This is a genomic window from Hydrogenophaga palleronii, assembly GCF_031457455.1.
GTDB lineage: Bacteria > Pseudomonadota > Gammaproteobacteria > Burkholderiales > Burkholderiaceae_C > Hydrogenophaga > Hydrogenophaga palleronii_A.
The window spans coordinates 283,724-338,651 of sequence record NZ_JAVDWU010000004.1 but is presented as its reverse complement, the minus strand read 5'-3'; the positions used below and the strand labels follow the sequence as shown (position 1 = coordinate 338,651).

Annotated in this window: 58 protein-coding genes and 1 tRNA gene (2 of these 59 cut by a window edge); 30 read left to right on the top strand and 29 right to left on the bottom strand. The window is 64.3% G+C overall.

Annotated features, from left to right (window positions below):
• From J2W49_RS11720 to J2W49_RS11690, 7 genes are all read left to right on the top strand, one after another.
• A protein-coding gene (locus J2W49_RS11720) for a bacteriohemerythrin (RefSeq protein ID WP_310315855.1) crosses the window boundary here: on the top strand, positions 1-449 show its 3' portion. 43 nt of this gene lie to the left of the window's left edge; the window shows 449 of its 492 coding nt (coding positions 44-492); its start codon lies beyond the left edge, outside the window; the stop codon is at positions 447-449.
• A gap of 62 nt (positions 450-511) precedes the next feature.
• Positions 512-721 (top strand): hypothetical protein, encoded by a 210-nt coding sequence (locus J2W49_RS11715; protein WP_310315853.1) that lies wholly within the window; start codon positions 512-514, stop codon positions 719-721.
• Between the two features lie 2 nt (positions 722-723).
• Positions 724-1,944, top strand: coding sequence for an HTH domain-containing protein (locus J2W49_RS11710; RefSeq protein ID WP_310315851.1), 1,221 nt, complete (start codon positions 724-726; stop codon positions 1,942-1,944).
• A gap of 47 nt (positions 1,945-1,991) precedes the next feature.
• Entirely contained in the window at positions 1,992-2,663 is a 672-nt protein-coding gene (locus tag J2W49_RS11705; protein WP_310315850.1) for a Vgb family protein, read from the top strand.
• Positions 2,664-2,782: 119 nt separating this feature from the next.
• Positions 2,783-3,571 (top strand): DUF899 domain-containing protein, encoded by a 789-nt coding sequence (locus tag J2W49_RS11700; RefSeq protein ID WP_310315847.1) that lies wholly within the window; start codon positions 2,783-2,785, stop codon positions 3,569-3,571.
• 33 nt (positions 3,572-3,604) lie between these two features.
• On the top strand, positions 3,605-4,318 hold the full coding sequence (locus tag J2W49_RS11695) for a hypothetical protein (RefSeq protein ID WP_310315845.1): 714 nt from the start codon (positions 3,605-3,607) through the stop codon (positions 4,316-4,318).
• Positions 4,315-4,692: a GFA family protein gene (locus J2W49_RS11690; RefSeq protein WP_310315843.1), complete on the top strand. Its 378-nt coding sequence runs from the start codon at positions 4,315-4,317 to the stop codon at positions 4,690-4,692. The genes J2W49_RS11695 and J2W49_RS11690 overlap by 4 nt, the downstream gene beginning before the upstream one ends.
• Positions 4,693-4,765: 73 nt before the next feature.
• Here the strand turns inward: J2W49_RS11690 and J2W49_RS11685 are convergent, their stop codons facing one another.
• Together J2W49_RS11685 and J2W49_RS11680 are read right to left on the bottom strand one after the other, a co-directional pair.
• Entirely contained in the window at positions 4,766-5,248 is a 483-nt protein-coding gene (locus J2W49_RS11685; protein ID WP_310316327.1) for a GNAT family N-acetyltransferase, read from the bottom strand.
• A gap of 91 nt (positions 5,249-5,339) precedes the next feature.
• Positions 5,340-5,549, bottom strand: coding sequence for a putative motility protein (locus tag J2W49_RS11680; protein WP_310315841.1), 210 nt, complete (start codon positions 5,547-5,549; stop codon positions 5,340-5,342).
• A gap of 335 nt (positions 5,550-5,884) precedes the next feature.
• Between J2W49_RS11680 and J2W49_RS11675 the strand changes: the two genes are divergently transcribed.
• Positions 5,885-6,565, top strand: coding sequence for an Abi-alpha family protein (locus tag J2W49_RS11675; RefSeq protein ID WP_310315840.1), 681 nt, complete (start codon positions 5,885-5,887; stop codon positions 6,563-6,565).
• A gap of 33 nt (positions 6,566-6,598) precedes the next feature.
• Here the strand turns inward: J2W49_RS11675 and J2W49_RS11670 are convergent, their stop codons facing one another.
• On the bottom strand, positions 6,599-7,138 hold the full coding sequence (locus J2W49_RS11670) for a pilin (protein ID WP_310315838.1): 540 nt from the start codon (positions 7,136-7,138) through the stop codon (positions 6,599-6,601).
• A gap of 119 nt (positions 7,139-7,257) precedes the next feature.
• On the opposite strand from J2W49_RS11670, the gene J2W49_RS11665 reads away from it, so the two are divergent.
• Positions 7,258-7,746 (top strand): GNAT family N-acetyltransferase, encoded by a 489-nt coding sequence (locus J2W49_RS11665; protein ID WP_310315836.1) that lies wholly within the window; start codon positions 7,258-7,260, stop codon positions 7,744-7,746.
• A gap of 81 nt (positions 7,747-7,827) precedes the next feature.
• Here J2W49_RS11665 and J2W49_RS11660 read toward each other — a convergent pair whose 3' ends face one another.
• Positions 7,828-8,406 (bottom strand): chalcone isomerase family protein, encoded by a 579-nt coding sequence (locus J2W49_RS11660; RefSeq protein ID WP_310315835.1) that lies wholly within the window; start codon positions 8,404-8,406, stop codon positions 7,828-7,830.
• Positions 8,407-8,590: 184 nt separating this feature from the next.
• On the opposite strand from J2W49_RS11660, the gene J2W49_RS11655 reads away from it, so the two are divergent.
• Complete coding sequence (locus tag J2W49_RS11655; protein WP_310315834.1) at positions 8,591-10,150, top strand: bifunctional aminoglycoside phosphotransferase/ATP-binding protein; 1,560 nt, start codon at positions 8,591-8,593, stop codon at positions 10,148-10,150.
• Here J2W49_RS11655 and J2W49_RS11650 read toward each other — a convergent pair whose 3' ends face one another.
• The 5 genes from J2W49_RS11650 to J2W49_RS11630 form a co-directional block, all read right to left on the bottom strand.
• Positions 10,151-11,407, bottom strand: a complete 1,257-nt coding sequence (locus J2W49_RS11650; RefSeq protein WP_310315832.1) for a Zn-dependent hydrolase — start codon at positions 11,405-11,407, stop codon at positions 10,151-10,153.
• A 28-nt stretch (positions 11,408-11,435) separates the two neighbouring features.
• Positions 11,436-12,887 carry a dihydropyrimidinase gene (hydA, locus tag J2W49_RS11645; protein WP_310315830.1) on the bottom strand — a complete coding sequence of 484 codons (1,452 nt, stop codon included), beginning with the start codon at positions 12,885-12,887 and terminating at the stop codon, positions 11,436-11,438.
• A gap of 78 nt (positions 12,888-12,965) precedes the next feature.
• Positions 12,966-14,423 (bottom strand): NCS1 family nucleobase:cation symporter-1, encoded by a 1,458-nt coding sequence (locus tag J2W49_RS11640; protein ID WP_310315829.1) that lies wholly within the window; start codon positions 14,421-14,423, stop codon positions 12,966-12,968.
• 144 nt (positions 14,424-14,567) lie between these two features.
• Entirely contained in the window at positions 14,568-15,881 is a 1,314-nt protein-coding gene (gene preA, locus J2W49_RS11635) for an NAD-dependent dihydropyrimidine dehydrogenase subunit PreA (protein ID WP_310315826.1), read from the bottom strand.
• Positions 15,882-15,948: 67 nt separating this feature from the next.
• Positions 15,949-17,316: an NAD(P)-dependent oxidoreductase gene (locus tag J2W49_RS11630; RefSeq protein WP_310315824.1), complete on the bottom strand. Its 1,368-nt coding sequence runs from the start codon at positions 17,314-17,316 to the stop codon at positions 15,949-15,951.
• Positions 17,317-17,511: 195 nt separating this feature from the next.
• On the opposite strand from J2W49_RS11630, the gene J2W49_RS11625 reads away from it, so the two are divergent.
• Positions 17,512-18,180, top strand: coding sequence for a TetR/AcrR family transcriptional regulator (locus tag J2W49_RS11625; protein WP_310315823.1), 669 nt, complete (start codon positions 17,512-17,514; stop codon positions 18,178-18,180).
• A gap of 363 nt (positions 18,181-18,543) precedes the next feature.
• On the opposite strand, the gene aptA is transcribed toward J2W49_RS11625, so the two are convergent.
• Positions 18,544-19,908, bottom strand: a complete 1,365-nt coding sequence (gene aptA / locus J2W49_RS11620; protein ID WP_310315820.1) for an omega-aminotransferase AptA — start codon at positions 19,906-19,908, stop codon at positions 18,544-18,546.
• 90 nt (positions 19,909-19,998) lie between these two features.
• Here aptA and J2W49_RS11615 point away from each other — a divergent pair, with 90 nt between their 5' ends.
• The 3 genes from J2W49_RS11615 (at position 19,999) to J2W49_RS11605 (ending at position 22,909) form a co-directional block, all read left to right on the top strand.
• Complete coding sequence (locus tag J2W49_RS11615; protein ID WP_310315818.1) at positions 19,999-20,931, top strand: LysR family transcriptional regulator; 933 nt, start codon at positions 19,999-20,001, stop codon at positions 20,929-20,931.
• 109 nt (positions 20,932-21,040) lie between these two features.
• Positions 21,041-22,198, top strand: a complete 1,158-nt coding sequence (locus J2W49_RS11610; protein ID WP_310315817.1) for an alpha-hydroxy acid oxidase — start codon at positions 21,041-21,043, stop codon at positions 22,196-22,198.
• A gap of 204 nt (positions 22,199-22,402) precedes the next feature.
• On the top strand, positions 22,403-22,909 hold the full coding sequence (locus J2W49_RS11605; protein WP_310315815.1) for an anti-sigma factor: 507 nt from the start codon (positions 22,403-22,405) through the stop codon (positions 22,907-22,909).
• 355 nt (positions 22,910-23,264) lie between these two features.
• On the opposite strand, the gene J2W49_RS11600 is transcribed toward J2W49_RS11605, so the two are convergent.
• Complete coding sequence (locus J2W49_RS11600; protein WP_310315813.1) at positions 23,265-23,990, bottom strand: SIMPL domain-containing protein; 726 nt, start codon at positions 23,988-23,990, stop codon at positions 23,265-23,267.
• Positions 23,991-24,060: 70 nt separating this feature from the next.
• Here J2W49_RS11600 and dinB point away from each other — a divergent pair, with 70 nt between their 5' ends.
• Both dinB and J2W49_RS11590 read left to right on the top strand, forming a co-directional pair.
• Positions 24,061-25,374: a DNA polymerase IV gene (gene dinB / locus J2W49_RS11595; protein ID WP_310315810.1), complete on the top strand. Its 1,314-nt coding sequence runs from the start codon at positions 24,061-24,063 to the stop codon at positions 25,372-25,374.
• On the top strand, positions 25,334-26,194 hold the full coding sequence (locus tag J2W49_RS11590; RefSeq protein WP_310315808.1) for an enoyl-CoA hydratase-related protein: 861 nt from the start codon (positions 25,334-25,336) through the stop codon (positions 26,192-26,194). Before dinB ends, J2W49_RS11590 begins: the two co-directional genes overlap by 41 nt.
• 63 nt (positions 26,195-26,257) lie before the next feature.
• Here J2W49_RS11590 and J2W49_RS11585 read toward each other — a convergent pair whose 3' ends face one another.
• The 3 genes from J2W49_RS11585 to J2W49_RS11575 form a co-directional block, all read right to left on the bottom strand.
• Entirely contained in the window at positions 26,258-27,277 is a 1,020-nt protein-coding gene (locus tag J2W49_RS11585) for a porin (RefSeq protein WP_310315806.1), read from the bottom strand.
• Between the two features lie 550 nt (positions 27,278-27,827).
• Entirely contained in the window at positions 27,828-28,160 is a 333-nt protein-coding gene (locus J2W49_RS11580; protein WP_310315804.1) for a DUF1161 domain-containing protein, read from the bottom strand.
• A 122-nt stretch (positions 28,161-28,282) separates the two neighbouring features.
• Entirely contained in the window at positions 28,283-29,500 is a 1,218-nt protein-coding gene (locus J2W49_RS11575; RefSeq protein ID WP_310315802.1) for a 6-phosphofructokinase, read from the bottom strand.
• Positions 29,501-29,631: 131 nt separating this feature from the next.
• Here J2W49_RS11575 and J2W49_RS11570 point away from each other — a divergent pair, with 131 nt between their 5' ends.
• The gene (locus J2W49_RS11570; protein ID WP_310315800.1) at positions 29,632-30,696 is read left to right on the top strand and encodes a histone deacetylase family protein; all 1,065 of its coding nucleotides are present in this window, start codon (positions 29,632-29,634) and stop codon (positions 30,694-30,696) included.
• A gap of 23 nt (positions 30,697-30,719) precedes the next feature.
• The gene (locus J2W49_RS11565) at positions 30,720-31,175 is read left to right on the top strand and encodes a hypothetical protein (protein WP_310315798.1); all 456 of its coding nucleotides are present in this window, start codon (positions 30,720-30,722) and stop codon (positions 31,173-31,175) included.
• 22 nt (positions 31,176-31,197) lie between these two features.
• Here the strand turns inward: J2W49_RS11565 and J2W49_RS11560 are convergent, their stop codons facing one another.
• The gene (locus tag J2W49_RS11560; protein ID WP_310315796.1) at positions 31,198-31,749 is read right to left on the bottom strand and encodes a DUF3455 domain-containing protein; all 552 of its coding nucleotides are present in this window, start codon (positions 31,747-31,749) and stop codon (positions 31,198-31,200) included.
• Between the two features lie 187 nt (positions 31,750-31,936).
• A complete protein-coding gene (locus J2W49_RS11555; protein WP_310315794.1) occupies positions 31,937-32,533 on the bottom strand; it encodes a ferritin-like domain-containing protein in 597 nt (198 codons plus the stop codon).
• 262 nt (positions 32,534-32,795) lie between these two features.
• Here J2W49_RS11555 and J2W49_RS11550 point away from each other — a divergent pair, with 262 nt between their 5' ends.
• The 5 genes from J2W49_RS11550 to J2W49_RS11530 all read left to right on the top strand — a co-directional run bounded on the left by J2W49_RS11550 (position 32,796) and on the right by J2W49_RS11530 (position 36,386).
• Entirely contained in the window at positions 32,796-33,746 is a 951-nt protein-coding gene (locus tag J2W49_RS11550) for a DUF3034 family protein (RefSeq protein WP_310315792.1), read from the top strand.
• 47 nt (positions 33,747-33,793) lie between these two features.
• Positions 33,794-34,270, top strand: coding sequence for a group I truncated hemoglobin (locus J2W49_RS11545; protein WP_405001012.1), 477 nt, complete (start codon positions 33,794-33,796; stop codon positions 34,268-34,270).
• Positions 34,271-34,283: 13 nt separating this feature from the next.
• On the top strand, positions 34,284-34,931 hold the full coding sequence (locus J2W49_RS11540; protein ID WP_310315789.1) for a cupredoxin domain-containing protein: 648 nt from the start codon (positions 34,284-34,286) through the stop codon (positions 34,929-34,931).
• Positions 34,932-35,014: 83 nt separating this feature from the next.
• Positions 35,015-35,587: a sigma-70 family RNA polymerase sigma factor gene (locus J2W49_RS11535; RefSeq protein WP_310315787.1), complete on the top strand. Its 573-nt coding sequence runs from the start codon at positions 35,015-35,017 to the stop codon at positions 35,585-35,587.
• Between the two features lie 10 nt (positions 35,588-35,597).
• Positions 35,598-36,386, top strand: coding sequence for an anti-sigma factor (locus tag J2W49_RS11530; RefSeq protein WP_310315786.1), 789 nt, complete (start codon positions 35,598-35,600; stop codon positions 36,384-36,386).
• A gap of 37 nt (positions 36,387-36,423) precedes the next feature.
• On the opposite strand, the gene J2W49_RS11525 is transcribed toward J2W49_RS11530, so the two are convergent.
• Positions 36,424-36,948 (bottom strand): Mpo1 family 2-hydroxy fatty acid dioxygenase, encoded by a 525-nt coding sequence (locus J2W49_RS11525; RefSeq protein WP_310315784.1) that lies wholly within the window; start codon positions 36,946-36,948, stop codon positions 36,424-36,426.
• A 114-nt stretch (positions 36,949-37,062) separates the two neighbouring features.
• Here J2W49_RS11525 and J2W49_RS11520 point away from each other — a divergent pair, with 114 nt between their 5' ends.
• The gene (locus tag J2W49_RS11520; RefSeq protein ID WP_310315782.1) at positions 37,063-37,770 is read left to right on the top strand and encodes a Crp/Fnr family transcriptional regulator; all 708 of its coding nucleotides are present in this window, start codon (positions 37,063-37,065) and stop codon (positions 37,768-37,770) included.
• A 56-nt stretch (positions 37,771-37,826) separates the two neighbouring features.
• Here the strand turns inward: J2W49_RS11520 and J2W49_RS11515 are convergent, their stop codons facing one another.
• From J2W49_RS11515 to J2W49_RS11485, 7 genes are all read right to left on the bottom strand, one after another.
• A complete protein-coding gene (locus J2W49_RS11515; protein ID WP_310315780.1) occupies positions 37,827-38,123 on the bottom strand; it encodes an RNA recognition motif domain-containing protein in 297 nt (98 codons plus the stop codon).
• 488 nt (positions 38,124-38,611) lie between these two features.
• Positions 38,612-39,463, bottom strand: coding sequence for an NADPH-dependent 7-cyano-7-deazaguanine reductase QueF (queF, locus tag J2W49_RS11510; protein ID WP_310315778.1), 852 nt, complete (start codon positions 39,461-39,463; stop codon positions 38,612-38,614).
• A 131-nt stretch (positions 39,464-39,594) separates the two neighbouring features.
• The gene (locus tag J2W49_RS11505) at positions 39,595-40,482 is read right to left on the bottom strand and encodes a 2OG-Fe(II) oxygenase (RefSeq protein ID WP_310315776.1); all 888 of its coding nucleotides are present in this window, start codon (positions 40,480-40,482) and stop codon (positions 39,595-39,597) included.
• A gap of 33 nt (positions 40,483-40,515) precedes the next feature.
• A complete protein-coding gene (yaaA, locus tag J2W49_RS11500) occupies positions 40,516-41,292 on the bottom strand; it encodes a peroxide stress protein YaaA (RefSeq protein WP_310315774.1) in 777 nt (258 codons plus the stop codon).
• A gap of 134 nt (positions 41,293-41,426) precedes the next feature.
• Positions 41,427-42,017 carry a DUF3501 family protein gene (locus J2W49_RS11495; protein WP_310315772.1) on the bottom strand — a complete coding sequence of 197 codons (591 nt, stop codon included), beginning with the start codon at positions 42,015-42,017 and terminating at the stop codon, positions 41,427-41,429.
• Positions 42,018-42,059: 42 nt separating this feature from the next.
• Positions 42,060-43,409 (bottom strand): (Fe-S)-binding protein, encoded by a 1,350-nt coding sequence (locus J2W49_RS11490; RefSeq protein ID WP_310315769.1) that lies wholly within the window; start codon positions 43,407-43,409, stop codon positions 42,060-42,062.
• A 213-nt stretch (positions 43,410-43,622) separates the two neighbouring features.
• The gene (locus J2W49_RS11485) at positions 43,623-44,045 is read right to left on the bottom strand and encodes a rubrerythrin family protein (protein WP_310315768.1); all 423 of its coding nucleotides are present in this window, start codon (positions 44,043-44,045) and stop codon (positions 43,623-43,625) included.
• A gap of 287 nt (positions 44,046-44,332) precedes the next feature.
• On the opposite strand from J2W49_RS11485, the gene J2W49_RS11480 reads away from it, so the two are divergent.
• From J2W49_RS11480 to J2W49_RS11470, 3 genes are read left to right on the top strand one after another with little or no spacing between them, the layout of a single operon-like run.
• Positions 44,333-44,941 carry a VOC family protein gene (locus J2W49_RS11480; RefSeq protein WP_310315766.1) on the top strand — a complete coding sequence of 203 codons (609 nt, stop codon included), beginning with the start codon at positions 44,333-44,335 and terminating at the stop codon, positions 44,939-44,941.
• A gap of 13 nt (positions 44,942-44,954) precedes the next feature.
• Positions 44,955-46,685 carry an FAD-dependent oxidoreductase gene (locus tag J2W49_RS11475; RefSeq protein ID WP_310315765.1) on the top strand — a complete coding sequence of 577 codons (1,731 nt, stop codon included), beginning with the start codon at positions 44,955-44,957 and terminating at the stop codon, positions 46,683-46,685.
• The gene (locus J2W49_RS11470; protein ID WP_310315763.1) at positions 46,682-46,888 is read left to right on the top strand and encodes a DUF2783 domain-containing protein; all 207 of its coding nucleotides are present in this window, start codon (positions 46,682-46,684) and stop codon (positions 46,886-46,888) included. The genes J2W49_RS11475 and J2W49_RS11470 overlap by 4 nt, the downstream gene beginning before the upstream one ends.
• A gap of 130 nt (positions 46,889-47,018) precedes the next feature.
• On the opposite strand, the gene J2W49_RS11465 is transcribed toward J2W49_RS11470, so the two are convergent.
• A complete protein-coding gene (locus tag J2W49_RS11465) occupies positions 47,019-48,146 on the bottom strand; it encodes an SMP-30/gluconolactonase/LRE family protein (protein ID WP_310315761.1) in 1,128 nt (375 codons plus the stop codon).
• Positions 48,147-48,356: 210 nt separating this feature from the next.
• Here J2W49_RS11465 and J2W49_RS11460 point away from each other — a divergent pair, with 210 nt between their 5' ends.
• The gene (locus tag J2W49_RS11460) at positions 48,357-51,260 is read left to right on the top strand and encodes a valine--tRNA ligase (protein ID WP_310315759.1); all 2,904 of its coding nucleotides are present in this window, start codon (positions 48,357-48,359) and stop codon (positions 51,258-51,260) included.
• A gap of 32 nt (positions 51,261-51,292) precedes the next feature.
• On the opposite strand, the gene J2W49_RS11455 is transcribed toward J2W49_RS11460, so the two are convergent.
• The 4 genes from J2W49_RS11455 to cysM form a co-directional block, all read right to left on the bottom strand.
• The gene (locus J2W49_RS11455) at positions 51,293-52,330 is read right to left on the bottom strand and encodes an NAD(P)-dependent oxidoreductase (RefSeq protein ID WP_310315757.1); all 1,038 of its coding nucleotides are present in this window, start codon (positions 52,328-52,330) and stop codon (positions 51,293-51,295) included.
• A gap of 41 nt (positions 52,331-52,371) precedes the next feature.
• Positions 52,372-52,599 (bottom strand): sulfurtransferase TusA family protein, encoded by a 228-nt coding sequence (locus tag J2W49_RS11450; RefSeq protein ID WP_310315755.1) that lies wholly within the window; start codon positions 52,597-52,599, stop codon positions 52,372-52,374.
• Positions 52,600-52,684: 85 nt separating this feature from the next.
• Complete coding sequence (locus J2W49_RS11445; protein ID WP_310315753.1) at positions 52,685-53,218, bottom strand: NUDIX hydrolase; 534 nt, start codon at positions 53,216-53,218, stop codon at positions 52,685-52,687.
• Positions 53,219-53,454: 236 nt separating this feature from the next.
• A complete protein-coding gene (cysM, locus tag J2W49_RS11440; RefSeq protein ID WP_310315752.1) occupies positions 53,455-54,357 on the bottom strand; it encodes a cysteine synthase CysM in 903 nt (300 codons plus the stop codon).
• A gap of 37 nt (positions 54,358-54,394) precedes the next feature.
• Between cysM and J2W49_RS11435 the strand changes: the two genes are divergently transcribed.
• Both J2W49_RS11435 and J2W49_RS11430 read left to right on the top strand, forming a co-directional pair.
• A tRNA-Leu gene (locus J2W49_RS11435) sits at positions 54,395-54,481 on the top strand.
• Between the two features lie 103 nt (positions 54,482-54,584).
• A protein-coding gene (locus J2W49_RS11430) for a calcium/sodium antiporter (RefSeq protein ID WP_310315750.1) crosses the window boundary here: on the top strand, positions 54,585-54,928 show its 5' end (the start). Its footprint extends 631 nt past the window's final position; 344 of the gene's 975 nt are visible here — the first part of the coding sequence; it begins with the start codon at positions 54,585-54,587; its stop codon lies off the right edge, out of view.

Here is a 54,928-nt window from a genome sequence, read left to right as displayed (position 1 = left end):
CCGCCCTCTGTGTGGGCGACCACCGCATGGACAACACCCACGCCGAGTTCGTCGACCAACTCAACCAGCTGTTGGCCACCCCCACCGACCAGCAACTGCCGCTGTATCAGGCCTTCCTGGCGCACACGGTAGAACACTTCGCACAGGAAGAACGCTGGATGCTGGCCACCGGCTTCTCGGCCGATAACTGCCACGCCGCCCACCACGCCACCATCCTGGAAACCATGCGTGCCGTGGAAACACACTTCGAACAGGGTGATACCGAAATCATCACCCGCCTGGCCGAAGCGCTGGCTGAGTGGTTCCCCCAACACGCCGCCAGCATGGATGTCGGCCTGGCGCTGCACCTGCAGTCGGTGGGCTTCAACACCCAGACCGAAACCCTGGTCGACCCCAGCGTGGTGCGCCCGGCCAGCATGAGTGGCTGCGGGAGCGTGAGCTGCAGTTGAGGCGCGAGCCGGACTGATCTGACCTGACGCCTTCCCCCAGCGGGGAAGGAGCAAGCCACGGCATGCGTCGTCTTGAATCGTGCCATGCCGATCACGGCGCAACGCTGGCGCCCTATATTCGCGGTATATCCCACCGGGAGACCGCCCTGAACACCACCACCGCCTTCACCATTCGCTTCTCGCAGGCGGTGCATCTGCCAGCCGATCAAGACCATGGACGTGTCCAGCGTCAACGCCCGGGTCAGCGCTTCGATGTGAGCATGACCAGCTGAACATGGACTCGCTGATCTCCGCCGCCGCCCGCGCCCTGGCCACCGGTGACCCGCTGGGTGCGCTCAAGCGGGTGGCCTTGCGCGATGATCCGCCGGCGCTGGCGTTGCGGGGCATTGCCATGGCACAACTGGGCGAGCACCCACGGGCGCGTGAGCTGTTGCGGCGCGCAGGCAAAGGCTTTGGTGCGCACGAGGAACTGTCGCGCGCTCGCTGTGTGGTGGCCGAGGCCGAAGTGGCGCTGGCCATGCGCGATGTCGGCGAGTCGCCGCGTGAGTTGCACGCCGCCGTGGCCACGCTGGAAGCACGGAACGACCGCGTCAATGCGATGCAGGCGCGACTGGTGGCGGCGCGCCGCAGCGTGCTGCTGGGCCGGCTGGACGAAGCGGCGGCCGCCCTGGCGCCGCTGGATGCCCAGGGCCTGCCGCCCCTGGTGGTGGCCGCCGCCGAGCTGACCCGCGCCGAGCTGGCGCTGCGCGCCCTGCACACCGGAACGGCCCATGCCGCGCTGGACCGCGCGCAGCAGGCCGCCGAACAGTCAGGGGTGCCGGCCCTGGTGGCTGAGGTGGCGCACACCCGAACGGCGCTGGAACAACCCGCCGCCCGCCTGTTGCAAAAAGAGGGCGAGCGGCTGCTGCGGCTGGACGAAGTGGAGGCGCTGCTCGCCTCCGGCACCCTGGTGATCGACGCCTGCCGGCACGGCCTGCACGCCGGTGGCCAGTGGCTGCCGCTGACGGGCCGGCCCGTGCTGTTTGCCCTGGCGCGTGCGCTGGCCGAAGCCTGGCCGGGCGATGTGGACCGCCGCGCCCTGATCGAACAGGTGTTCCGCACCCGCCGGCCCGACGAGACCCACCGCGCCCGCCTGCGGGTGGAGATGGGCCGCCTGCGCGCGCTGGTCGCCAGCATGGCCCACATTTCTGCCACGCCGCGCGGCTTTGCTTTGCAGCCGCTGGATCAGCGGCCGGTGGCGGTGCTGGCGCCACCGGTGGACGGTGAAGAAGCTTCACTGCTGGCGCTGCTGGCCGACGGCGCGGCGTGGTCCACTTCTGCCCTGGCGCAGGCCCTGGGCGTGAGCCAGCGCACCGTGCAGCGCGCGCTGGCCGATCTGGAAGCACAAGGGCGCGTGCGCAGCCTGGGTCAGGCCCGTGCGCGTCGCTGGCTGGCACCGCCGCTCACGGGTTTCACGACGATCTTGTTACTCCCCGCTTCGCTGCCGTTTGAATAGAGTCACGTCAACGCACCGACCTTTTGGTGTTCAACAGGAGATTGACGATGACCACCCTCACACCCCAGAAAGACACCATCACTCAGGCCGCCGAGGTCGTGCGCGAATACGGCCCCTTCCCCGGCGCCACCATGGTGGCCGGCGTCACACACGATGGCCAGCACGTGTGGGCCGCCGTGGGCCCGCACCTGGTGGCCTTTGACCCAGAGAGCGGTGAACCCGTGCGCACCATCGCACAGCCCGGCGACGCCGGCACCGCGTTCGACGGCACCCACCTCTACCAGATCGCCGAAGCGCGCATCGACAAGATCGACCCCGCCACCGGCAAAGTGGTGCACACCATTCCCGCGCCCGGCAAAGGCAACGATTCCGGCATGGCCTGGGCCGAAGGCAGCCTGTGGGTGGGCCAGCACCGCGACCGTAAGATCCACCAGATCGACCCCGCCACCGGCGCCATCCGGCGCACCATCGAATCCAACCGCTTCGTCACCGGCATCACCTGGGTGGACGGCGACCTGTGGCACGGCACCTGGGAAAACGACGAAAGCAGCCTGCGCCGCATCGACCCCGCCAGCGGCGCCGTGCTGGAACAACTGGACATGCCACCCGGCACCGGCGTGAGCGGCCTGGAGTCTGACGGTGCCGACCTGCTGTACTGCGGCGGCGGCATGAGCGGCAAGGTACGCGCCGTGCGCCGCCCCCGTCCCGCGCGAGCCTGATCGCTGCACCCTTTCCTTTCCCCTGAAACACCGTGGATGACCCACCTGCCTCCAAGGCGGGCAGGCCCCGGTGCGCCTTTTTTCAACCCCGAACGGCTCAACGAGCCAAGGAGCCTGCCATGACCGCCACGACTGCCACACTGACCGAAGCCACCCTCGCCCACCACCCCGTGGTGGCCCACGACCAATGGATCGCCCAGCGCAAGGCGCTGCTGGCACAAGAAAAAGCCCTGAGCCACCAGACCGACGAACTCGCCCGCCAGCGCCGCGCCCTGCCCTGGGTGCGCCTCGACAAAACCTATGTGTTCGACACGCCCCAAGGCAAGCGCACGCTGGCCAATCTGTTCGACGGCCACAGCCAGTTGATGGTGCAGCACTTCATGCTGGGCCCGGACTGGGAACAGGGTTGCCCAAGTTGTTCTTTCATGGCCGACCACCTCGACGGCATGCTGCCGCACCTGGCGCAGCGCGACCTGGCCGTGCGCGTGGTGTCGCGCGCGCCATTGGCCCAGATTGAACACTTCCAGCAGCGCATGGGCTGGCAGTTTCCCTGGGTGTCGTCACACGGCAGCGACTTCAACTTCGACTTCTGCGTGAGCTTCACCCCGCAGGACGCTGCGCGCGGTGAAGTGCACTACAACTACAGCACGCAGCCCTACACGGCGTCAGAATCGCCCGGCCTGAGCGTCTTCACCAAGGACGCCAGCGGCACCGTCTTCCACACCTACTCCACCTACGGCCGCGGGGTGGAAGCCATGATGGGCACCTACAACCTGCTCGACCTCACCCCCAAAGGCCGGGACGAAGACAGCCTGCCCTACACCATGGCCTGGGTGAAGCACCACGACCGCTACGATTCGGCGCCCAAAGCGACCACGGCCAACGGATGCTGCGCTTCGCACGCCTGATGCCCGCGAGTCAGAGAGGCAGCGAGGCTCACCGTGCAAGCCCCGACAGACACCCTGTGGCCCTGGCTGGTGGTGGCCGGCATGGGCGCCCTGCACGGTCTGAACCCCGCATCGGGCTGGGCCATCGCCGCCGCCTGGGGACTGCACGCGCGCAGCCGGGCACAGGCCTGGTGGGCGCTGCTGCCCATTGCGCTGGGCCACGCCGCTTCGGTGGCCCTGATGGCGGTGGCCGTGGTGTATGGGTGGTCGTTCGATCGCACGGTGTTGCAGCTTCTGGCCGCCACCTTGCTGGTCATCGTGGTGGCATTGCGCCTGCGGCGGCGCAAGGCTTCACCCCACCGTGGAACCAGCGACACCGCAGGCCTCGCCCTAGGTTCCTTTTTGATGGCTGGCGCACACGGTGCGGGGCTTATGCTGGTGCCCGCCCTGGTACCGCTGTGCCTGGGCACAGGCCCCCCGGTCAGCGAGGCCGCCACTGTGAGGCCACTCGCCCTGGCGCTGGCGGCAGTGAGCATTCACATGGCGGCCATGCTGCTGGTGACGGGGATCATGGCGGCCGGCGTATGCGCGGGCGCCAACCGTCTCACACGCTTGACCGGAGCCGCATGGAAGGCCCGGCGTGCGGCGGGCGCCCCACGGGGTGTACCGCTTAGTTCCAACTTGTCGAAACCCGAGACCCCTGATCGTCATGAGCATGCGGCCACGGCTTCAGAACCCGCTTCACACCCATTCCAGGCATCAACATGACCAACTCAACCACTCCCATCTCCACACCCACCCACACCGGCAGCTGCCACTGCGGCCGCATCGCCTTTGAAGTCCAGGGCGAGATCGACAGTGCCCTCGCCTGCAACTGCTCCATCTGCTCACGCAAGGGCTCACTGCTCTGGTTCGTGCCGCGAAGCAGCCTGCGGCTCAAGACGCCCGAAGACGACGCCGCCACCTACACCTTCAACAAACACCACATCCGCCACCGCTTCTGCCCGGTCTGCGGCATGCACCCCTATGGCGAAGCCACCGACCCGAAAGGCAACGCCGTGGCGGCGATCAACCTGCGCTGTGTGGACGGTATCGACCTGGCCGCCATTCCGGTACAGCAGTTCGATGGCAAGAGTGTTTGATGAGCGCTGGAGCGCACCGCCGCACCCTTACCCACGAGCGCTGCTGCAGGTGCCTGTGCAAATGAAGGGAACGTCAGCCGCGAGCCAGATCCAGCAGCCCCTGCCCTGTGAGGCGGTAGCGAATCCACTCGGACTGAGGCCGCGCACCCAGGCTGTCATAGAACTCGATGGCGGGCGTGTTCCAGTCCAGCACGCTCCATTCAAACCGCCCGCAGTCATGCTCCACTGCGATCTGCGCCAGGTGCCGAAGCAATGCCTTGCCCGCACCCAGGCCACGGTGCTTCGGGGAAACGTACAGATCTTCCAGGTAAAGGCCGTGGCGCCCCTGCCAGGTGGAATAGTTGAAGAAATACACCGCAAAGCCCACGGGCGTGTCCCCGTCCAGGCAGATCAAGCCGAACACCTTGGGGCTGGGGCAGAACAGCGTGCGCTGCACATGCTCAGGTGTGGCCAGCACCTCGCTTTCAGCTTTCTCGTAGATGGCCAGCTCGCGCACAAATTGCAGGATGAGATCGGTGTCTGCGGGCGTGGCTGGGCGGATGTGGAGTGTGGTCATCAATCGGGTTTCGCAGGTGTTCAGATCGGGGAAGTATCTGGCGAAACGCATGTCGGGTGAGCCTCCCTGGCCACCCGCTGCACCCTGGCGATCAGACCAGGGCGTTGACCTGCGTGCCCAACGACCCGTCACTCGCGAGCGGCAGATCGCCCGCCACGGCGTTCAGCAGCGCCGCAGACGCCGATGCCTGCATGTCCATGGCCTTCTTCAGCAGGCCGATTTGTGCGTCTTGCGAGGTCTGGTTGTTGCGTGTCTGAAGCACGCGGTCGACGAGCAAGGCGGGGGAGATGGTTGCGTCCATGGTGAGTCCCTGATTGGTGTTGGTTGCGTCACTATCGGCGTACAGCACGTTCTACTTTAGTTGCGGGTCCGGATCTCTTGCCAACCTGGCACCAAACCGTACAAAATGTCCGCGATGGCCTATACCAAAGTGCAGCGGCATTTGGGACTCCCTCCACAAAGGAACCCATCGCATCCCTCCATAATTCCTATTGCAACTCGTCCACCGCAAGCAAGTGAAGAATTAAGCATGCGTACTGTCAGCATGCAATTATCAAAATCCGACCCTTCTGTACACTTTCTGCAAAACCCAAACCTATCACTACCACGCAGATTTTTCATCAGCGCGAGGCACCAATGAGTATTGAAGAAAAAGCGGTTGAAGAAACAGCCAAAACATTAAGGCAGTACATTGATCCGATGTTATTGGCACCTTTATCCGAATTAGGCTTGCTTACAAAAGACAAAATAGCATTCTGGCGATTTAAGAATCAAGTCGAAATGCTCAAGAGAACCAAGGAAATTATTGACAATTCCGGATTTGACACCAAGACCATTAGCGCCTCGATTACACCTGACTTGGTGGTACCTCTTATAGAATCCAGCGGCGATTCAAGCGATCAGAATATTCGAGAAATGTTTGCAAGACTGCTCGCAAATGCAATAAAAAATCCTGACGGCGAGGTGGTACACCCAAGCTACGCAAAGGCGTTAAATCAACTTGCACCACTTGACGCATATCTGGTGAACATTCTATTTCAGCTTGTGAAGCGTTATGAAATAGCTCAAAAGGCAGGGCAAAAACTCAAAAACATAAAAGGCGAATTCCCCATATACCGCCAAATCATGCTAAATTTAGAATCAGCCCGAAAAACAACCGAGAAAACAGATGAAGTCATTACAATCTCATTTCAGAATATTAGAAGACTTGGCCTTTGCGATCAAGGCAAGGAAGTCTTAAACTTCCTAAATCGAAATGAAATCCTAGTCTTTACCGACTATGGATATTCGTTAGCCTCACAGTGCATTGACAACTAAAAGGTCGCGTCCGCTGAACGAAATTACCCCCTGCTAAAAACAGTTCACCGGCAAGTGAGCTTTGGCAATATCAGTCCTGTCGACACCCATCACCGTCATCTTCTCAGGCGCCTTCGCATGACCACAAACCCAGGCCACCGGCACGATGGGCGAGTCTTCCACCACGGCGGGGCGCAGCGTCAGCGTCTTGCCCTGCAGTGCGCCATTGGCGCGATTGCCGAAAAGAATGTGGATGGCACCCTCTTCCACCGTGATCGACTTCACCACGTTGTTGACCATCTTGTCGGCCGCCGGCAGGCCCGCGCTTTCGTTGTCTTCAGGCAGTGTCTGGGTGGTGGCCCAGGCGGCGGCCACGGGTCCTTTGGCGATGTTCGCCAGCGGCATGGCCTCGACGATGTTTTCGCGGATGTACTTGCCTGCCAGGCTGGGTGCGGCCAGTAGCGCAAGGATGGCGATGATGGCGACCACGACCATCAGTTCGATCAGTGAGAAGCCTTGGTGGTGGGGCTTGGAGGTTTTCACGTGGGTATGGGCGATCAGGTGCCGGCTGAAGATGGCTGCATTCTGCTGCATTGGAGTGAGCTGTCCGCGCGTGGCTTGAATACCATCCACTCTGCCAACAACCGCGCCGTCGTGGGCTCGCCGTCGACGACGCTCCTCATCACTGCTTTCCCTTCAAGCGATAAACACCCATGACCATCCATGTGCGTCAAGCCAGGCCTGAAGATGCGGCGGCCGCGTGTCGAGTGGTTCGCAACGCCATCGAACAGTGCTGCGCAGAAGACCATGAGGGCGACCCGGCGCGCATGGATGCTTGGTTGCGAAACAAGACACCTGAAAACTTCGTCACCTGGATTCAACGCGACGATCTCTATTGCGTCGTTGCTGGGGGTAAGGCCGATGTGATCGGCTTTGGCATGGCATCGGCTGCAGGCGAACTTCTGCTTTGCTACGTTGCCCCGGCAGTGCTCCACCAGGGCGTTGGCAAGGCGTTGCTGCAAGAGATTGAGCAATGGGCGAGCGCCGCCGGGCTCACCGAACTGCGGCTGGAAAGCACGAAAACCGCCCTGGCTTTTTACAAGCGCAATGACTTTGTCGCGTGCGGGCCAGCTGTGAGCTTTGCCGGCATGGCAGGCCACCCGATGCGCAAAGTGTTGCCTGACGCGGCACCCCCCAAATAGGGTGTGAAGTCCACTAACGGGTGAAGGCGCTACAGACCCAATGGCGCCGCAAGTGCGGCTGTGCCGGCGCCCGGTTCAGGTTCATTGGCCGCCGAGCAAGGCCTCTTTCAAGCGCATGTCGACCGGCGAGCTGCCCAGCCAGATGCGCAGGATCATCTGGAAGAATTCGGCGTCGTCAACGGGCTGACCCTGGGCCTCGCCCTGGATGAAAAACTGCGTGCCTTTGCCCGGAACGAACTCCATCGCAAAGGTGTGGCCTTCGGCCAGGAAGCTTTTGCCCGAAAAGATGTCGATCAGCCGCGTGGTGGCAGGTATGTGCCGACCCATCAGTTCGGGGGAGTTGTTGTCTTTCAAGCCGCGCATGAAAGCCAGCCCCAGATCGGTGCCCGACACCTTGCGCAGTGCGACAAAGCTCAAGCGCTTCGGGCCGGGCTGCGCCAGCACCGCCTCTGTGGTCTTGGCGACGGCAGGCAGGTACATCGCCATGTCGTACACCTTGAAGATCGCCTTGTAGCGCGTGCCCGTGCCATTCAATACCAGCGTGGTGCCGGCCAAGGTGGTGGTTGCTTCAAAGGCGGTGGCGGCACCCGCCACGCCTGTGGCAGCGAGCAGCGCTGTGGCCAGTGCCAGCCTGAGGAAGTTGCGGGTGTTCAGCGCCATCGGTTTGTCTCCCGAGTTGTGGTTTTGCGGAAAATGTATCCAGATGTGAAGTATGAGCAGTGGCGGTGCCCGCTCAGCGGTCGGGCGCTACCGTCTGGCGTCAAACGCACGATCGTTTGAAGCAGCCAATTCTTTAAAACGGGGCATCGATCCAAGCGAGCACACTTCCCGTACAGTGCTCAGCATGCCCCCCAGAAACGACCTGCCCCCACTGATCAACGCCCTGCTGGACCCGGCCCGCTTTCCGCACAAGGTGGAGGAAGTGGCGCTGATGGAAACGCACGGCGCCTGGGTGCTGCTGGCGGGCGAGTTCGCCTACAAGATCAAGAAGCCGGTGCGTTTTCCGTTCATGGACTTCAGCACCCTGGCCCTGCGACGCCAGGCCTGCGAAACCGAAGTGCGGGTGAACCGGCGCTTCCAGAACCTGGATCGGCCGGCAACCCAGCTGTACCTGGGGGTGCTGCCCATCCTGGGCACACCGGGGGAGCCGCGCTGGGGCGAACCGGGCACAGCCGACGCGGGGAAGGCGATCGAGTTCGCGGTGCAGATGCGCCGCTTCGACGAGGCGACCCGGCTCGACCACCTGTGCGAGCGCGCTGCACTGACTTCCGAGCACATGACCGGGCTGGCGCGGCGCATGGCGTCGTTCCAGGCCCGGGCCGCCGTGGTGGGCAGCAGCCAGCCCTGGGGCCACCCCACCGCCGCCATGCGCTGGCCGCGCGACAACTTCGACGCCCTGCGCAAGGCCTTGACCGAACCCGCCGACGCGGCCCTGGTGCGCGAGCTGAGCGACTGGACCGAGCAGCGCTTCAACGCCATCGAACCGTTGCTGTCGCGGCGGCGCCAGAAGGGCCGCGTGCGCGAAGGGCATGGCGACCTGCACCTGGGCAATTTGGTGCTGATCGAAGACGAGGTGCTGCCCTTTGACGCGATCGAGTTCAACGACGCGCTGCGTTGGATCGACGTGGCCAATGACATGGCCTTTGCCTGGATGGACCTGCTGGTCCACGCCCGCCCGGGCCTGGCCAACGTGCTGCTGAGCGCCTGGCTCGACGCCAGCGGCGATGTGTCTTCACACACGGTGTGGACCTTTTTTGCCAGCTACCGCGCCGGGGTGCGCGCCAAGGTGGCGGCGATCCGCCTGGAGCAGCTGGGCGGCGAAGGCAGTTCACCCGAAGCCGACGCGAGTATGGCCGAAGCGCGGCGCTACCTCGCGCTGGCACGTGACATTGCCCACCCGCCAGCACCGCGCTTGCTCATCACACACGGCCTCTCCGGCAGCGGCAAGACCTGGGCTTCCAGCCGCTGGCTCGCGGCTGAGACCAGCGGGCGCGCGATCCGCCTGCGGTCCGACGTGGAGCGCAAGCGCCTGCACGGCCTGAGCGCGCTCGCCACCAGCGGCTCAAGCCTGAACAGCGGGCTCTACACCCCCAAGTCGCACGGCGACACGTATGGCTCGCTGCTGTCGCGCGCGCGCATGCTGCTGGCCGATGGCTGGACGGTGCTGGTGGACGCGGCCTTTCTGCGCGCCGCCGAGCGCGCCGAGTTTGCGGCGTTGGCCCAGGGTGCGGGCGTGCCTTTCCACATTCTGGCCTGCGAGGCGCCAGTGGAAGTGCTGCGCCAGCGCATCACCGACCGGCAGGCACGCGGGGCCGATGCTTCGGAGGCCACGGTGGAGGTGCTGGAGAAACAGCTGGAGTGGCTGGAGCCGCTGGATGCGAGCGAGCGCGCCTGTGTGATCTGATCAGGTTCCGGCGCGCTCGAGCATGGCGTGCAGCAGCACGTTGCAGCCAGCGGTGATGTGCTCGGGCTCGGCGCTTTCGATCTCGTTGTGGCTGATGCCGTCCTTGCAGGGAATGAACACCATGCCGGCGGACGCGAGGCGCGCCATGTACACCGCGTCGTGCCCGGCGCCAGAGACGACCGGCATGTGGCTGTAGCCGAGCTTCGCAGCGGCGCGGCCCACGGCGTCCACGCAGTCGGGGTGGAAGACCTGGGCGGGGTAGTTGGACACCATTTCAATCTCGATCGGCAGGCCCGTTTTGGTGCTGAGCTTGGTGGCCACGGCGCGGATGTCCTGGTCCATGCTTTCGCATTCGGCATCGGTGGCGTTGCGCAGGTCGATGCTGAACTTGACCTGGCCCGGGATCACGTTGCGGCTATTGGGATGCACATGCACCATGCCCACGGTGCCGCGCCCGTGCGGTGGGTGGCGGTGGGCGCAGGCCACCACTTCCTGCATCAGATGCGCGGCCACCTGCAGCGCGTCCTTGCGCAGGGCCATGGGCGTGGGGCCGGCGTGGGCTTCCATGCCGGTCACGGTGCAGTTGTACCAGCGGATGCCCAGCACGCCGCTGACCACGCCAATGGTCTTCTGATTGTCTTCAAGCACCGGGCCCTGTTCGATGTGAGTTTCAAAGTAGGCGCCGATGGGGTGGTCGCCCGGCTCCTGATCACCGATGTAGCCGATGCGCTCCAGCTCGTCCTTCACCGTCTTGCCTTCGGTGTCGGTGGCCGCGTAGGCGTGCTCCAGCGTAAAGGCCTTGGCAAACACGCCCGAGCCCATCATCACCGGCACAAAGCGCGAGCCTTCTTCGTTGGTCCAGAACGCGACTTCGATCGGTGCTTCGGTTTCGATGCTGTGGTCATTGAGCGTGCGCACCACTTCGATGCCCGCGAGCACACCGTAGTTGCCGTCGAACTTGCCACCGGTGGGCTGGGTGTCGATGTGGCTGCCGGTCATGATGGGTGGCAGGCTGTTGTTGCGGCCGGGGCGGCGCATGAAGCCGTTGCCGATCTTGTCGATGGTGACGCTCATGCCGGCTTCGCGCGCCCAGCGTGTGACAAGGTCGCGGCCCTGTTTGTCCAGATCGGTCAGGGTGAGGCGGCACACGCCGCCTTTGGGCGTGGCGCCGATTTTCGCGAGTTCCATGAGCGAGTCCCAGAGGCGTTCGCCGTTGATGCGCAGTTGGTCAATGTCGGTCTTCACTTTGGTATCCATGGTGTTCTCCAGATGCGTCGTTCGGGGGTCAACGCGCGACGGCGGAGGGGGCCAGATCCTGCGCGCGCTTTTGCACGGCATCGAAGTTCACGCCAAACGCGGGGCGCTTGATGTAGCGGCCCTTGCCCTGCTCGGCGCGCAACTCGCCGTTGGCAAACACCACGCGACCCTGGCTGATGGTGTGGCTGGGGATGCCGCGCACGGTGCGGCCTTCGAAGATGTTGAAGTCGCCCTTGCTGTGCTGCGTCTTGGCCGAGAAGGTCTTGGTGCCCGCAGGGTCCCACAGCACCAGGTCGGCGTCGGCGCCTTCACCGATGAAGCCCTTGCGCGGGTAGATGTTGAACAGTTTGGCCGCGTTGGCCGAGGTGATGGCCACGAACTCGCTGGGCGTGAGGCGCCCGGTGTTGACGCCGCCGTCCCAGATGGCGGCCATGCGCTCTTCCACGCCACCGGTGCCGTTGGGAATCTTGGCGAAGTTCTCCTTGCCCGCCGCCTTTTGTGCGGCGCAGAAGGTGCAGTGATCGGTGGCGGTGGTGTGCAACTGGCCGGACTGCAGGCCGCGCCACAGCGCTTCCTGGTGGGCCTTGGGCCGGAAGGGCGGGCTCATCACATGCGCGGCGGCGGTAGCGAAGTCCGGGTCGCGGTAGACGCTGTCGTCCACCAGCAGGTGGCCGGCCAGCACCTCGCCGTACACACGCTGGCCGCGCGCACGGGCGCGGGCGATGGCGTCGGCCGATTCCATGCAGCTCACGTGCACCACGTAGATCGGCACGCCCAGCACGTCGGCAATCGCGATGGCGCGGTTGGCGGCCTCGGCCTCGACCATGGGCGGACGCGACAGGGGATGGCCCTCGGGGCCGGTGATTCCCATCTTGGCCACTTCCTGCTGCAGCAGGTAGACCAGCTCGCCATTTTCCGCGTGCACCGTGGGCATGGCGCCCAGCTCCAGCGCGCGCTTGAAGCTGTTCACCAGGGTTTCGTCGTCGCACATGATGGCGTTCTTGTAGGCCATGAAGTGCTTGAAGCTGTTCACGCCCTCTTCCTGCACCAGCGTGCCCATGTCGGCGCGCACCTGCTCGCTCCACCAGGTGATGGCGACGTGGAAGGAATAGTCGGCTGCCGACTTTTCGGCCCAGCCGCGCCACTTGCGGTAGGCCTCCATGATGGGTTCCTGCGGATCGGGGATCACGAAGTCGATGATGCTGGTGGTGCCGCCAGCCAGGCCCGCCGCCGTGCCGGTGAAGAAGTCGTCCATGGTGACGGTGCCCATGAACGGCAGCTGCATGTGGGTGTGCGGGTCGATGCCGCCGGGCAGCACGTACTGGCCGCTGGCGTCCAGGGACTGCGCACCTGCCGGAGCCAGTTCGGCCGCGCGCTCGCCCACGGCCACGATGCGGCCATCCACGCACAGCACATCGGCCAGTTGTTCGCGGTCGGCGTTGACCACGGTGCCACCGCGGATCACAAGGGCTTGGGTCATGGGGGTCTCCTTCAGGGTGCGTGGATGCGAAACGGGAAAACCCTGCCGGTGGCCACGGGCGGCAGGGCCATCAAAGGTTCAGGGCCTCTTGGCGGTGAGGTAGTAGTAGCCGCCAGCCACGGCCAGGCTGAAGAACCAGCCGAAGTCGAACAGATTCAGCAACAGACCCGGCACGGCGGCCTTGTCCACCACGCCAGACACGGCCAGGTAACCCGGCAGGCAGGGCAGCACGCCCAGCGCGAAGGCGATAAGCGCCTGCATGTTCCAGCCGTTGCTGTATTCGTAGTCGCCGCCTCGGCGGTAGAGGTCGTCCACCTTGAGCACGCTCTTGCGCACCAGGTAGTAGTCCACCAGCAAAATGCCGGCGATGGCGCCCAACAGCGTGCCGTAGCCGCCCAGCCAGGTGAACAGGTAGCCGCCCGAGGTGGCCAGCAGTTTCCAGGGCATGAACAGCAGGCCGATGACGGCGGCGATCAGGCCACCGGTGCGAAAGCTGATCTTCGACGGCGCGACCTGGCTGAAGTCGTACGAAGGCGACACCAGGTTGGCGGCGACGTTGGTGGTCAGGTTGGCCAGCAAAATCACCAGCAGGCCCACACCGGCGGCAAAGCTGCCCATCTGGGTGAGCAGGCCGTCAGGGAACAGCTGCGCCTTGCCGTACAGAATGGACGAGGCAGAAAACCCGATGATGCCCACCATGGAAAACAGCGCCATGGGAATCGGCAGGCCAATCGCCTGGCCCACGATCTGGTCCTTCTGCGATTTGGCAAAGCGCGTGAAGTCAGGAATGTTGAGCGCCAGCGTGGCCCAGAAGCCCACCAGCCCGGTGAGCGCGGCCCAGGTCTTGGGACCGCCCTCCACCACCTTGGCGGGCAGGTTGAAGAGTTCGCCTGCGGGCACCTTCATCATCAGCACCACCACCAGGAGGATGGACGCGCCAATCATCAATGGCGCGGCGATCACCTCCAGCACGCGGATGGACTCCAGGCCTTTCCAGATGAACCAGATGTGCAGCGCCCAGAACGCGAGGAAGCACATGAACTGCGAGGTGCTGATGGTCTCCCCCTCGGCCGGCCCCGCCAGACCCGCGCCCATGATGTTCAGAAAGCCATGCAGCGCCAGTGCGCCGAAGTAGCAGTTGATGGAGAACCAGCCGCAGGCCACCAGCCCGCGCAACACGGCCGGCAGGTTGGCACCTTTCACGCCGAACGAGGCCCGCGCCAGCACCGGAAACGGCACACCATATTTGGGCCCCACACGGCCGATCAGCAGCATGGGCACCAACACGATGCAGTTGGCCAGGAACACCAGCCACACCGCCTTCTGCCAGGTGAAGCCCTGATCTAGCATGGCACTGGCCATGGTGTAGGTGGGCACACACACCACCATGCCCACCCACAGGGCCGCGTAGTCCTTCCAGGCCCAGTGGCGCTGCGCTGCGGTGGTGGGTAGCAAGTCCTCGTTGGCCAGCGGGTTGGGCCCGGTGGCGGGAATGGGCCCCGCCACCTGGGCGGTGCTGCCGATGCTGTTCGTCATGCCTGTACTCCTGTCAAAGACCTCGTGGGGTTGCACACAGTCCGCGGTCTGCGCCGGCGATCCAGGCTGGCAGCTGCGGGGAAAAAGGAAAACACGAAAGGCGGCGGCTCACGCAAGAACCGCACCGGCGCCGCAAGAACGGTTTCAAGTGGTGGCGCTCACGCGCTGCGGGTTGTTGGGGTGGGTGGTCCAGTTGGCGTATTCACCGGTGACCGTTTGACCCGTTCTCACGTCCACCTCACCCGCTTCCAGCGCCCGCATGGTGATGCATTCGGGCACCGGGCAGATCGACACGCACAGGTTGCAGCCCACGCATTCTGCTTCGTTGATCTCGAACTTGCGCAAACCGCCCTCTTTGATGAAGGTGATGGCCTGGTGCGAGGTGTCTTCGCACACCACGTGGCAGCGGCCGCACTGGATGCAGGCGTCCTGGTTGATCACCGCTTTTTCGATGTGGTTGAGGTTGAGGTTCTTCCAGTCTTTCACCGTGGGCACGGCCTGGCCCTTGAAGTCGTTCAGCGTGGCGTAGCCGTGCTCGTCCATGAAGTTGGACAGGCCATCGCACATGTCCTGCACGATCTTGAAGCCGTAGACCATGGCCGCCGTGCACACCTGCACCGTGCCACAGCCCAGGGCAATGTATTCGGCCGCGTCGCGCCAGGTGGTGACGCCGCCGATGCCGCTGATGGGCAGGCCGGCGGTCAGTTCGTCCCGTGCGATCTCTGCCACCATGTTGAGTGCGATGGGCTTCACGGCCGGGCCGCAGTAGCCGCCGTGCGAACCCCAGCCGTCGGTGCTCGGGCTCATCACCATGCGGTCCAAATCCACGCCCATGATGGAGTTGATGGTGTTGATGAGCGAGACCGCGTCGGCCCCGCCGGCCTTGGCTGCACGCGCCGGATGGCGCACGTCGGTGATGTTGGGTGTGAGCTTCACGATCACGGGCAGGCGGCTGTAGTGCTTGCACCAGGCCGTGACCATCTGGATGTACTCAGGCACCTGGCCCACGGCGGCGCCCATGCCGCGCTCGCTCATGCCGTGCGGGCAGCCGAAGTTGAGCTCGACGCCGTCGGCGCCGGTGTCTTCCACCATGGGCAGGATGCGCTTCCAGCTCTCTTCCTCGCAAGGCACCATGAGCGAGACGATCATGGCGCGGTCGGGCCAGTTGCGTTTGACGCGCTTGATCTCTTCAAGGTTGGTCTGCAGCGGTCGGTCGGTGATGAGTTCGATGTTGTTCAGGCCGATCACGCGGCGGTCTTGCGACAGGAGCGTGGTGTAGCGCGGACCGTTCACGTTGACGACTGGCGGGTCTTCGCCCAGCGTCTTCCACACCACGCCGCCCCAGCCGGCTTCAAAAGCGCGGGTGACGTTGATCTCTTTGTCGGTGGGCGGCGCAGAGGCGAGCCAGAAGGGGTTGGGGCTCTGGATACCCAGGAAATTGCTGCGGATGTCGGCCATGGGGTGCTCCGGTGAAATTCGTTGGCGTTGGCGTTCGTCGGGCTTTGGGGGCGGGGGCCGGGCGGGGTCAGGCCACCAGCGCCACGGGCACGCTCAGCGCCTCATGGATGGAGAGCGCGGCCAGCTTGCCGTGCTCCACGGCTTCCACCGTGAGGTCGCGCCCGCCCGCGCGACAGTCGCCGCCGGCCCAGACGCGCGCCAGGCTGGTGCGGCCTGCTGTATCGGTGGCGATGCGCCCGCCCTGCAGCGCGATCGCCTTGCCCACGGGCTCGGCCACATAGGTCTGACCGATGGCCTTGAGCACCATGTCGGCTTCCAGCGTGAAGGTCTCGCCGGTTTCCACCAGCTTCCCGTCGCGCAGTGCCGTGGCGGCGAAGCGCATGCCTTTGACGGCACCGCCCTCGCACAGCAGTTCCTGCGGCGCGGCCCAGTGGCGGATGGTCACGCCGTTCGTCTGTGCCCATTGCTGCTCCACGCGCGATGCCGACATGGCTTCAGCGCCGCGGCGGTAGACGATGGTGACGTCTTCTGCCCCCAGCTTGCGCGACTGCACGGCCGCGTCCACCGCCGTCATGCCGCCACCGATCACCAGCACGCGGCGACCCACCGACAGGGTGGACAGGTCTGTGCTCTGACGCAATTCGGCGATGAAGTCCACCGCATTGCGCAGACCCGTAGCCGTGGGCTCGGCGATGCCCAGCGCGTTCACGCCCTGCAGGCCCAGGCCCAGGAACACGGCGTCAAAGCCGGCCATCAGACCGTCGAGCGTGATGTCGCGGCCCAGCTGCTGGCCGGTGCGCACCTCGATGCCGCCCACCGACAGCAGCCATGCCACCTCCTTCTGCGCGAAGTCGTCGGTGGTCTTGTAGCTGGCCAGGCCGTATTCGTTGAGGCCGCCGAGCTTGGGCCGCGACTCGAACAGCACCACGTCGTGACCGCGCAGTGCCAGACCGTGTGCACAGGCCAGCCCTGCAGGCCCTGCGCCCACCACGGCCACGCGCTTGCCCGTGGGCGCTTCACGCTGGAACAGCGGCGCACCCGGCCGGGCAAAGAACGCATCGGTGGCATAGCGCTGCAACAAACCAATCTCCACCGGCTTGTCTTCGTTGGTGTTGCGCACGCAGGCCTGTTCGCACAGCACCTCGGTGGGGCAGACGCGGGCGCACATGCCGCCCAGCGGGTTGGCTTCGAGAATCGCGCGCGCCGCGCCCCGGTTGTTGTCCTGCGCGATGCGGTGCACGAACGAAGGAATGTCGATGCCCGTGGGGCAGGCAGTGGCGCAGGGCGCGTCGTGGCAGTAATAGCAGCGCTCGGCTTCGATCAGCGCCTGGGGGCGGGTCAACGGCGGGTGCGCATCGCTGAAGTTGACGGCGTAGTCCGCCAGATTGAGGCGAGCGGCATGGACGCCGCAGGCGCGGCTCGTGAGGGTGTCCATCGGTTTTCCTTGTGGGGCGGGTACTGACAACAACAATCGGTGTGCACATGGGGTCGCTCTTCGGCTCCCTGACTTTGCACACAACCACGGCGAACTGCTGCAATTTACCGACTGGTAAAGTTTTACCAATTGGTGAAATCCCTATAGCAAAGCCCATGCCAGAAAATGGCAAGGAGCTTGCGCCACAATGGTGCGATGGCAAAAACCTCCTCTTCACCCGGGCCCGACACACCGCCTGCGAAGGCCCCAACGGCCTCGCGTCTGCGCAAGGAAGCGGCCATCCTGCAGGAGGCCGAAAACCAGTTCGCCCAGTTCGGTTTCGAGGGCGCGTCCCTCGAAAACATCGGCGCCGCCGCTGGCATCAGCCGGCACAACCTGCTCTACTACTTCGCCAGCAAGGAGGCGCTTTACCGACGCGTGCTCGACGACGTGCTGGATCAGTGGCTGGCCGGCATGGACGAGCTGTCACACGGCGACGACCCCCTGCAAGCGCTGCGCGCCTACGTGCGTCTGAAGCTGCGCTTTTCGCGCGAACGCCCCAATGGCGTCAAGGTGTTCACCAAAGAGGTGATCGCCGGTGCACCAAGGTACGGCGAAGCCATCACCACGCGCGTGGGCCCACTGCTGCGCAAGGAGGTGCGCACCTTCGAGCGCTGGGCACGCGAAGGCCGCATCGCACGCGTGAACTTCACGCACCTGATGTTCATCATCTGGACGGTCACACAGGCCTACGCTGAACAACAGGCCCAGTTCGCCCTGCTGCTGGGCAAACCGGCGCTGACCGCGCGCGACTTTGACAACGCGGAAGAACTGATCGTGCACCTGGTGGCGAGTGGCCTGGCGCCGGGGCAGCCAACGGCATAGCCCTCTCCTCAGAGAGGTGAGGGAGTAGAGACACGGCTCCGAGAAGGGGAGTCCGCTCCCGATCCCGCTGGTGCCGTGTGGCCGGGCTGAGCAGCGCAGCGGCGTGGGGATCAGAAATTCGCATGTCCGAAGGCCGCGCAGCGGACAAGTTTGCGAATATCCCCCACGACGCGAGCAGCGCAAGGAAGCCCGAAGGGCCCCGGACTTCGGCTCGCCTTTCTTTGGCCTACGTTTCTTTGGCGAGACAAAGAAAGGTAGGTCGGCCGCCGGGCCGAGACCCGGCCAAACCAAGCTTCCGGAAAAGAATAGAACTGGCGCGCGGAGGCCCCTCAGCCCAGCCCTCTCCCCAAAGGAGCGAGGGAGTCAGACAGTGGCGTTCAGCGTATCACCCAGCGCACTCACCATGCGATCAATCTCCGCCGGCGTGCTAATGAAAGGCGGCGCAAGCTGGATCGTGTCGCCGCCGTAGCGCACATAGAAGCCCTTCTGGTACATGGCCATGGCGATCTCGTAAGGCCGACGGGCCGGCTCGCCTGGCAGCGGCGCGATGGTGATACCTGCAGCCAGACCAAAGTTGCGCACGTCGGCCACGTGTTTCCCGCCCTGCAAGCCGTGCACGGCGTTTTCGAAATGCGGCGCAAGTTCGCGCGCGCGTTCTAAGGCGTTGTCGCTCTCCAGCAGATCCAGCGAGGCGATGCCGGCGGCACAGGCCACCGGATGGGCCGAGTAGGTGTAGCCGTGCGGGAACTCCAGCATGTACTCGGGGCCACCCGCGGCCATGAAGGTGTCGCAGATGTCCTGCCGCACGATCACTGCACCCAGCGGCTGCGCACCATTGGTGACCTGCTTGGCGATGTTGAGGATGTCGGGCGTGACGCCAAAAGCTTCCGCGCCGGTCCAGCTGCCGGTGCGGCCGAAGCCGGTGATGACTTCGTCGAAGATCAGGAGGATGTTGTTCGCGGTGCAGATTTCGCGCAGGCGCTGCAGGTAGCCCACGGGCGGGATCACCACGCCGGCCGAACCCGAGAAGGGTTCGACGATGACGGCGGCGATGTTGGAAGCGTCGTGCAGCGCGATCAACCCCAGCAGTTCGTCGGCCAGCGCGGCACCATGTGGGCCGGCCTCGGGCGGCATGCCGCGATAGAAGCTGCCATTCGGTGGCTGGGTGTGGGGCAGGTGATCGGCTTCCACGCCCTGGCCGAACAGCTTGCGGTTGGCCGGGATACCGCCGACCGAGATGCCGCCGAAGTTCACACCGTGGTAGCCCTTGACGCGACCGATCAGCCGCGTCTTGCTGGCCTGGCCCTTGGTGCGCCAGTAGGCGCGCGCCATCTTCAGCGCCGTGTCGGCCGACTCCGAACCCGAGCCGGTGAAGAACACGCGGTTGAGGCCGGTGGGCATGCGCTCAACGATTCGGTTGGCCAGCTCGAACGCCAGCGGGTGGCCGAACTGGAAGGCGGGTGAATAGTCGAGCGTGGCCACCTGGCGGCTCACCGCGTCGACGATCTCCTTGCGCGCGTGGCCCAGGCCGCTGCACCACAGGCCGGAGAGGCCGTCGAAGATCTGGCGGCCGTCGTGGCTGGTGTAGTAGGCCCCCTTGGCGCTGGTGATGAGGCGGGGATTGGCCTGAAATTCCCGGTTGCAGGTGTAGGGCATCCAGTGCGCCGCCAGCCAGGCGGCGTCTGTGCGGGGGGCGTTCTGCAGGTGCTGGCTGTCGGTCAGGTCCATGGGGTTCTCCTCGGGGTGGGGTAATGCGCATTCTGGGGCGCGCGGTTTACTCGTATAAATGACAACCTATCTACCCTGACTTTACAAAACATGCAAGTAAAACACCGGGCCGTTCTGGGCCAACTGGGCGACGTGGACATCCGCCTGCTGCGGGTGTTCAAGGCGGTGGCGGACTGCGGCGGCATGGCCTCGGCCGAGCTGGAGCTCAACATCGCCATGTCCACCATCAGCCGCCACATCAAGGACCTGGAAACCCGCGTGGGCCTGGTGCTGTGCCGGCGTGGGCGCGCGGGCTTTGCGCTCACGCCGGAGGGCCAGCAGCTCTACGAGGCCACCCAGCGCCTGCTGGCCGCCACCGAAGGCTTTCGCGGCAGCCTGCACGACATCCACCAGCGCCTGGGTGGCGACCTGCACGTGGCGGTGTTCGAAAAAACCGCCAGCAACCCCGCCGCGCACATCCCGAAGGCCCTGGCGCTGCTGCGCGAACGCGCGCCGCAGATCCAGTTGCACCTGCACGTGAACGGCATTGCGGTGATCGAACGTGGTGTGATGGACGGCCAGTTCCAGCTCGGCATCGTGCCCGAGCACCGACGCTCGGACAGCCTGGACTACACGCCGCTGTTCGACGAAAACATGCTGCTGTACGCGGGCGCAGGCCACCCGTGGTTCAGCGCGCCCCCAGCCCGGGCCGACTGGCGAGCATTGCGCCAGCAGCCCCTGGCCGCGCTGGGCTACCACTCACAAAACATGGAACTGACCCACCAGCGCCGGCTGCAGCGCGCGGCCACCGCGTCCGACCAGGAGGGTGTGGCGCTGCTCATCCTCTCAGGCCACTACCTGGGTTTTCTGCCCGACCACTATGCCCAGACTTTTGTGACTCACGGGCGTCTGCGCGCCATCAACCCGGCACTGTTGCGCTACACCTGCGGCTACAGCGCCATCGTGCGGCGCTCGCCAGAGGCGCTGCGCATGACCCACGCTTTTCTGGACTGTCTGCGCGAACTGCACCCGGCCCCGGCATGAGCGGTTTCAGAAATTTCAAACCCCGCAAGCCTGTTTTCACAAGCCTTTTCGAGACCACCTCGCTAACATCGACCGCAGTTCAGCCCACAACACCCCCGGAGACAACCCCATGACCGTGATCACCAACATCGAAGACCTGCGCGTGCTGGCACAGAAGCGCGTGCCGCGCATGTTCTACGACTACGCCGATTCCGGGTCATGGACCGAAAGCACCTACCGAGCCAACAACGACGACTTCCAGAAGATCAAGTTGCGCCAGCGCGTGGCAGTGAACATGGAGAACCGCAGCACCGCCACCACCATGGTCGGCGAGAAGGTAGCCATGCCGGTGGCGATTGCGCCCACCGGCCTGACCGGCATGCAGCATGCCGACGGTGAAATCCTGGCCGCGCGGGCCGCGCGTGCGTTTGGTGTGCCGTTCACGCTATCCACCATGAGCATCTGCTCCATCGAGGAAGTAGCAGAACACGCAGGGCCCGGCTTCTGGTTTCAGCTCTATGTGATGAAAGACCGCGCCTTCATTGAACGCCTGATCGACCGCGCCAAGGCCGCCGGCTGCGGTGCGCTGGTGCTCACCCTGGACCTGCAGATTCTGGGCCAGCGCCACAAGGATCTCAAAAACGGCCTGTCGGCCCCCCCCAAGCTCACACTGCCCAACATCATCAACATCGCCACCAAGCCGCGCTGGGCGCTGGGCATGCTGGCCACCAAGCGCCGCCAGTTCGGCAACATCGTGGGCCATGTGAGCGGCGTGGACAACATGGGCAGCCTGAGCGAATGGACCGCCAAGCAGTTCGATCCGGGACTCAACTGGGGCGATGTGGAATGGATCAAGAAGCGCTGGGGCGGCAAGCTCATCCTCAAAGGCATTCAGGACGTGGAAGACGCGAAACTGTCGGTGCAGTCCGGTGCCGATGCGCTGATCGTGAGCAACCACGGCGGCCGCCAACTGGACGGCGCACAAAGCAGCATCGAAGCGCTGCCAGCCATTGTGGATGCCGTGGGCGGGCAGATCGAGGTGCACATGGACGGCGGCATCCGCAGCGGGCAAGACGTGCTCAAGGCCCGCGCCCTGGGTGCACAGGGCGTCTACATCGGCCGCCCGTTCCTGTACGGTCTGGGCGCCATGGGTGAAGCCGGCGTGACCAAATGCCTGCAGATCCTGCACAAGGAGCTGGACCTGACCATGGCTTTCTGCGGGCACACGCAGGTGGACACGGTGGACAAGTCCATTTTGTTGCCCGGCACGTTTCCGAAGGGCCTGTGAACAGGCCCACCCCCGCGCCGGGCTTCGCCCGTCACCCCCTGAAAGGGGGCGACACCAGAGGCCCGGCAAAGCCGGTTCCTCGGTGTCCCTGGACCGAGGCACTTCGCTCCGGAAAGTTGGTTTGGGATTGACTTGTCGCAATGTGCGTCGCTGAGGTTGTCGGACAATGTGCGCTGCCCTTTTCCACTCCGTCCTCCACGCTCCATGAACCCACCCTCTCCCCGCACCGGCGTCAGCCCCTGGTGGCGCATTGCTTCCGTGGTGCTGATGATCGCACTGTTGCTGGCCTGGGCGACCAGTGCGAGCATGTTCGAACAACTGAAGTCGCAGATCAGCCACCTGCAGGGCCGGCTGGACCAGACGGCTCAGGTGCGGTTCGTATCCGTGTTGCAAGACAGCCAGGGCCAGCCTGCCATGCTGATCACTTATGACCCGCAGCAGGGCACGTTGCTGGTGCAGCGCCTGAATGACGTGCGCGAAGGCCGTGAGGATTCGATGCAGATCTGGGCCATGGCCGACGACGCCGCGCCGCGTTCGCTGGGCGTGGTGGAGAGCAAGTACCAGACGTTTCAGATGCCGGTGGCTGCGGACGCACTCGAAGGTGCAACCGAGATCGGCGTGAGCGCCGAGAACAAGGGCGGCGTATCGGCAAGCACCGGTCCGAGCCTGCCGTGGTTGTTCAAGGGCTGGTGGATCAAGAAATCAGTGTGAAGGTACGCTCGCCTGCAGGGGAGTCCGATCCCGCCTTTGCCGTGTGGCCGGGCTGAGCAGCGCAGCGGCGTGGGGATCAGAAATTCGCATGTCCGAAGGCCGCGAAGCGGACAAGTTTGCGAATTTCCCCCACGACGCGAGCAGCGCAAGGAAGCCTGAAGGGCCCCGGACTTCGGCTCGCCTTTTCTTTGCTTACTCTTCTTTTGGCGAAGCAAAAGAAAGTAAGTCGGCCGCCGGGCCGAGACCCGGCCAAACCAAGCTTCAGGAAGAAAGGTGATTGGCGCGCGAGGCCCCTCACCCCAACCCTCTCCCCAGAGGGGCGAGGGAGCAAAACCGCAGCCCAATCGCGAATGAGCTATCTCAGTTCGTACTCAAACGTACTCACCACCCGCAGCCGCTTGGTGCGTGAACCCCCATCGTCGTAGTCGTTGCCATCGTCCCCGGTGATGCGGATCACCCCCTGGTTGGCGTTCTTCAGCGGCCCCAGGCTGGCGCCGGCTTCGGCGGCGAATTTGTCGGCCTGTTCGCGGGCGTTGCGGGTGGCTTCGGCCAGCAGCGGCGCTTTGATGTCGTTGAAGCCGCGCAGCTGGTAGCGCGGGCCGCTGCGGCCGCCTTCGTTTTCGCCGCCCAGTTGCACGCCCGCCTGAATCAGCGGGTCGATCGCCAACGCGGCCTTTTCCACGTCTGCCACTCGGGCCGATTTCACCAGCACCTGACCGGTGCCGTTGAAGCGAAAAGGCTGGTTGGCCTGCGCGTATTCGCGGGCGTAGAGGTCTTGCACCTGCAGGGGCCGGGCTTCGATCTCTTCGTCGGTGAAACCGCGTGCCTTCAGGAACGCCACCACCTGGTCGCGGTCACCTGAAAGCGCCTGCTGCACCGCGCCAAACTCGGCGCCGGCACGGCGAAAGCCCAGTGTCCAGATGGCGAAGTCGCTTTCCACCGCCTGTTCGGCCAGGCCCTTGACCGTGACCGAGCGGTCGGACATGCGAAAGCGTTCCAGCCCCTGACCCACGGCGAAGCCGGCCAGGGCAATGCCTGCTCCCACCAGCAGAGCGGTCAGCAGGCGCGACAAGGTGTTCATGGATAGGGGTTCCTTCTTGATTGCAAGCATGGGCGCGACAGACGCCCAGCGTTGCCATGGTAATCCCGCTATGCTTGCCCGCGTGACCCCGCCCACCCCTTTACATCGCCCTGTTCAAAGGCGGATCGCCCATCTGGACATGGACGCCTTTTTTGCCTCGGTGGAGCTGCTGCGCTACCCGCAGCTCAAGGGTCTGCCGGTGGTGATTGGTGGCGGGCGGCGGCGTGACGACGACATGTTCGAGCGCCTGCGCGCTGCATTCCCGGAACGCGAATGGGGACCGGACACGCTCGACCGCATCCCGGTCGAATTTTTCCCGCGCCTGGCCAACTACACCGGGCGCGGCGTGGCCACCACCGCCACCTACGCCGCGCGCCAGTTCGGCGTGGGCTCCGCCATGGGGCTGATGAAAGCCGCCAAGCTCTGCCCGCAGGCCATCCTGCTGCCGGTGGATTTTGACGAGGTCAGGCGCATCTCGCGCCTGTTCAAAAGCACCATCGCCGAGATCGCGCCGGTGGTGGAAGACCGAGGCGTGGACGAGGTGTACATCGACTTCACCGATGTGCCTGGCGGCCAGCGCGAAAACGGGCGCGTGCTGGCGCGGCTGATCCAGAAAAGCATCTTCCAGGCCACCGGCCTGACCTGCTCCATCGGCGTGGCACCCAACAAACTGATCGCCAAGATGGCGAGCGAATTCAAGAAACCCAATGGCATCAGCATCGTTCAACCTGAAGACGTGCAAAGCCTGATCTGGCCCCTGCCCTGCCGAAAGATCAACGGCGTGGGCCCCAAGGCGGATGCCAAACTGCAGAGCCACGGCATCCACACCATTGGCGAACTGGCCGCACGCGAGCGCGCGTGGCTGATCGAACACTTTGGCAAGAGCTATGGCGCCTGGCTGCATGAGGTGAGCTGGGGCCGCGATGAGCGCCCGGTGGTGACCGAGAGCGAGCCGGTGAGCATGAGCCGCGAGACCACCTTCGAGCGCGACCTGCACGCGGTGCGCGATCGCGGGGAACTGGGTGCCATCTTCACCCGCCTGTGCGAACAGGTGGCGGCCGACCTGCAGCGCAAGGGCTACCGGGGCAAGACCATTGGCGTGAAGCTGCGCTACGACAACTTCCAGATCGTCACGCGCGACGTGACCATCGAGCACTTCACCGACGACGCCACCACCATCCGCCGCCAGGCCGGTCTGTGCCTCAAGCGCGTGGATCTGAGCCGGCGCATCCGCCTGCTGGGCGTGCGGGTGGGCAAGCTCGTCAAGCCCGGGACAGAAGATGCCGCAGCGCCCGGCTACAGTGAATCCACCCCTCCCAAAACGCCCCGAGACAAGGCCACCGATGAACACACCGACCTGCTTTTCCCTGAGCTCGACAGCTGACCATGTCGCCCACCTGGTGCTCAACCGCCCGGAGGCCATGAACACCATGCACCCCACCTTCTGGCGTGAGCTGGACGAAGTGCTCACGCAGATCCACAACGAAGGCAAGGCTCGGGCGCTCGTCATCAGCAGCACCGGCAAACACTTCAGCGCCGGCATGGCGCTGGAGACCTTCGCCGGCGCCATCCAGATGGACGACCAGAGCCCCGAAGGCCGTGCCGCCATCTTCGACCTGCTCACCGACATGCAGACCACCTTCACCAAGATCGAGAACCTGCGCATCCCGGTGATATGCGCCATCCAGGGCGGTTGCATCGGTGGCGCGGTGGACATGGTCACCACCGCCTGCATACGCTACGCGAGTGCCGACGCCTTCTTCTGCATCCAGGAAATCAACATCGGCATGGTGGCCGACGTGGGCACCCTGCAGCGACTGCCCAAACTCATCCCGTTCGCGGTGGTCAAGGAAATGGCCTACACCGGTCGCCGCCTGCCCGCCACCAAGGCACTGGCCTATGGTCTGGTGAACGAGGTGTTTGACACATACGAGGCCACGGTGGCCGCTGCGCTGCAGTGCGCCAAGGACATCGCAAGCAAACCGCCGGTGGCGATCTGGGGCACCAAGCAGGCCGTGACCTACGCGCGCGACCACTCGGTGGAAGACAGCCTGAGGCAGATGGGCTGGCTGCAGGGTGCGATCTGGAGTAACGCGCACGTGCGCGAATCCATCGCCGCCATGAAGGAGAAGCGCGCGGGCAATTTTGCGCCGCTGTCGCCACTGGTGACTTTCATCGGTGCAGAAGACCGCCCCATCGCCTGAGCGAACTCAAAAAAAGGCCGGCACCCCGTGAGGTGCCGGCCAAACTGACCTTGGAGTGGTGGGTCAGAAGCGGTGACGAATGCCGAACTGGATGCCGTTGGAGCTGCTGCCTGCGGTGGGGCTGTTGAAGCCCAGGGCGGCGTCGTCGTCGTTGGACACCGCCGTGAGGTGGGCATACAGTGCGGTGCGCTTGGACAGGTTGTGGCTGGCCTGGAGCGTGAAGATGCGCGCATCGTCGTTCAGCGCAGCGGCTGCGCCGGTGACGTCCTTGGCCTGGGCCACACCCACGGAGACCGTGGTCTGATCGCCCACCTTGAACGCGGCGGCCAGTCCCATGACCTTGAGCTTTTCGTCGCCCTTGTCTTCCTGGTCGTAGTAGGCAGAGAGTTTCATCATGCCGAAGTCGTAGGCGCCCACCAGCAACACGGCGTCCTTGCCCTGCTTGCCAGGCGCGGTGCCGTCGGCGTCGGACACGCGCATCAGGCCGATGCCGGCCGTGAGCGGACCGCTGGCGTGCAGCGCGTGCAGGCTGAACTGCTTGCCGAAGTCGGGGCTGGCGTCGGCGCTGGAGCGCTCTTCACCCAGGCTGTACTGCACCTGGAAGCTGGTGTTGCCGACCGTTGGCGACAGGTAGGTGATGGCGTTGTCGACACGGTTGTAGTCACCGTTGCCGATGATGGGCACCACGCTGAGCACGTCGTAGGACTTGGTGCCGACCACGGCGGCGATGTCGTCCATGGGCGAGTACTGGCGCCCCAGGCGCACGCCACCAAAACCACCGGTCAGGCCAACGAACGACTGACGACCAAAGGCACGGCCACCCTGGCCACTGGTGCCGGTATCGAGGTTCACGCCGGCTTCCAGCTGGAACACAGCCTTCATGCCGCCACCGAGGTCTTCTGCGCCGCGCACGCCCCAGCGCGAACCCTGTTGCTGGCCCGAGCTCAGGCGCACCAGCGAGGTGGAGCCCTTGATGCGTTCAATGGCCATGTCGGCCACGCCGAACAGGGTCACGGAAGACTGGGCTTGCGCCAAGCCTCCGCTCAGACCCAGCACGGCCAGGGCGATCAGATGTTTTTTCATGGTGACTTTCTCATTTCAATAGTGGGAGAAGCAAGACGGCGCGATCCACTGAAGTGATCCACGCAACGCCTGGCCAGCGGTGAACGAAACAGCCGCAACGCATGCCACACCCGCGCCTGTGCGGGCGCGGTAGGACGCAGGGCGGTCGCGTTCCGCCCCGTCAACGGCCACCGTTCGACAAGGGCGCGCACCCAGCCCTTGTCGGACGGCAGACGGCCGCCACCCTGACGGGGGGCACCGTCATGGCGGGGATGTTGGAGTGAGTCAACTCACCTGCTCGGTGAGTTGGAGAGATGGCGTTCCGATCACCACGGCAATCGATCCATCCACCCGGCGCAGGCGCGCTAGTGAGCGTATTGGGGCGTCATGACGATCTCCTCGTGTGTCTTGTGGTGGCAGGCATCTTCCTGTCACCACCTGTCACTTCGCTGTCCACACGCTACGGAAAAACCCTAGGAGATGATATTGATGATGTGCAGTGCGTCGCCCGGCACCTGCAAGGCGACAGCCCACGCCGAAGCGGGGCGCCATTCAACACACCCGATGGCACTCAGGGCTTGCAGCCACCGCCCTTGACCATCGAACCGTCCTTGCACTCGACCCAGATTTCCTCGTCGGGGGTTGGCTGCCTGGGACGAGGTGATGCAGCACCGGCTGACTCCGCGCCCCGCGCATAGACGATCTTCTTGGTGCCTTGACCACAGGCGCCCACGGTGTCGCCCACCACTGCGGCCTCAGCATCCACCACGGTGACGGTAAAACCCGTCACGCCTTTGGCTGCGATGTTGGCCTCGATCTGCGCCTTGAGAGGATCGCAGTTGTCGGCATGGGCTGCTGTGCTCAACAGCACGCAGGTGCACAGGAGGGAAAAGAACTTCAACATGGCGGTCAACAACGTTTAAGAGGGGGTTTCGCAAAGGGGGTGCGCCCGAACGCAGCCTGTTCATGGGAAGCCTCATGAGGTGAACAGGTTCCCGGCAAAGGCGAACTTTTCCTGGGGTCCGGTTACCGTGTGTTCAACACCTTGGCCACGCCGTTGGGGCGCAGCCGGAAGGCGTCCGGCATGCCGGAGCCCAGCAGGGGCCGCAGGTACAGGCGAAAGGCATCGGTCACATCGGTGCCGCTGGCGGCGATGAATTCGTCTTCCATCACCCGCGTCTTGCCCGCCACCGCCTCCAGCGGCAACAGCTCGTAGTCGGCCGAATAAAAACCCGTGCGCTTGATGGCCACCGAGCCATCGACATCGCCCCACATGGAAAACTGCACCGCCTTCTCGCCCACTTCTCGCGCCTCGCGCTGGTCCACGTCTGACACGCAGCCAATGAAGCTGCGCTGCAGGTAGCCAAAGGTGTCGCCGCGCACGCGCTTGATGCCCAGCCTGTTCTTGATCTCTTCGCACAGCAGATCGGCCAGGGCGCCTGTGCCCGAGAGCTGGACATTGCCGTGTGCGTCCTTCTCCACGTCCTTGGCCAGTTGGGTGATGATGGGCTGGCCGGATGCATCGTGAATGCCTTCGCTCACGGCAATCACGCAACGGCCAAAGCGCTCGTAGGTGGCCTTCACGTCGGCCAGGAACTTTGGGATCTCGAACACCCGCTCGGGCACGTAGATCAGGTGCGGACCGTCGTCGGGAAATTTCTTGCCCAGCGCGGAAGCAGCGGTGAGAAATCCCGCATGCCGGCCCATGACCACGCCCACGTACACACCGGGCAGGGCCGCGTTGTCGAGGTTGGCACCGGCAAAGGCTTGCGCCACAAATCGCGCGGCCGAGGGAAAGCCGGGCGTGTGGTCGCTGCCCACCAGGTCGTTGTCGATCGTCTTGGGGATGTGGATGCTGCGCAACGGGTAGCCGGCCTTGCGCGCCTCTTCGTTGACGATGCGCACGGTGTCTGAAGAGTCGTTGCCGCCGATGTAGAAGAAGTGTTCGATCTCGTGTGCCCGCAGCACCTTGAAGATCTCCTGGCAGTACTTGAGGTCGGGCTTGTCGCGGGTGGAGCCCAGCGCCGAAGACGGTGTGTTGGCCACCGCTTCGAGGTTGTGACTGGTTTCCCGGGTGAGGTCGAGGAAGTCTTCGTCCACGATGCCGCGCACCCCATGGCGCGCACCGTACACCCGCTGCACCTGCTGGAAGCGCCGCGCCTCCAGCGCCACGCCCACGAGCGACTGGTTGATGACGGCGGTGGGGCCGCCCCCTTGGGCGACGAGGATTTTTCCGGATGACATGGTGGGCTCCTTGAGTGTGTGTAGGGGTTCAGAGGCGACGCAGCAGACCCTGCATCATGATGCACAGCACGGCGCCGATTTCAAGTGGCACACTTTCCTCCTTGAACCTGCCCAAAGCCACCGTACCGCACATGAAAACTTTCCACAACCCCCACCACACCTTGCACCAAGGGCGCGAAGAAATGTTTCGCGGCCGCATGGTGCCCTGCCACGAAGTGCCGGCCCGGCTGGATTTTGTGCTGGCGGAACTGCAGCGCAGGCCACTGGGCGCGCTGGCAACTCCCTCGGTGAGCGAGACTGAACTGCTCGCTTCCATCGCCCGCGTGCACAGCGCCCGTTACCTGGACTTTCTGGCCAGTGCCTGGGACGAATGGGTGGCCATGGACCCCGCCAACGCGCAACGCGACGCCCTGCCCTCCGTCTGGCCGCTGGGCAATCCACATGGTTTCCGGGCCGACGTGCTGCCAGCCAACTTCGCGGCGCGCCTGGGCCTGTTTTCTTTCGATTCTGGCTCACCGCTGACGGCGGGCACCTGGGCCGCGGCCCGCGGTGGCGCGGCCTGCGCACTGGCCGCCGCACGGGAACTGCTCGCGGGCCAGCGCAGCGCGTTTGCGCTCTCGCGCCCGCCCGGACACCACGCCGGGACGGACTTTTTCGGCGGCTACTGTTTCCTGAACAACGCCGCCATTGCCACCCAGGCCCTGCGCGATGGCGGACTGGGCCGTGTGGCCGTGCTGGACGTGGACTACCACCATGGCAACGGCACACAGACCATCTTCTACGAGCGGGCCGACGTGCTCACGCTCTCCATCCATGGCGACCCGACCACCGAATATCCGTTCTTCCTCGGACATGCAGACGAGCGCGGTGCGGGAGCAGGCGAAGGCTTCAACCTGAACCTGCCGCTGCCGCGCGGCACCCACTTCGCCACCTGGCGAGCCACACTGGACCGCGCACTGGACGCTGTGGATGCGTTCAAGGCCAACGCGTTGGTGGTGCCCATGGGACTCGACACTTTTGAAGGCGATCCGATCTCTGGCTTCACGCTGAAGAGCGATGACTACTTTGCTGTAGGCGAGGCGCTGGCAAGCACCGGACTGCCCACGCTCTTCACCTTCGAAGGTGGGTACGCCGTGGATGCCGTGGGCACCAACGCGGTGAACCTGCTGGAGGGGTTCCAGCGGTCTGCCTCATGAGTGTCGTGCAACGAGTGACATCGATGAACCTGATTCTGGAAAAGACCGATCAAGTTACCTACTTCACCAATATGCGTCTGGTTTTCGAGGCGATGGGCATCTCCCCTGGTGAGTTCGACTGGTACATCAGCGACATCGAAGTCAACCGCCATCCCGAAGGGTTTTCTGATGAGGACCAATGGATGGATGGCCCAGTGTTGGACCAGCTACTGAAGCGCGTCGAAGTCCAGTTCATCTGGGCGGTATTCAGTGCAGTTCCCAGGAGCTTTCGCTCCGTCGTGACCAGTTCGCCCTATTCCGAGGGAAACCCTACTTTTTGGAACGGAGAGCCTGTGAAGCCACAACTTCCCGGCGCACTGTTCGAAATCGTCAGTTGGGACAGCAGCGCGACCCTGCTCATCGGTATTCCCGAAGATGCAGGGCAGCGCTTCGCCCAAAGCTATTCCGACACGCGGCCCCTGGCCGAAGCAGCGCGGTAGCCCGCCGGGAATGACCTGAAGCTCAACCCGCCTTGTAGAAGATGTAGTCGGCCTGGTAGTTCACGATCTGCCTGGCGCCCGTGTTGGCCGCGCCGCAGGGCATGGCCGGTGCCACGCCACCTTTGGTGGCCACACGCTGGATGTAGCTCACGCCCTGCATGGCGCCCATGCCCATGGCGGGATTGGCCTTCACCAGTTGCAGCGGAATGTTGCCTGTGCCGCCGGGTGACACGGCGAGCTGGGTGGCGGTGATCTTGGAGCCGTCCATGCTTTCCCAGGTGGCGGGCGGGCCGTAGTACTTGCCCACCTGCTTGCCGCTGCGGTCCATCAGCTTGGCGTCGGGGCCGGCAAACACCCATTCAAACTGGACGGGCATGTCGGCCTTGGCGCGGCACTCGTAGGTGATCTGGCCCACGCCCACGGTCTCCATCACAACCTTGTTGCCCGCCGGCACCTGCACCGCAGCGGGCAGGCTGGCTTGCGAAAACATCTTGGGTGCCGGCATGCTCATGTTCGAGGCGCAGGCGGCGAGGGAAAGGATGGCGGCAGCGGCCAGGGTGGTCTTGACGATCATGGGTAACTCCTCGATTTGGTGGTTAAAAAAAAGCAGTGGATGGCACTTGGGTGAGCACTTCTCAAGATGGATCGGAGCGTTCCCGAAGCGAAGTGCCTCGTCCAGAAATGCCGTGGAACCGGCTTCGCCGGTCCACAGGCATTGCCCCTCGCAGGGGGCGCGCGCAGCGCGGCGGGGGTGAACACGTTCAAGCGCCGAAAGACAGTGCGCCCGGTGGCAGCGGACGACCCAGCGCACTGGTGAGCACCGTGTAGTGCATGGTTTCGTCAGCAGCGAGTCGCGCGGCGACCTTGGCCAGCTCGCGATCGCCCAGCGCAGGAATCACGCTCAGGTAGGCATTCGTTGCGCCCAGCTCCAGGCGCGCGGCCAGATCAAGCACATCGCCCTGGCTCTTGAGCGCGCCCGCGTTGAGTGCCTTGGCGTATTCGTCGAGCTTCATCTCGGCCACGGGCTGGCCACCCAGTTTGCGGATTGTGGCCACCAGTGCGTCCCGGTGGGTCTTGTGGTGGCCCTGGAACTGCACCGCCACGTCCATCACGGGCTTCTGCAGCAGGCCGCTGCCGGCGCCCAGCTGGTAGGCGTTGATGGCTTCGTGCTCCAGGCCCAGGGCCACGTTGAGGATGTCCACGTCCTTGGACGTGTCGCCCTTCATGCCTTGGGCCATCACGTCCTTGCCTGCGAGCAGCGCCACGGCCACGGCCGACAAGGCGCTGCCGCCGCGGATGAAACCCCGGCGCGAAGCCGGTGAAGTGATTAGGGAAGCTGGATGCTGGTGGTTGTTCATGGTGTTTCCTGTGGTCTTGTTGATGTGGGGTTCTGTGCTTGACGGAGCGCCGTGTGTGACAGCCGTCACGGTCAATACGCAGGGCACACCTGAACTGGATTCAGAAAGACCAAGCAGATTGCTCGGCTTTGCAAGCCCCGCGCGCCGACTTGAATCCATTCCTAGCGGTGGCGCGTACTGGAGAGGTCGAACCCTGAAGGCCATGGGCCCAGACCCGGCACCCACCGCCACCCGTCCGTTTCAACCCAACCCAGAACGACCCATGAACCTTTCTGCTGCTCCCCACCGCTGCGCTGCCCGCGCAAAAGGCCTGCTGCCGCTGGCCGCCGCCCTGCTGGTCGCCCTCCCGTCCGCCCACGCCGACACCGGCAAGCTGCTGCTGACCGGCGGCGTGAGCACGGTGGAAGGTGCTGCCGGCGGCGGCATTTCGCCCTGGGCCGTGATCGGCAGCCAGGCCACCGAAGGCGAACGCGGCGTGTCGGCCTACCTGAGCCGGGCAGAAACCCAGGACTACGGCCTGACCGCAACCGGCGTGGCCGTGGGCTTGAACGACCGTTTCGAGCTGTCGTTCGGTCACCAGAACTTTGACACCGGCATCACCGGCACGCTGCTGGGCCTGCCGGGTCTGGACCTGAAACAGAACATCTTTGGTGCCAAGGTGCGCGTTGCGGGCGACGCCATCCTGGACAGCGACACGCTGATGCCGCAGATCGCCGTGGGCGTGCAGCACAAGCAACTGGATTCCAGCGGCCTGGACGGCACACTCGACGCCCTGGGCGCCAAGCGCAGCGGCACCGATGTGTATGTGAGCGCCACCAAGCTCTTCCTGGCCCAGGGTGTGCTGGTCAACGCCACGCTGCGCGCCACCAAGGCCAACCAGAACGGCTTGCTGGGTCACGGTGCGCGGCTGGGCGGCGCTGACAACGGGTACGAGTTCATGCCTGAAATTTCAGTGGCCTACCTGGTCAGCAAGAACGTCGCCGTGGGCTTTGAGTACCGCGACATGCCCAACAAGCTGCAACGCGCCGGCGCCGCCGCTGGCCTGGGCGATGGCCTGCGGGCCGACGCATGGAAAGACATCTTCATTGCCTGGGCACCGAGCAAGAACGTATCGCTGACCGCAGCTTATGTGGACCTGGGCCGCGTGGTGCCCGCCACCACCAACAACAAGAAGCAGACAGGTGTCTACGTGTCTGCCCAGTTCGCCTTCTGAACACCTTTCGCCCGCGAACCCCTCCACCCACATTCCTCAAGACGATCATGAAACACCTCTTCACCAGCGCCACCCTCGCCCTGATGGCCTTCGGCAGCAGCCACGCCATCGCCCAGTCCGCAAGCATGGCACCTTCAGCCGCGTCGGCCTACCCGGTGGCGCCTGCTGCAGGTCTCTACCAGGCCTTCGGCGAACAGACCGGCATCCGCAGCCTCATGGACGATTTCGTTGTGCGCATCAAGGCCGACCCGCGTATCGGCGAGCAGTTCGCCGACACCAACCTGGAGAACCTTTCACGCTCGCTGACCGACCAGCTCTGTCAGCTCGCTGGCGGCCCCTGCGTCTACAAGGGTCCCGACATGAAAACCGCCCACGCCAACATGGACGTGACCAAGGGCCACTTCAATGCGCTGGTCGAGGTGCTGCAACAGAGCATGGACGCGCGCGGCATTCCGTTCACGCACCAGAACCAGATGCTGGCCCTGCTGGCACCCATGCACCGCGACGTGATCAACACCCGCTGAAGGAGCCCTGGACATGAACCGCAATCACATGCTGCTGGCTGCTGGTGCCGCTTTTTCGATCGCTGCGCAGGCGGCCACGGTCCAGGTCACCGTGCTCGCCCGCGACGGCCAACCGCTGTCCAATGCGGTGGTGGTGGTCGAACCCGCAGGCGGCATCCGGCCCGCTGCGCCGGCACCGGTGCAGGCCACCATTGCGCAGGAAAAGATGCAGTTCGTGCCCATGGTCAGCGTGCTGCCGGTGGGCTCGCGCGTCAGCTTCGTGAACCAGGACGCCTGGGAACATCACGTGCGCGGTGTGCCCGCTGGTGTGGCCAGACTGGGCAGCAGCCCCGCCGGCATCGAGCTGCGCCTGGCTGGCAAGGTCGACGGCAAGGCACCGACATCTGCCGACGTGACGTTGGCCACACCAGGTGCCCTGCAACTGGGCTGCCATCTGCATGGTTCGATGCGCGGCTTTGTGTACGTGACCGACTCGCCGTTTGCTGTGCAGACCGACGCCAATGGCGTGGCCAGCCTGCGCGACGTGCCCGAAGGTGCGGCCAGCTTGCGGGTGTGGCACAGCGACCAGTTGCTGGAAGGCAAGCCCATCAAAGTGAACATCACACCGGTCACCGCCGTGAGCGTGCCCACCCAGGTCACGCCCCGGAGACGGCGACCGTGAATCCCCGCGCGCTTTGGCGTCTGGACGAATACCCGAGCACCCCCACAGGAGCAGGCAGCACAGGGTTCGCCCACAATGCGCGCATGAGTCTTGAACCCGACGCCCAGCTGATGTCCCTGATCGACCGCGTGGCGGCTCGCGATGAAACAGCGCTCAAGGCGCTCTACGAGTTGACGTCGCCCAAGCTCTACGGCCTTTCACTGCGCGTGGTGCGCAACAGCGAATGGGCCGAAGATGCGCTGCAGGACACCTTCCTGCAGATCTGGCGCACCGCACCCGACTACCGCGCCAGCCTGAGCCCGCCCATGGCCTGGCTGGGCCTGATCGTGCGCAGCCGCTCGCTCGATCTGCTGCGCCGCCGCAAGGCCGAGCGCGACCACCTCACCGACACCATGGACGACGCCATGGCCGAGACCCTGGAGGGCGATTCGCCCAATCCCATGGACACCAGCCTGGCCAGCCAGCAGGCCTGGGCTTTGCATCAGTGCCTGGGCAAGCTGGAGAACAAGCAGCGCGAAGTGGTCAGCCTGGCCTACCTGCGCGACCTCAGCCACGGCGAACTGGCGCAGCAGCTCAGGCTGCCCCTGGGCACGGTGAAGACCTGGATCCGGCGCGGGCTGGACCAATTGCGCCAATGCATGGCGCGCTTCGCGTGAGGGGTGTCACATGAACATCCAACACCACCCCGAACTGCTCGACCAACTCGCCGCCGCTTATGCGCTGGGTACTTTGCGCGGTGGCGCGCGCCGCCGCTTTGAAACCCTGGCCCGCGAGCAGGCGCCGGTGCGCGCCGCCGCGCTGATCTGGCAAAGCCGCGTGGCCAGCATGAACGAACTGCAGACCAGCCGCACGCCCTCACCCGCCGTGTGGACGCGCATCGACAACCTGGTGCAGGCCGAACGCGATCAGTTGGCCATGGCCACCTCACGCACAGCCCCGCAAGCGGCACCCCAACCCGCACCGGGTGGCTGGTGGCGCAACCTCACCGTGTGGCGCAGTGCCTCGGCCGCAGGCGCGCTGGCCACCGTGTTCGCGGTGGTGACGGCCGTGGGGCTGCGAGACAACCTGGGTGCCCGCATTGGCGAACTCCAAGCGCAGCTTGCGGCCACGCCGGCCATCGAGTACGTGGCCGTGCTCAACGACGATCAGTCCGGCGCGGCGATGCTGGTCACCTTCGATCCCAAGAGCGCGCGCCTGACCCTGCAGCGCGTGGGCGATTTCCAGGAGGCGGCCGACAAGTCGCTGCAACTTTGGGCACTGCCGCCGACGGGAGGCCCGCGCTCGCTGGGGGTGCTGAGCAATGAGCGTGTGCTGCACTTGACCGCTGGCGAAGCCGAGGTGCGCGAAGTGCCTGCCCTGGCCATCAGTCTGGAGCCCAAGGGGGGCGTGCCGAGCGAAACCGGCCCGACCGGACCGGTGCTGTTCAAGGGTGCCTTGATCCAGAAGATGTTGTGACGGGCTGAGCCGCTGCGTCTCCCAGGCTCCAAGGTTCTCAGGCCATGGCGCCCGGCGCCTGCGCACGGGGCCGCACCACACGCCGCTCGATGTCGGCTTTGAGGTCCAGCCGCCAGCCGAGCGCAAATGCCAGCTTCACCGCCAGGAAAAGCGGCCCGATCAGCAGGCCCACGATGTCATCCACGAAGGCCGGCTTGCGCCCTTCAAAGTGGTGACCCAGGAACTGGATCGCCCAGCCCACCACGAACAGGCCAATGCCCGCTGCGAGCCAGAGCGCAGTGGGCTGTGCGGCCAGCGCGTGTGCCATGGCGACAAACACGGCCAGCCAGGCCGTCATGGCCAGTCCAAACCGCAGGTCCAGCCGCAAGTAGAAGAGCGCACAGCCCAGGCTCAGCAGCACCGCTGGCGACATCGGCATGGCACCCACCGCCCACATGGGGCGCGCCAGCAGCGTGGCCACGGCCAGCATGATCATCGGCACACCCACCCAGTGGGTGGCCACATTGCGTGCGTCCAGGTGGTAGGCGGCATACTGCGCGACGTGATCGGTCAGGGTTTTCATGGGACACCTCGGTCGAAATGTTGACGTGGCACGCATGTTCATTCACGCTCGCCCCCATCGTCTGTCGGGCAGCCGACACAAGCGCACGCACTGGCGTTTACCCTAAGACCTCCCATGACCACCGATCCCGCCAAGCTTCTGCCCATCTTGCAATCGGGGCGCTGGTTCCGCCAGTTGCCGCCGGCATTTGCCGATGCGCTGGTGGGCATGGGGCAGTTGCGTCATCTGCAGGCGGGCGAGGTGCTGTTCCTGCGAAAGAGTCCACCCTGTGGGCTGTATGCGGTGATCACGGGATCGGTGCGCATCTCTGGCCACGACGGTGCCCCCGAGGCCGCACGTGAAACCTTGCTGGTGCTGCTGGGTCCACCCGCATGGTTCGGAGAGATTGCAGTGTTCGACGACGCGCCGCGCACCCACGACGCCCACGCGCACGAACCCACCACCGTGTTGCAGGTGCCACATCACGAGCTGCAATCCTGGCTCGATCGGCACCCCCGACACTGGCGAGACCTGGGGCTGCTCATGGCCGACAAGATGCGCCTGGCCTTTATGAACCTGGAGGAACAGACCGCGCTGAGCGCATCGCAGCGGCTGGCGCGTCGCCTGTTGCTGATGGCCCGGGGCTATGGCCTGGGTGCGAACGAACACGCCACACGGCGCGTGCTGGCCATCACCCAGGAAGAGCTTGCGCACATGCTGGGCCTGACCCGCCAGACCACCAACCAGTTGCTGCACGACCTGCGTGAGCGGCAGATCGTGCGTGTCTCGCGCGGTGAAATCGAGATCCTGGACCTGGACGCGCTACAGGCGCTTGGCCATTGACCGACGAAAAAAAACCGGCGCAAGGCGCCGGCTTTTTTCAGGACAAGCCTGCTGGATCAGTAACGACCAGCGCCCGAACGGTAACCACCGCCGGTGCTGCCGGCTTCTTTCGGCCGGGACACGTTGACCACGATCGAGCGGCCGTCAACCGATTGACCATTGAGGCCATCGATAGCGGATTGGGCTTCTGCTTCGGTACCCATTTCGACAAAGCCGAAGCCCTTGGAGCGACCGGTTTCGCGGTCGGTCATGACCTTGGCGGAAGCCACTGCACCGTACTCGGAGAAGTTGCTGCGCAGGCTGTCGTCGGTGACGGAGTAGGGCAGGTTGCCCACGTAAAGTTTGCTGCTCATAGGAGAGCCTTTCGATAGAAGCGTGTTCGGCCAGAAAAAAATGGCTTCACGACGCGGGGAGATGGCGGTCTCTTTCGATTCCGCCTGAAAAGGGTGTCGCACCGAAGGTGCATCCGAACACGAGTGCACACGCGAGGTGGGCGATCGGCCGGTGTTGTGCCAGCGGGCTGGCGAGTGGAAGGTGCTCAGCAGATTGCGGCGCAAGCGGGCAACTGCTGTGTGTGTATGGAGCCAGAAAAGGAGCCCAGCGGTTCGCGGCTTGGCGAAGGGGGCTGGTTCGGCGAGGGGCCGAGAGCGAGGCCAGTACGCAGGATTTGCGGTGTCTGGCAGCCTCTTCAGATCAGCGTGTGGTGCACGCGCATCCAGAAAGGAATCTACTGATGATAAGGGTGAATCATCAATTCGCCTAATGTTATTTTCAGCGGCCCTTTACATGGTCCTGCCCTCAGCACCTGCCCGCGCCGTCGAGCCAGTCTGCCCGTGAGGGTTCACTGGCGCGCTGTGCGCACGTTCGGCGGTGGCAACTGAGGATGGCTGCTGCGCCATGGGTTGATGTCCAGCCCGCCGCGGCGGGTGTAACGGGCGTACACCATCAGCTTGGCCGGCTTGCAGCGCGCCATGATGTCGCTGTAGATGCGCTCCACGCACTGTTCGTGGAATTCGTTGTGGTTGCGAAAGCTCACGATGTACTGCAACAGTCCGGCCTGATCGATCTGCGGGCCGCTGTAGCGGATCTGCACGCTGCCCCAATCGGGCTGGCCAGTCACCAGGCAGTTGCTTTTGAGCAGGTCGCTCACCAAGGTCTCTTCCACCGGCTTTTCGTCGAAGGCGGCCGTGAGCAGATCGGGTGCGGGTTCATAGCGGGTGCACTCCACGTCGAGCCGGTCGATCGACAGGCCGTCGAGTTCCTGCACAGGTTCGCAGTCGAACAGCTCGGGCAGCAGCAGGCGCACCCCTGGCGACGATTGCACCACCCCACCCTGCCAGATGGCCGCGCCCACATCGCTGCGAATGCGGTCGCGCACCGCGTCGGCGCTCTCGAACCGGGTGTTGTTGAAACTGTTGAGGTAGAGCTTGAACGACTTGCTCTCGACGATGTGCGTGCTCTCGCAGGGGATGGTGATGTGGGCCAGCGCCACCTGGGGCTTGCCGCGCAGGTTGAGCCAGCTCAGCTCGAAGGCGGTCCAGAGATCGGCACCCAGGAACGGCAGGCTGCCCTTGATGCCGATTTCCAGCCGCTTCGGCTCGCGTGGCAGCGGAAACAGCAGCGAAGCATCGTACTGGTCGACATAGGCAGATGCCTTGCCAAGCTGGGAGTGTTCTGGGAGATTGGCGTTCATGATCGGCAGGTCGGGAAGTCAGGCTTGGGTAGCCTTGAGATGAGGAACGATGTGATGGGCCAGCGGTACCACCGCTACCCGGGAATCACCAGAATCGTCGATGTCGAACGGCCGGTCGTTGTTCTCGACACTCATGTGAAGACGCGCTCGCGCAGCCACTTGGTGGCCACCCACTTCTCGCCCTCGATGACCGGCGCGCCGCCATGCAGGGTGCGGGTGGTGGGCTGGGGGCGGTCGTAGCTGAAGAACACGGCGTTGCCGCGTTGCGGCGCCACTTCCAGTCCGACATCGGGAAACGTGGTGCCGCCGCCGCGGGCGGGCTCGCTGAGGTACATCACCAGCGTGGCCAGGCGCTGGCCGCCCCGCTTGAGGATGGTCGGCGTACCTGGTTCGGCGGGGTCGAAATAATCGTAGTGCGGCTTGTACTCGGCACCCGGGTGGTAGTGCAGCACCTGAATGCCTTCGCCATGGTCCACTGGCCAGTTCAGCAGCCGGGCAATGCGCGCTTCAATTCGGGTGATCAACTCGCTCTCTCCACGGTTGAAGAACATGCCGTTGCTGGTGCGGTCGGGGTTGAGTTCTTCGCCACCGGTCTGGGTCTGCACGGTGAGCGAACGCGCCATGCGCGGTCGGGCCGCGGCGATCAGGGCGTCGCACTCCTCATCGCTGAGCACGCCACCCAGCACCACCACCCTGGGCTGCGTCAGAGTGGCCAGCACATCGATCGTCCGGTCACCTGCGTCGACCTGGCGTGGTGAACGGCTCAGGTCCAGGTCCGGCACTTTCACGGCGCTCGCCACACGCACCCCACCTTGTTCTGCCGCCTGCACAGCTTCTGGCGCCACAGGCGCTGGCGGATTCGGCTGTTGTGCTGGCAGAGTGTTCGTCAGTGCGTGGCTGGCCACGTCGCGAGCCCACCCCGCCGACACCATGGCCGCCAGGATCGAATCGTGGGAGTGCCCTGCTGCGGCCTGTTCAAGAATCCACTGCCGCAATTCGATGGTGATGATCTGGCTCATGTGTGCTCCCGGTGTCTTGCGAACCCCTCGTCCTCAGGCTTTCTGGTCGCGTCGAAAGACCAGCCGGTCGGCGTCGGACGCCGCCGGCACGTATCGGTAACCCTCGGCATTGAAGGCCTTGAGCTGCTCGGGCGTGGTGACCCGGTTCAGCACCGCATGCCGCACCATCAGGCCGCGCGCGCGCTTGGCCATGAAGCTGATCACCTTGTACCCGTCGGCCTTGCGCTCTTCAAATGCGCAGGTCACCACACGCGGCACCAGTGTCTTGCGGTCCACCACCTTGAAATACTCTTCGCTGGCCAGGTTGATCACCACCGGGCTCAATTCGGCACGCGCGCGTTCGTTGAGGTACTGCGACACCTGGCTGCCCCAGAACTGGTACAGGTTCTTGCCCTTGGGTGTCACCAGCCGGGTGCCCATTTCCAGCCGGTACGGTTGCATCAGGTCCAGCGGTCGCAGCACGCCATACAGGCCGCTCAGGATGCACAGATGCTGCTGCAGCCAGTTCAGGCTGGCTTCGTCCAGACGCGCGGCGTCGAGCCCGCCATACACGTCGCCATTGAAGGCCAGCACCGCCTGCTTGGCGTTGCGTGGCGTGAATTTCGGCCGCCAGGCCTGGTAGCGAGCCACGTTCAGGCCAGACAAAGTGTCCGACAGACTCATGAGCTCGGCGACCTGCTGGGGTGACTTGTCGCGCAGCACGTCAATCAGTTCGCTCGCCTGCTTCACGAACAAGGGCTGGGTGTGGGTGCTGATGTGGGCCGGCGTCTCGTAGTCGAGGGCCTTGGCGGGGGAAAGAAGGAACAACATGGTGGGTGGTCGGCGGAGGTGCGCAACAGAATGAAAAAAAGGCTTCCGCAGAAGCCCTGATTATGACCAGTGATGCCCTTGGGCAGCACGGGACAGGTCTCTCGTGGTCGGCCCGCTCTGGGCCCCACCCTGGTTTATTTCAGGTCGCCGGCCAGACTGGCCAAGGTCTCCAGGGGAATCTGCATGTGGGCCGGGTAATGGGTGTGGTCACATCCCAGTTTCACCGCCGCACCTGCCTTCACGGAGGCGCGCATGTGGGGCGTGAGCTCAAAGCGCACGAAATGCACGGCGCTGGTCTTCACATCGTTTTCGCGGTCCAGGTCTTCGTCGGCAATCGCATACACGCGGGCATGGCCTTCCACCTCAATGAACAAACGGTCTTCCACACCGATCAGGCGCGCGAGTTCGCGCTTGCGTTCGTTGATGTCGGTGTACTCGATCAGCATGGTGGCCTTCCAGTTGCCGCCATCGGGCACCAGTGGGGCGTAAGCCTCGATCTCGCCGTTGATGCCCTCTTCTTCGAAGATCTTCTCAATGCGCAACATTTCCTGGATCTGGTAGCGGATCGTCATCTCGCTTTCGAACTGCAGGTTGATGTGCTCACCCAGTTGCACGCTGCGCAACTTGCGGTGAGCGATGACCTCGGGCTTGTGGGCCTTGCGCCATTTGCTGTAGGCCTCCAGGCTCATGAGGCTTTCGGGAGTGATGTGTCCGGTGAGTTGCATGGAGTGGTCCTTGATGGTTTGCCGCCGGGTCGCCCCCTAAGGTCATTTCAATCCGTAGGCTTTGGCCACGAGGCTGATCGGGTGCTGCAATTCTGGTGCGCCCAGGCCATTGACTTCAAAACCTTGTGCGATGTGGTGGCCACCCAGGGGGCAGTCCGAGCTGATGTAGTCGGGCTTGCTGCCGTCCTTCATGGTCGCCATGGCCTTGAACACCGGCTTGCCGATCTTCATGGCGGTCTGGTGATGGGCCTTTTTCACGCCAAAGGTGCCGGCATGGCCCGAGCACCGCTCGATGCTGTTGATGGTCGTGTCCGGGATCATCTTGAGCATTTCTTCGGTCTTCTTGCCGATGTTCTGCACCCGGCCGTGGCAGGGAATCTGGTAGCTCACGTTGCCCAGTTTCTGAGGGAACTCGGTCTTGAGCAGGCCGTCGCGCTTGCGGGCCATGAAGTACTCGAACGGATCCCACATGTGCTCCTTCACCAGCTGGGTGTCGGCGTCGTCCGGGAACATCAGCGGGATTTCCTGCTTGAACATCAGTGCACAACTGGGCACGGCGGCGAGGATGGCAAAGCCGTCCTTGGCGTATTTGGCCAGGACGGGCATGTTGGCTTCCTTGCTGGCCTGCACAGAATCCAGATCGCCCAGTTCCAGCTTGGGCATGCCACAACATTTTTCCTTCTCCACCAGGGTGTAGGGAATGTCGTTGTGGTCCAGGATCCTGAGCAGATCCATGCCGATGCCAGGCTCGTTGTAGTTGATGTAGCAGGTGGAGAAGATGGCCACCTTGCCCGGTGTCTTGTCGCCGTTCACCACCTGGCTGGCCTTGGCCTCCGGCGCCGTAGAACGGAATTTTTTGGTGGCCAGCTCGGGCAACCAGGCATCCTTGTCCACGCCCATCACTTTTTCCATCACGCCACGGGCAAAGGACGTCCTGTTCACGGCATTGGCCACCTGCACCACCACGGGAATGCCGGCAAAGCTGCCATGCGTGTCGGTGGACGCCAGGAACCGCTCGGCCATGCCGACCTCGCCCTTCTTGAACTTGATGGCCTTGGCACGCAGCATGGTGTGCGGGAAGTCCAGGTTCCACTCGTGCGGCGGCGTGTAGGGGCACTTGGTCATGTAGCACAGGTCGCACATGTAGCACTGGTCGACCACCTTCCAGTAATCCTGCTTGGCCACGCCGTCCACTTCCATGGTCGTGCTCTCGTCGACCAGATCAAACAAGGTGGGGAACGAACCACACAGGCTCACGCAGCGGCGGCAACCATGGCAAATGTCGAAGATGCGCTCCAGTTCGTGGAAGCACTTCTCCTCGTCATAAAAGTCGGGGTTCTGCCAGTCCAGCGCGTGCCGGGTGGGCGCCTGCAGATTGCCTTCTGTAGCCATGGTTGTCGTCCTCGTCCGTACGGGTTTCGCCGTGGATCTTTCGTCGATCTTGTTGTGGTTTTTGAAGGGGCTCGTTTGGCAAGCCTCTTCAAAAATACTCCCCACCAGAGGGGGAGTCGACCAGCTAACGCCGCGGAACCGGCTTTGCCGGGCCGCCAGCGTTGCCCCCTTGAGGGGGTGACGCGCCGACGGCGCGGCGCGGGGGTGAGTCGATCACTCCACCAGTTCGTTCAATGCCTTCTGGTAGCGGTTGGCATGTGAGCGCTCGGCCTTGGCCAGGGTCTCGAACCAGTCGGCAACCTCGTCGAAGCCTTCTTCGCGCGCGGTTTTGGCCATGCCCGGGTACATGTCGGTGTACTCGTGCGTTTCTCCGGCCACGGCCGATTCCAGGTTCTGGCGGGTCGAGCCGATGGGCAGACCGGTGGCAGGGTCGCCAGATTGCTCCAAAAACTCCAGGTGTCCGTGCGCGTGACCGGTCTCGCCTTCGGCGGTGGAGCGGAACAGGGCGGCCACGTCGTTCTGGCCCTCCACGTCGGCCTTGTTCGCGAAATACAGATAGCGGCGGTTGGCTTGCGATTCACCGGCAAATGCTTCTTTCAGGCATTCCTCGGTTTTGCTGCCTTTCAATGCGGGCATGAGCTGTCTCCTTTGCGTGGGTTGAAGAATCATCCGCCCAGCGACGACCAAGAGCCTGAGCCACTGGGACAGCAAACCATAGCGCTGGCAGAGAGGTCTGTCTAATTGCTCTGGGCTATACACCCCATTGCCAATGGCTATTCAGTCGAAATGATTGATAACTATTCTCAACATCATCGACAGCACCACGGGAAACCCTCAAACTGGCGCGGAAAAGCACCCACACTCATTTCGTTTTGAGAAATGCGTTGCACAATGGTGAATCACATACAAGTCAGGAGACCGACATGACCCGCACCCTGCCCCCGCCTGCGCCGATCCAGCAACTGCACCACTACGCCTACCGCGCCAAGGACGCCGAAGAAACGCGCCGCTTCTACGAAGACATCCTGGGCCTGCCGCTCTATCACATCATCCAGAGCGACGTGGTGCCCAGCACCGGCGAGTACTGCCCCTACACCCATTTCTTCTTCCGCCTGCAGGACGGTTCGTTCATTGCGTTTTTTGACCTCGGCGACGACGAGGCCGCCCTGCCCAGCCCGAACACGCCGAAGTGGGTGAACCACATCAGCTTCCGCGTGAACACGATTGAAGAACTGGAAAACACCAAGGCCCGCCTGGAAGCCAGCGGCATCGAGGTGCTGGGCGTGACCGATCATCACATTTTCAAGAGTATCTACTTCTTCGACCCCAACGGCATCCGCCTCGAACTCACCGCGCAGCTGGCCGACGAGTTTGAAATGCTCGAGGAAAGCAAGACCGCCCACGCCCGCCTGGCCGAATGGACAGCGCGCAAGGAGCAATGGCGCAAGGAGCGGGCCGAAGGCAAGACGGCGGCACCGCTCAAGCCGCAGCAGAACGACCGGCCTGAAGTGGTCGCCCGTGCGCAGCCCTGATCGGGACGTGCCCATGAACCCCACTGCGTACCGCGATACCGCGCCCACCAACAGCTACGAATTCACGAGCGGCTCTGGCTATGTGTTGCCGGAGTACCCGTTTGTGCCGCCACCAGAGCTGCAAGGCAGCACCGTGGTGCGCCACCCCATTGTCATCGTGGGCGGTGGCATCACCGGGCTCACCCTGGCCTGTTCGCTGGCCCGCTTGGGCGTCAAGGCGGTGCTGATCGACGAAGACAACACCGTGGGCGTGAAAGGCGCATCGTCGCGCGGCATCTGCTACACGCAGAAGTCGCTGGAGATCTTCGAGCGGCTGGGCATTTTTGAGCGCATTGCGGCCAAGGGCACGCAGTGGAGCGTGGGCCGCACCTTCGCCGGTGAAGACGAGGTGTACAGCTTCGACCTGCGCCAGCAGGGCAACTTCCACCTCAGCAGCCAGCCACCCTTCATCAACATCCAGCAGTTCTACATCGAGGCGTTTCTGGTCGATCGCATCCGGGAACTGGGTGCGGTGGAACTGCGCTGGCAGAACCGCCTGACCGCTTTTGAACAAAACGCCGAATGCGCCACCCTCACGGTGGAAACACCCGCAGGCAGCTACCGGCTGGAAGCCGAACACGTGATTGACGCCACCGGTTCGCACAGCCCGCTGCGCCAATGGCTGAACGTGCCGTTCGACTCCCGCCGTGGCGACGACCGCTGGTGCATCGCCGACGTGCGCTTCAGCACCCACCCGCCGGTGGAACGCCACACCTGGATCGAAGCGCCGTTCAACGAAAACCGCGCCGTCTGGCAACACCTGATGGCCGACGACGTGTGGCGCATTGACTACCAGATGGCGCCCAATGCCGACCCGGAACAAGTGAGCCGAGAAGACGTGGTGCGCGAGCGACTGGCGCGCCAGTTCGGCCCTGACGTGGACGTTGAAATCGTCTGGGTCGGCCCCTACGCCTACCGCAGCGAATGTGTGCACGCCCTGCGCCATGGCCGCGTGTTCCTCATGGGCGACTCGGCCAAGGTGGTCAGCCCGTTTGGTGCGCGCGGTGGCAACACCGGCGTGGCCGACGCCGACAACCTCGCCTGGAAACTCGCGGCCGTGCTGCGTGGCAAGGCCGACGCCGCCCTGCTGGAAAGCTACGGCGACGAACGCCTGGAAGCGGCGCAGCAGAACGTGTGCGTGACCAACCGCACCGCGCGCTTTCTGCGGCCGGCCGACGGCGCAGAACGCCTGTTCCGCCAGGCCACCATCGGCATGGCCAAACAGTATCCATTCGCGCGCACCTTGATCAACACCGGCCGCATGGCCGTGGCCAACCCCTACAGCCACTCCCGCGCCTGCACCTACGCGCCCGGCAGTGCCGCAGGCCAGTCGGTACAGAACGTGGCCTTTGCTTGGGCCGACGGATCACAAGGCCGCGTCAACGACCTGCTCGACTGGGCCGCAGGTGACTTGCTGGTGCTGGTGTTTGGCGATCTGTCGCCGTCGGCCTTGCAGCGCCTGCGCCGCCTGTGCTTCGACGCCCCGGTGCGCAGCGTGCAGGTGCTCGGCATCGACGCCACCGCGCAGGCGGTGGAACATGTGCGCGATCCACACGCCCACCTGCAAGGGGCCTGTCATGTGTTCGGCCACGCCTGGGCGCTGGTGCGGCCCGATGGCTACCTGGCTGCCAGTGGCGAAACGGTGGATGGTCAACTGGTGGCGGCGATTGAGCGATCCCTGGGTTTGCGAGGAGACATCGAATGAAGACGACACCGCATTTTCAGGATGCAGACGGGTTCTATGAGCAGTTGATGGATGCTCATGTTGGGTTGAGTCGGGAGGCGTCCGAGTTGCTCAATGCCCGTCTGATTTTGTTGTTGGCGAATCAGGTGGGGGACGCGAGGGTTTTGGGGGAGTGCATTGAGGCGGCGCGGAAGATGCCTGTTCCCGTCTCTGATCCCTCTTGAAAGCTGCGTGATTCTCGGATTGGTTCTGTTGCGTTGTCGTTGAGTTTTTTTGTGGCGTGCCGGGTCTCGGCCCGGCACGCCGCGAAAGCAAAAAAACTCAAAGACAACGAAGCACAGACCCCCAGGAACCTCAAGGCAAGTCAGCAGGCCGAGGCATCCACCCCAACGTCCTCGCATGCAAACTCTGCACATACACCCTCTCCGCCGTCTCAGTCACCGCCGTGGTGTCCGGATAAGCCCCTGATGGGTCCTGCCAGTCCACCACCACACGCCCATCCTCCGTGAACGCAAACACGTGCCCATAAGCCTTGGGGATAGGCCAGGCAGCCCTGGGCAGGCGCAGCGTGATCTCCCGCAGCAGCGGCTTCCCGGCCATGTTGTCGATCACCGGGTTGCGCGGCTTGACCAGTCCCACCCAGATGCGTCCGCTCTCGCCCCGCATGAGGTTGTCCGGATAGCCAGGCAGGTTGTCGAACACCACACGTGCACCGCCGGCGGGGCCCTTGCTCAGGTCCAGGTCGCGTGCGGCGGCTGGGATGGCCCAGATGCGGTATTTGCCGGTCTCGGCCACGAACAAGGTCTGTTCGTCTTCAGAGAGCGTTATGCCGTTGACAAACGACAGGCCGTGTGCGACCCGTTCGGTGCGGCCTTCGGCACTGTCGAACACCAGCACACGGCCGGTGGCTGACTGCTCCAGGATGTCCAGCACGCTGGCCTCAAAGGTGCCGCCCCATTCGCGGGCTCCAAAGCGGGTGGACGCATCGGTGAAGAACATCTGTTCGGGTGTGTTCGGCTGGCGTGTCACCACCACCGCGTCGGCATAACGAATCGGTTCGTCGCCCCAGCGATCGCTCAGCACCTGCACTTCACCTTGTGCGTTCACCCGCAGCAGACCGCGCATGGCATCGGCCGCAATCAACTGGCCGGCACGGTCGAAGTCAAAGCCCAGCACGCGGCCTCCGGTGTCGACATGGGTCTTCAGGTCCGACCCATCGGGCGCCATGTGCAACACCTTGCCACTGGCCACGGTGGTGTAGAGGCGCCCGTCCGGGCCGATCATCACGTGCTCGGGCCCTTCTTCATCACCCAGCTCGATGTGCTGCAGGCCAGCCAGACGGGTGTTGACCACGTGAGGGCCTGTGTAGCCAGGGGGCGGCAGCGCCTGCCACACCACGGCTTTCACCGGCACGGGCCAGAGCAGCAGGTAGGCCGCCAGCAGGGCCAGCAGTAGCAACAGAACGACCAACGCTTTCTTCATTTTGTGTCTCCTCGAGGTGGTTGGCGCGCCATGCTGCACCGGGCGATCGATTCTGCATCTGTCTCCAGGCTGCCCCCAGTCCAGCCTCGGCACGCCTGACATCACCGCCCAGCCGGGGATTTCATCGACGGCCCGTAAAATCGAGGGCTTCCCTGCCGGGAGCAAGTCACTCCACCTGCACCGCCCGGCCTCTACCCCCCGGATTCCACCATGTCTCAAACGCCCGCCCAGCCTGGTCTCGACAGCCTGTCGAAATCCTTTGAACCCGCCGCCATCGAAGCCCAATGGGGCCCCTTCTGGGAACAGAAAGGCCATGGCCGCGCCGGCTTCCGGGGCACGGGCGTACCGGAAGCCGGTGCGCCTTCGTTCGCGATCCAGCTGCCCCCGCCCAACGTGACCGGCACGCTGCACATGGGCCACGCGTTCAACCAGACCATCATGGACAGCCTCACGCGCTACCACCGCATGCGCGGGCACAACACGGTCTGGGTGCCGGGCACCGACCACGCCGGCATCGCCACACAGATCGTGGTGGAGCGGCAATTGCAGGCGCAGGGCATCAGCCGCCACGACATGGGGCCCACGCCCGCCGAAGCGCGCAAGAACTTCGTGGCCAAGGTCTGGGAATGGAAGGAAGAAAGCGGCAACACCATCACCACGCAGATGCGCCGCATGGGCGACTCCGTGGACTGGGACCGCGAGTACTTCACCATGGACGACAAGCTGTCGACCGTGGTGACCGAGACCTTTGTGCGTCTGTACGAACAAGGCCTGATCTACCGCGGCAAGCGCCTGGTGAACTGGGACCCGGTGCTGATGTCGGCGGTGTCTGACCTGGAGGTGGAGAGCGAAGAGGAAGAAGGTTCGCTCTGGCACATTGCCTACCCATTGGCAGACGGCAGCGGCTCACTCACCGTGGCCACCACCCGCCCGGAGACCATGCTGGGCGACGTGGCCGTGATGGTGCACCCGGAAGACGAGCGCTACAGCCACCTGATCGGCCAGATGGTCAAGCTGCCGCTGTGCGACCGCGACATTCCGGTCATTGCCGACGACTACGTGGACCGCGCCTTCGGCACAGGCGTGGTCAAGGTCACGCCTGCCCACGATGCCAACGACTACGCCGTGGGTCAACGCCACAACCTGCCGATCATCGGCGTGCTGGCCCTCAACGCCACCGTCAATGAAAACGCGCCCGAAAAATACCGCGGACTCGACCGCTTCGTGGCCCGCAAGGCCGTGGTGGCCGACCTGGAAGCCGCCGGCCTGCTGGTGGAGGTGAAGAAGCACAGGCTCATGGTGCCGCGATGCGCGCGCACCGGCCAGGTGATTGAGCCCATGCTGACCGACCAGTGGTTCGTGGCCATGCAGTCCAAGGGCAACGAGAAAAACACCAGCGGCACCTCCATTGCTGACAAGGCCATTGCCGCCGTGCAGTCGGGCGAAGTGACTTTCGTACCCGAGAACTGGGTCAACACCTACAACCAGTGGATGAACAACATCCAGGACTGGTGCATCAGCCGCCAGCTCTGGTGGGGCCACCAGATCCCGGCCTGGTACACCGAAGACGGCGAAGTGATCGTGGCGCGCAATGAAGCCGACGCACAGGCCCAGGCACCGGGCAAGGTGCTCTTGCGCGATCCTGATGTGCTCGACACCTGGTACTCGTCTGCCCTGGTTCCGTTCAGCACCATGGGCTGGCCAGAACAAGGCGACGAGGCCACCGACGACTACAACCTCTACCTGCCCAGCAGCGTGCTGGTCACCGGCTACGACATCATCTTCTTCTGGGTCGCCCGGATGATCATGATGACGACCCACTTCACCGGCCGCGTCCCATTCAAGCACGTCTACATCCACGGTCTGGTGCGCGACGCGCAAGGCCAGAAGATGAGCAAGAGCGAAGGCAACGTGCTCGACCCGGTGGACCTGATCGACGGCATTGACCTGAGTGCCCTGCTGGAAAAACGCACCACCGGCCTGCGCAAGCCCGAAACCGCGCCCAAGGTGCGCAAGCAGACCGAAAAGGAATTCCCCGAAGGCATCCCCGCCTACGGTGCCGACGCTCTGCGCTTCACCTTCGCCGCGCTGGCCTCACTCGGCCGCAGCATCAACTTCGACAGCAAGCGCTGCGAGGGCTATCGCAACTTCTGCAACAAGCTCTGGAACGCCACCCGCTTCACGCTGATGAACTGCGAAGGCCAGGACTGCGGCCTGAAGGAACACACCAAGGAAGAATGCGCCGTCGGCCAACCTTTCCACGGCTACCTGAGCTTCAGCCAGGCCGACCGCTGGATCAGTTCGGTGCTGCAGAAGGTGGAGGCTGAAGTGGCCAAGGGCTTCGCCGAGTACCGGCTGGACAACGTGGCCAATGCCATCTATGACTTTGTCTGGAACGAGTTCTGCGACTGGTACCTGGAAATCGCCAAGGTGCAAATCCAGACCGGCGACGAATCACAGCAGCGCGCCACACGCCGCACGCTGATCCGCACGCTCGAAGCCATCCTGCGCCTGGCGCATCCCGTCATTCCCTTCATCACTGAAGAACTCTGGCAGAAGGTCGCACCCGTGGCCGGCCTGCCGGGCGAATCGGTCAGCGTGGCGCGCTACCCCGAGAGCCAGCCCAGCAAGATCGACGAGGCCGCCATCGCGCACGTGGTCAAGCTGAAGTCGCTGGTCGATGCCTGCCGCACCCTGCGCGGCGAGATGAATGTATCGCCGGCCACGCGCCTGCCGCTCTACACCGTGGGCGATGCCAGTTTCATGCGCGCCGCCGGCCCGGTGCTGCAGGCCCTGGCCAAACTCAACGAAGTGCGGGCGTTTGACGACGAGGCCAGCTGGGCAGCTGCCGCCCAGGCCGCCCCGGTGGCGGTGGTGGGCGAAGCGCGCTTGTGCCTGTTCATGGAGATCGACCTGGCGGCCGAAAAAGCCCGCCTGGGCAAGGAAGCCACGCGGCTCGAAGGCGAGATCGCCAAAGCCAATGGCAAGCTGGCCAACGAAGCCTTCGTGGCCAAGGCACCGCCAGCGGTGATCGATCAGGAGAAGAAGCGCGTGGCGGATTTCACGGCCACTCTGGCAAAAGTCCAGGAACAGCTGAAACGCCTGGCGGACTGATCAACCACCGCACGGTGCAGGGGCGGTTCGCGCTAGCGTTTCTGCTCGGCCACGGTTTCCCACTGAGAAGGCGTCATCGATGGCGGGCCCTCCGGGTCGGCGAAATCGAGGCTGTCGAGCGCCGAAAAGTCGCTTTGCGGTACATCCCGGTGGATGGAGGGCGCGAGCGTCTCGTGAATGCGATGGGCCACGTACCAGCTCGCTCTGAGCTTGGCTTCCCTGGTGTGGGACCCCAACCGGGGGGTCAGATGGAGATTGGGCGCTCCGTGCAATGGCGTGCCCTCGGCGGCGAACTGGGGGCTGGCACCATCGAGCAGGCAGGCATCAATGCGACCGTCAGAGAGCGCCAGTGCCAGGGCTTCAGGCTCAAACAATGAAGATCGGCTCACCCCCACCCACAGCTGGCCTGGCTTGCAATGACTGAGCATGCGCTCATTGATCCAGCCCCGGAAACGCGAGGCATAGACCACCTGCAGCGACACCGCGTCTGAACGGCCCAGCAGTTCCTGCACGGTGACGGGCTCGACGCCCAGCTTGTCCCAGATGGGGGCGGCGTGATGCACGGCAGGGTCGTAGCCCACCAGTCTCACGCCCAGGCTGCGCAGCATGGGGGCCAGCGTGTGCGCCACCGGCGCCAGGCCCAGCAAGCCCACGGTACTGCCCGCCAGCTCCCGCCCCATGCGGATCTGCGATAGCTTGCGTCCCAGCAGGGCGCTCACCATGCCCCTGCGATACAGCATCAGCAGGCCATACAAGATGTACTCCGCGTTGGAGCGAACCGTGGCACTGCGGGCCTGCACCACGCGCACCCCGCGGCGGGCACAGGCATCCAGATCGGTGTTGTCGCTGGACACCTGCATGCGCGCCACCACCTGCAGCTTGGGAGAAAAGTTCAGGAACTCCTGAGACACCACCACGTGCGGCGGCAGCACGATCGCCCGGGTCTTGTAGGTGTGCTTGCGAAGCTCAATGGGATCGTCGGCCAACTCCGGCCTGAAGCTCACATCGTGCCGCTCCTGCAGCCAGGCCAGGGCTTCGGGAACCAGCGGATCGACCAGGAGCACTTCCATGGCGGGCGCTGTTGCTTGGGAAGTGACAAGCCGCTGAACGTTCAGCGACGTTTGAGCACAGAGATGTGGTCGGCACCCACCGTCTGCTGCTCGACCAGCTCATTGCCGGTCTGCTTGGCGAATGCCTGGAAGTCACGCACCGAACCTGCGTCAGTTGAAATCACGCGAAGCACCTGACCACTGGTCATGTCGGCCAGTGCCTTTTTTGCCTTCAGGATGGGCAACGGGCAGTTCAGACCACGGGCATCGAGCTCTTTGTTGACGTGCATGGGGTTTCCTTGATTGGCGTGATTCTAAGCGTCTCGGGCTTTCAATACACAAAGTGGGGATGCTCTCAGGCGCCCCCCACCAGCCTCAAGCGCCAGACGAAAAGTCTTCCATGAACTGCGGTTCGTGCCCGCGGGAACGCAGCCAGTCGGCCAGCGCGAGCCCGGTGCCCGCACGCCAGCATTTCACCTGCTCGGGCGCCAACAGCTTGTATTCGACCAGTTCGGGCGACAGATGCACCTCGCCCTGAGCCACTGCGTGGTAGGTGATGATGATCTGGTTCATGCGCTGGAAGTCGTGCACACCCACCAGTTGCAGCGCGCCCACCTGAAGACTGGTCTCTTCCGCAATCTCGCGGCGAATGCCCTCCTCCGGCGTTTCGCCAGCTTCCATGAACCCGGTGATCAGACCAAACATGCGGGAAGTCCAGGCTGCATTGCGTGCCAGCAGCACCTGGCCATCCAGCTCCACGATCGCGGCCAGCACCGGCGTGGGATTGTTCCAGTGCGTGAAGCCACAGCCCGCACAACGCAGCCGCTCTTTGAAACCACCATCCTCCTCTTGCCCCAGCATCGCCAGAGGCGAAGCACAAACCGGGCAGTACTTGTAATCAACACTCATCTCATAACCTCACGTCAATGGAGAGCGACCGAATCGAGCGCCAAAGCACAAGGACCAAGGGCACCGCGCCGCAAATCGGCGCAGGGAAGTGAGTCGAAGGCTCCGGCGCGAAGTGTCTTGATCAAGGGGCAGCAAGGGACGGCTCCGCCGGCCCAAGATGCCGTCCCCCCTCCAAGCGCCCCTGGCGCGCCAGAGAGGGGGGAAGCCGCGTAAGCGGCGCAGGGGGGAGCCCTCCATCACGCAGGAAACACGCCCGTGGACAGATAGCGATCACCCCGGTCGCAGACCACGAACACAATGGTGGCGTTTTCCACCCGCTGCGCCAGTTGCAAGGCCACCCAGCAGGCGCCCGCTGCGGATATGCCACCAAAGATACCCTCTTCTCGCGCCAGCTTGCGACACATTTCCTCGGCGTCGGACTGGCTCACATACACCAGCTCATCCACGCGCGAGGCATCGTAAATCTTGGGGAGGTATTCCTGAGGCCACTTGCGAATGCCCGGAATGCGGGACCCCTCGCTGGGCTGGGCGCCGATGATGCGGATGTCCGGGTTCTTCTCTTTCAGGAAACGCGACACGCCGGTGATGGTGCCGGTGGTGCCCATGGCGCTCACGAAGTGCGTGATGCGCCCGCCGGTCTGCTCCCACAGCTCGGGGCCTGTGGTCTCGTAGTGGATACGGGGGTTGTCTTCGTTGGCAAACTGGTCGAGCACCCGGCCCTTGCCTTCTCGCGCCATCTTGTCGGCCAGGTCGCGAGCGGATTCCATGCCCCCGCTCTTGGGCGTGAGGATGAGCTCGGCGCCAAAGGCCTTCATGGTCTGCGCGCGTTCGATGGACAGGTCCTCCGGCATGATCAGCACCATGCGGTAGCCCTTGATGGCTGCGGCCATGGCCAGCGCAATGCCGGTATTGCCCGAGGTCGCCTCGATCAGGGTATCGCCGGGCCGGATTTCGCCACGCTCCTCGGCCCGCTGGATCATGGACAGCGCTGGACGGTCTTTCACCGATCCGGCCGGATTGTTGCCTTCCAGTTTGCCCAGCAGCACATTGCCTCTGGCCGCGTTTTCAGCGGCACCCAGGCGTTGCAGGGCCACCAGCGGCGTCTTGCCAATGGCGTCTTCGATCGTTGGGTATTTCATACGTTGCACTGTGCCATAATTTCGAATTCTCACACCTGCCGGAGTGGCGAAATTGGTAGACGCAGCAGATTCAAAATCTGCCGGTGGAGACACCGTGCCGGTTCGATTCCGGCCCCCGGCACCAGACCCTGACAAGGCCGCACAGCTCACGTTGTGCGGCCTTTTCTGTTGATTGTGTTTCCCCCTTCTGCGCCGCCTGCTACCCTTGGCCCACCCTGGAACATGCCATGTTGATGCCCTCACTCGCCATCCTCGCCGGCCTTGCCCTGCTGGTCTGGAGCGCTGACCGTTTTGTGGAAGGGGCCTCGGCCACAGCCACCCATTTCTCGGTCCCGCCGCTGCTGGTCGGCATGGTGATTGTGGGCTTTGGCACCTCGGCGCCAGAAATGGTGGTTTCGACGAACGCTGCCTTGCAAGGCAACCCCGGCCTGGCACTGGGCAACGGATGGGGCTCGAACATTGCCAACATCGCGCTGATCCTGGGCATCACAGCGCTGGTCAATCCGATCACCGTGCATTCGCTCATCCTTCGCAAGGAACTGCCCATCCTGGCGGGCGTGACCGCGCTGGC

Coding starts and splice junctions, on each gene's coding strand:
- J2W49_RS11660 (WP_310315835.1), bottom strand. CDS start 8,406: ATGGCGCTGAACACCCGCAACTTCCTCAGGCTGGCACTGGCCACAGCG.
- J2W49_RS11670 (WP_310315838.1), bottom strand. CDS start 7,138: ATGCAGCAGAATGCAGCCATCTTCAGCCGGCACCTGATCGCCCATACC.
- J2W49_RS11455 (WP_310315757.1), bottom strand. CDS start 52,330: ATGGAAGTGCTCCTGGTCGATCCGCTGGTTCCCGAAGCCCTGGCCTGG.
- J2W49_RS11650 (WP_310315832.1), bottom strand. CDS start 11,407: ATGGATACCAAAGTGAAGACCGACATTGACCAACTGCGCATCAACGGC.
- J2W49_RS11705 (WP_310315850.1), top strand. CDS start 1,992: ATGACCACCCTCACACCCCAGAAAGACACCATCACTCAGGCCGCCGAG.
- J2W49_RS11580 (WP_310315804.1), bottom strand. CDS start 28,160: ATGTTGAAGTTCTTTTCCCTCCTGTGCACCTGCGTGCTGTTGAGCACA.
- J2W49_RS11560 (WP_310315796.1), bottom strand. CDS start 31,749: ATGATCGTCAAGACCACCCTGGCCGCTGCCGCCATCCTTTCCCTCGCC.
- J2W49_RS11555 (WP_310315794.1), bottom strand. CDS start 32,533: ATGAACAACCACCAGCATCCAGCTTCCCTAATCACTTCACCGGCTTCG.
- J2W49_RS11640 (WP_310315829.1), bottom strand. CDS start 14,423: ATGACGAACAGCATCGGCAGCACCGCCCAGGTGGCGGGGCCCATTCCC.
- J2W49_RS11525 (WP_310315784.1), bottom strand. CDS start 36,948: ATGAAAACCCTGACCGATCACGTCGCGCAGTATGCCGCCTACCACCTG.
- J2W49_RS11610 (WP_310315817.1), top strand. CDS start 21,041: ATGACCGTGATCACCAACATCGAAGACCTGCGCGTGCTGGCACAGAAG.
- J2W49_RS11550 (WP_310315792.1), top strand. CDS start 32,796: ATGAACCTTTCTGCTGCTCCCCACCGCTGCGCTGCCCGCGCAAAAGGC.
- yaaA (WP_310315774.1), bottom strand. CDS start 41,292: ATGTTGTTCCTTCTTTCCCCCGCCAAGGCCCTCGACTACGAGACGCCG.
- J2W49_RS11590 (WP_310315808.1), top strand. CDS start 25,334: ATGAACACACCGACCTGCTTTTCCCTGAGCTCGACAGCTGACCATGTC.
- hydA (WP_310315830.1), bottom strand. CDS start 12,887: ATGACCCAAGCCCTTGTGATCCGCGGTGGCACCGTGGTCAACGCCGAC.
- J2W49_RS11570 (WP_310315800.1), top strand. CDS start 29,632: ATGAAAACTTTCCACAACCCCCACCACACCTTGCACCAAGGGCGCGAA.
- J2W49_RS11490 (WP_310315769.1), bottom strand. CDS start 43,409: ATGGCTACAGAAGGCAATCTGCAGGCGCCCACCCGGCACGCGCTGGAC.
- J2W49_RS11665 (WP_310315836.1), top strand. CDS start 7,258: ATGACCATCCATGTGCGTCAAGCCAGGCCTGAAGATGCGGCGGCCGCG.
- J2W49_RS11450 (WP_310315755.1), bottom strand. CDS start 52,599: ATGCACGTCAACAAAGAGCTCGATGCCCGTGGTCTGAACTGCCCGTTG.
- J2W49_RS11515 (WP_310315780.1), bottom strand. CDS start 38,123: ATGAGCAGCAAACTTTACGTGGGCAACCTGCCCTACTCCGTCACCGAC.
- J2W49_RS11485 (WP_310315768.1), bottom strand. CDS start 44,045: ATGCCCGCATTGAAAGGCAGCAAAACCGAGGAATGCCTGAAAGAAGCA.
- queF (WP_310315778.1), bottom strand. CDS start 39,463: ATGAACGCCAATCTCCCAGAACACTCCCAGCTTGGCAAGGCATCTGCC.
- J2W49_RS11680 (WP_310315841.1), bottom strand. CDS start 5,549: ATGGACGCAACCATCTCCCCCGCCTTGCTCGTCGACCGCGTGCTTCAG.
- J2W49_RS11685 (WP_310316327.1), bottom strand. CDS start 5,248: ATGACCACACTCCACATCCGCCCAGCCACGCCCGCAGACACCGATCTC.
- J2W49_RS11460 (WP_310315759.1), top strand. CDS start 48,357: ATGTCTCAAACGCCCGCCCAGCCTGGTCTCGACAGCCTGTCGAAATCC.
- J2W49_RS11545 (WP_405001012.1), top strand. CDS start 33,794: ATGAAACACCTCTTCACCAGCGCCACCCTCGCCCTGATGGCCTTCGGC.
- J2W49_RS11700 (WP_310315847.1), top strand. CDS start 2,783: ATGACCGCCACGACTGCCACACTGACCGAAGCCACCCTCGCCCACCAC.
- J2W49_RS11625 (WP_310315823.1), top strand. CDS start 17,512: ATGGCAAAAACCTCCTCTTCACCCGGGCCCGACACACCGCCTGCGAAG.
- J2W49_RS11710 (WP_310315851.1), top strand. CDS start 724: ATGGACTCGCTGATCTCCGCCGCCGCCCGCGCCCTGGCCACCGGTGAC.
- J2W49_RS11445 (WP_310315753.1), bottom strand. CDS start 53,218: ATGAGTGTTGATTACAAGTACTGCCCGGTTTGTGCTTCGCCTCTGGCG.
- J2W49_RS11480 (WP_310315766.1), top strand. CDS start 44,333: ATGACCCGCACCCTGCCCCCGCCTGCGCCGATCCAGCAACTGCACCAC.
- J2W49_RS11605 (WP_310315815.1), top strand. CDS start 22,403: ATGAACCCACCCTCTCCCCGCACCGGCGTCAGCCCCTGGTGGCGCATT.
- J2W49_RS11675 (WP_310315840.1), top strand. CDS start 5,885: ATGAGTATTGAAGAAAAAGCGGTTGAAGAAACAGCCAAAACATTAAGG.
- J2W49_RS11530 (WP_310315786.1), top strand. CDS start 35,598: ATGAACATCCAACACCACCCCGAACTGCTCGACCAACTCGCCGCCGCT.
- dinB (WP_310315810.1), top strand. CDS start 24,061: ATGCTTGCCCGCGTGACCCCGCCCACCCCTTTACATCGCCCTGTTCAA.
- J2W49_RS11475 (WP_310315765.1), top strand. CDS start 44,955: ATGAACCCCACTGCGTACCGCGATACCGCGCCCACCAACAGCTACGAA.
- cysM (WP_310315752.1), bottom strand. CDS start 54,357: ATGAAATACCCAACGATCGAAGACGCCATTGGCAAGACGCCGCTGGTG.
- J2W49_RS11630 (WP_310315824.1), bottom strand. CDS start 17,316: ATGGACACCCTCACGAGCCGCGCCTGCGGCGTCCATGCCGCTCGCCTC.
- J2W49_RS11540 (WP_310315789.1), top strand. CDS start 34,284: ATGAACCGCAATCACATGCTGCTGGCTGCTGGTGCCGCTTTTTCGATC.
- J2W49_RS11565 (WP_310315798.1), top strand. CDS start 30,720: ATGAACCTGATTCTGGAAAAGACCGATCAAGTTACCTACTTCACCAAT.
- J2W49_RS11690 (WP_310315843.1), top strand. CDS start 4,315: ATGACCAACTCAACCACTCCCATCTCCACACCCACCCACACCGGCAGC.
- J2W49_RS11585 (WP_310315806.1), bottom strand. CDS start 27,277: ATGAAAAAACATCTGATCGCCCTGGCCGTGCTGGGTCTGAGCGGAGGC.
- J2W49_RS11615 (WP_310315818.1), top strand. CDS start 19,999: ATGCAAGTAAAACACCGGGCCGTTCTGGGCCAACTGGGCGACGTGGAC.
- J2W49_RS11535 (WP_310315787.1), top strand. CDS start 35,015: ATGAGTCTTGAACCCGACGCCCAGCTGATGTCCCTGATCGACCGCGTG.
- J2W49_RS11470 (WP_310315763.1), top strand. CDS start 46,682: ATGAAGACGACACCGCATTTTCAGGATGCAGACGGGTTCTATGAGCAG.
- aptA (WP_310315820.1), bottom strand. CDS start 19,908: ATGGACCTGACCGACAGCCAGCACCTGCAGAACGCCCCCCGCACAGAC.
- J2W49_RS11715 (WP_310315853.1), top strand. CDS start 512: ATGCGTCGTCTTGAATCGTGCCATGCCGATCACGGCGCAACGCTGGCG.
- J2W49_RS11465 (WP_310315761.1), bottom strand. CDS start 48,146: ATGAAGAAAGCGTTGGTCGTTCTGTTGCTACTGCTGGCCCTGCTGGCG.
- preA (WP_310315826.1), bottom strand. CDS start 15,881: ATGGCCGACATCCGCAGCAATTTCCTGGGTATCCAGAGCCCCAACCCC.
- J2W49_RS11520 (WP_310315782.1), top strand. CDS start 37,063: ATGACCACCGATCCCGCCAAGCTTCTGCCCATCTTGCAATCGGGGCGC.
- J2W49_RS11495 (WP_310315772.1), bottom strand. CDS start 42,017: ATGCAACTCACCGGACACATCACTCCCGAAAGCCTCATGAGCCTGGAG.
- J2W49_RS11600 (WP_310315813.1), bottom strand. CDS start 23,990: ATGAACACCTTGTCGCGCCTGCTGACCGCTCTGCTGGTGGGAGCAGGC.
- J2W49_RS11575 (WP_310315802.1), bottom strand. CDS start 29,500: ATGTCATCCGGAAAAATCCTCGTCGCCCAAGGGGGCGGCCCCACCGCC.
- J2W49_RS11655 (WP_310315834.1), top strand. CDS start 8,591: ATGCCCCCCAGAAACGACCTGCCCCCACTGATCAACGCCCTGCTGGAC.
- J2W49_RS11505 (WP_310315776.1), bottom strand. CDS start 40,482: ATGAGCCAGATCATCACCATCGAATTGCGGCAGTGGATTCTTGAACAG.